The organism is Methylobacterium organophilum (assembly GCF_022179465.1).
Taxonomy (GTDB): Bacteria; Pseudomonadota; Alphaproteobacteria; order Rhizobiales; family Beijerinckiaceae; genus Methylobacterium; species Methylobacterium organophilum.
On record NZ_BPQV01000002.1, the window covers coordinates 504,130 to 557,252 of the forward strand.

General features: G+C 71.1%; 61 protein-coding genes (2 of these 61 only partly in view). 29 read left to right on the plus strand and 32 right to left on the minus strand.

Annotation, left to right across the window (positions count from 1 at the left end):
- The 11 genes from MFF21_RS05040 to pufC form a co-directional block, all read left to right on the plus strand.
- On the plus strand, positions 1-1,106 hold the 3' portion of the coding sequence (locus MFF21_RS05040) for a methyltransferase (protein WP_238310100.1). It extends 46 nt beyond the left edge of the window; only the last 1,106 of its 1,152 coding nucleotides appear in the window; its start codon lies beyond the left edge, outside the window; the stop codon is at positions 1,104-1,106.
- 171 nt (positions 1,107-1,277) lie between these two features.
- Entirely contained in the window at positions 1,278-2,216 is a 939-nt protein-coding gene (bchC, locus tag MFF21_RS05045; RefSeq protein ID WP_238310101.1) for a chlorophyll synthesis pathway protein BchC, read from the plus strand.
- Positions 2,213-3,217, plus strand: a complete 1,005-nt coding sequence (locus tag MFF21_RS05050; RefSeq protein WP_238310102.1) for a chlorophyllide a reductase iron protein subunit X — start codon at positions 2,213-2,215, stop codon at positions 3,215-3,217. Before bchC ends, MFF21_RS05050 begins: the two co-directional genes overlap by 4 nt.
- 3 nt (positions 3,218-3,220) lie before the next feature.
- The gene (gene bchY, locus MFF21_RS05055; protein WP_238310103.1) at positions 3,221-4,804 is read left to right on the plus strand and encodes a chlorophyllide a reductase subunit Y; all 1,584 of its coding nucleotides are present in this window, start codon (positions 3,221-3,223) and stop codon (positions 4,802-4,804) included.
- Positions 4,804-6,270: a chlorophyllide a reductase subunit Z gene (gene bchZ, locus MFF21_RS05060; protein ID WP_238310104.1), complete on the plus strand. Its 1,467-nt coding sequence runs from the start codon at positions 4,804-4,806 to the stop codon at positions 6,268-6,270. Before bchY ends, bchZ begins: the two co-directional genes overlap by 1 nt.
- An 83-nt stretch (positions 6,271-6,353) precedes the next feature.
- A complete protein-coding gene (locus MFF21_RS05065; RefSeq protein WP_238310200.1) occupies positions 6,354-6,557 on the plus strand; it encodes a hypothetical protein in 204 nt (67 codons plus the stop codon).
- Positions 6,558-6,728: 171 nt separating this feature from the next.
- Positions 6,729-6,962: a light-harvesting antenna LH1, beta subunit gene (pufB, locus tag MFF21_RS05070; protein ID WP_238310105.1), complete on the plus strand. Its 234-nt coding sequence runs from the start codon at positions 6,729-6,731 to the stop codon at positions 6,960-6,962.
- Positions 6,963-6,975: 13 nt separating this feature from the next.
- Positions 6,976-7,164, plus strand: a complete 189-nt coding sequence (pufA, locus tag MFF21_RS05075) for a light-harvesting antenna LH1, alpha subunit (protein ID WP_238310106.1) — start codon at positions 6,976-6,978, stop codon at positions 7,162-7,164.
- A gap of 110 nt (positions 7,165-7,274) precedes the next feature.
- Positions 7,275-8,102, plus strand: coding sequence for a photosynthetic reaction center subunit L (gene pufL, locus MFF21_RS05080; RefSeq protein ID WP_238310107.1), 828 nt, complete (start codon positions 7,275-7,277; stop codon positions 8,100-8,102).
- A gap of 23 nt (positions 8,103-8,125) precedes the next feature.
- A complete protein-coding gene (gene pufM, locus MFF21_RS05085; RefSeq protein ID WP_238310108.1) occupies positions 8,126-9,103 on the plus strand; it encodes a photosynthetic reaction center subunit M in 978 nt (325 codons plus the stop codon).
- Positions 9,100-10,197, plus strand: a complete 1,098-nt coding sequence (pufC, locus tag MFF21_RS05090) for a photosynthetic reaction center cytochrome PufC (protein ID WP_238310109.1) — start codon at positions 9,100-9,102, stop codon at positions 10,195-10,197. The genes pufM and pufC overlap by 4 nt, the downstream gene beginning before the upstream one ends.
- Positions 10,198-10,296: 99 nt before the next feature.
- Here the strand turns inward: pufC and MFF21_RS05095 are convergent, their stop codons facing one another.
- The 3 genes from MFF21_RS05095 to MFF21_RS05105 are packed head-to-tail and all read right to left on the minus strand — an operon-like array spanning position 10,297 to position 13,076.
- The gene (locus MFF21_RS05095) at positions 10,297-11,166 is read right to left on the minus strand and encodes an SDR family oxidoreductase (RefSeq protein ID WP_238310201.1); all 870 of its coding nucleotides are present in this window, start codon (positions 11,164-11,166) and stop codon (positions 10,297-10,299) included.
- A gap of 51 nt (positions 11,167-11,217) precedes the next feature.
- Entirely contained in the window at positions 11,218-12,354 is a 1,137-nt protein-coding gene (queG, locus tag MFF21_RS05100) for a tRNA epoxyqueuosine(34) reductase QueG (RefSeq protein WP_308445650.1), read from the minus strand.
- Positions 12,355-12,383: 29 nt separating this feature from the next.
- The gene (locus MFF21_RS05105) at positions 12,384-13,076 is read right to left on the minus strand and encodes a glutathione S-transferase family protein (RefSeq protein WP_238310111.1); all 693 of its coding nucleotides are present in this window, start codon (positions 13,074-13,076) and stop codon (positions 12,384-12,386) included.
- 262 nt (positions 13,077-13,338) lie between these two features.
- Here MFF21_RS05105 and MFF21_RS05110 point away from each other — a divergent pair, with 262 nt between their 5' ends.
- From MFF21_RS05110 to MFF21_RS05125, 4 genes are all read left to right on the plus strand, one after another.
- On the plus strand, positions 13,339-14,142 hold the full coding sequence (locus MFF21_RS05110) for an undecaprenyl-diphosphate phosphatase (protein WP_238310112.1): 804 nt from the start codon (positions 13,339-13,341) through the stop codon (positions 14,140-14,142).
- Positions 14,143-14,286: 144 nt separating this feature from the next.
- Entirely contained in the window at positions 14,287-16,107 is a 1,821-nt protein-coding gene (locus MFF21_RS05115) for a methylmalonyl-CoA mutase subunit beta (protein WP_238310113.1), read from the plus strand.
- A 152-nt stretch (positions 16,108-16,259) separates the two neighbouring features.
- Complete coding sequence (locus MFF21_RS05120; RefSeq protein ID WP_238310114.1) at positions 16,260-16,649, plus strand: hypothetical protein; 390 nt, start codon at positions 16,260-16,262, stop codon at positions 16,647-16,649.
- A gap of 143 nt (positions 16,650-16,792) precedes the next feature.
- Positions 16,793-17,254, plus strand: coding sequence for a hypothetical protein (locus tag MFF21_RS05125; protein WP_238310115.1), 462 nt, complete (start codon positions 16,793-16,795; stop codon positions 17,252-17,254).
- A 63-nt stretch (positions 17,255-17,317) separates the two neighbouring features.
- Here MFF21_RS05125 and MFF21_RS05130 read toward each other — a convergent pair whose 3' ends face one another.
- The 6 genes from MFF21_RS05130 to gap form a co-directional block, all read right to left on the minus strand.
- Positions 17,318-18,391 carry a tetratricopeptide repeat protein gene (locus MFF21_RS05130; RefSeq protein WP_238310116.1) on the minus strand — a complete coding sequence of 358 codons (1,074 nt, stop codon included), beginning with the start codon at positions 18,389-18,391 and terminating at the stop codon, positions 17,318-17,320.
- A 122-nt stretch (positions 18,392-18,513) separates the two neighbouring features.
- Positions 18,514-19,176: a thiamine phosphate synthase gene (locus tag MFF21_RS05135; protein WP_238310117.1), complete on the minus strand. Its 663-nt coding sequence runs from the start codon at positions 19,174-19,176 to the stop codon at positions 18,514-18,516.
- A 40-nt stretch (positions 19,177-19,216) separates the two neighbouring features.
- A complete protein-coding gene (gene fba / locus MFF21_RS05140) occupies positions 19,217-20,284 on the minus strand; it encodes a class II fructose-bisphosphate aldolase (protein ID WP_238310118.1) in 1,068 nt (355 codons plus the stop codon).
- 120 nt (positions 20,285-20,404) lie between these two features.
- A complete protein-coding gene (locus tag MFF21_RS05145) occupies positions 20,405-21,607 on the minus strand; it encodes a phosphoglycerate kinase (RefSeq protein ID WP_238310119.1) in 1,203 nt (400 codons plus the stop codon).
- Between the two features lie 43 nt (positions 21,608-21,650).
- The gene (locus tag MFF21_RS05150) at positions 21,651-22,157 is read right to left on the minus strand and encodes a hypothetical protein (RefSeq protein ID WP_238310120.1); all 507 of its coding nucleotides are present in this window, start codon (positions 22,155-22,157) and stop codon (positions 21,651-21,653) included.
- A 117-nt stretch (positions 22,158-22,274) separates the two neighbouring features.
- Positions 22,275-23,282, minus strand: coding sequence for a type I glyceraldehyde-3-phosphate dehydrogenase (gene gap / locus MFF21_RS05155; protein ID WP_238310121.1), 1,008 nt, complete (start codon positions 23,280-23,282; stop codon positions 22,275-22,277).
- A gap of 633 nt (positions 23,283-23,915) precedes the next feature.
- Here gap and MFF21_RS05160 point away from each other — a divergent pair.
- Positions 23,916-24,194, plus strand: a complete 279-nt coding sequence (locus tag MFF21_RS05160; protein WP_238310122.1) for a DUF4164 domain-containing protein — start codon at positions 23,916-23,918, stop codon at positions 24,192-24,194.
- A 24-nt stretch (positions 24,195-24,218) separates the two neighbouring features.
- Here the strand turns inward: MFF21_RS05160 and MFF21_RS05165 are convergent, their stop codons facing one another.
- The gene (locus tag MFF21_RS05165) at positions 24,219-25,346 is read right to left on the minus strand and encodes a 2'-deoxycytidine 5'-triphosphate deaminase (protein ID WP_238310123.1); all 1,128 of its coding nucleotides are present in this window, start codon (positions 25,344-25,346) and stop codon (positions 24,219-24,221) included.
- Positions 25,347-25,366: 20 nt separating this feature from the next.
- A complete protein-coding gene (locus tag MFF21_RS05170; protein ID WP_238310124.1) occupies positions 25,367-25,813 on the minus strand; it encodes a hypothetical protein in 447 nt (148 codons plus the stop codon).
- Between the two features lie 112 nt (positions 25,814-25,925).
- Between MFF21_RS05170 and apaG the strand changes: the two genes are divergently transcribed.
- The 4 genes from apaG to MFF21_RS05190 all read left to right on the plus strand — a co-directional run bounded on the left by apaG (position 25,926) and on the right by MFF21_RS05190 (position 28,886).
- A complete protein-coding gene (apaG, locus tag MFF21_RS05175) occupies positions 25,926-26,318 on the plus strand; it encodes a Co2+/Mg2+ efflux facilitator ApaG/CorD (RefSeq protein ID WP_238310125.1) in 393 nt (130 codons plus the stop codon).
- Positions 26,296-27,489, plus strand: coding sequence for an acetylornithine deacetylase (argE, locus tag MFF21_RS05180; RefSeq protein ID WP_238310126.1), 1,194 nt, complete (start codon positions 26,296-26,298; stop codon positions 27,487-27,489). Before apaG ends, argE begins: the two co-directional genes overlap by 23 nt.
- Positions 27,490-27,583: 94 nt before the next feature.
- A complete protein-coding gene (locus MFF21_RS05185) occupies positions 27,584-27,808 on the plus strand; it encodes a hypothetical protein (protein WP_238310127.1) in 225 nt (74 codons plus the stop codon).
- A 268-nt stretch (positions 27,809-28,076) separates the two neighbouring features.
- Positions 28,077-28,886 carry a helix-turn-helix transcriptional regulator gene (locus MFF21_RS05190; RefSeq protein ID WP_238310128.1) on the plus strand — a complete coding sequence of 270 codons (810 nt, stop codon included), beginning with the start codon at positions 28,077-28,079 and terminating at the stop codon, positions 28,884-28,886.
- Here MFF21_RS05190 and MFF21_RS05195 read toward each other — a convergent pair.
- On the minus strand, positions 28,820-29,194 hold the full coding sequence (locus tag MFF21_RS05195) for a helix-turn-helix domain-containing protein (RefSeq protein WP_238310129.1): 375 nt from the start codon (positions 29,192-29,194) through the stop codon (positions 28,820-28,822). The two genes, MFF21_RS05190 and MFF21_RS05195, sit on opposite strands and share 67 nt — an antisense overlap.
- 107 nt (positions 29,195-29,301) lie before the next feature.
- On the opposite strand from MFF21_RS05195, the gene MFF21_RS05200 reads away from it, so the two are divergent.
- On the plus strand, positions 29,302-30,048 hold the full coding sequence (locus MFF21_RS05200) for a glucose 1-dehydrogenase (RefSeq protein ID WP_238310130.1): 747 nt from the start codon (positions 29,302-29,304) through the stop codon (positions 30,046-30,048).
- Between the two features lie 52 nt (positions 30,049-30,100).
- Here the strand turns inward: MFF21_RS05200 and MFF21_RS05205 are convergent, their stop codons facing one another.
- Positions 30,101-31,006 carry a LysR family transcriptional regulator gene (locus tag MFF21_RS05205; protein WP_238310131.1) on the minus strand — a complete coding sequence of 302 codons (906 nt, stop codon included), beginning with the start codon at positions 31,004-31,006 and terminating at the stop codon, positions 30,101-30,103.
- 118 nt (positions 31,007-31,124) lie between these two features.
- Here MFF21_RS05205 and MFF21_RS05210 point away from each other — a divergent pair, with 118 nt between their 5' ends.
- Entirely contained in the window at positions 31,125-31,904 is a 780-nt protein-coding gene (locus MFF21_RS05210; RefSeq protein ID WP_238310132.1) for an SDR family NAD(P)-dependent oxidoreductase, read from the plus strand.
- 6 nt (positions 31,905-31,910) lie between these two features.
- Here MFF21_RS05210 and MFF21_RS05215 read toward each other — a convergent pair whose 3' ends face one another.
- Together MFF21_RS05215 and MFF21_RS05220 are read right to left on the minus strand one after the other, a co-directional pair.
- Complete coding sequence (locus tag MFF21_RS05215; RefSeq protein ID WP_238310133.1) at positions 31,911-32,645, minus strand: sigma-70 family RNA polymerase sigma factor; 735 nt, start codon at positions 32,643-32,645, stop codon at positions 31,911-31,913.
- A gap of 192 nt (positions 32,646-32,837) precedes the next feature.
- Complete coding sequence (locus tag MFF21_RS05220) at positions 32,838-33,434, minus strand: superoxide dismutase (RefSeq protein ID WP_238310134.1); 597 nt, start codon at positions 33,432-33,434, stop codon at positions 32,838-32,840.
- A gap of 275 nt (positions 33,435-33,709) precedes the next feature.
- Here MFF21_RS05220 and MFF21_RS05225 point away from each other — a divergent pair, with 275 nt between their 5' ends.
- The gene (locus tag MFF21_RS05225) at positions 33,710-34,609 is read left to right on the plus strand and encodes a hypothetical protein (protein WP_238310135.1); all 900 of its coding nucleotides are present in this window, start codon (positions 33,710-33,712) and stop codon (positions 34,607-34,609) included.
- Positions 34,610-34,725: 116 nt separating this feature from the next.
- Here MFF21_RS05225 and MFF21_RS05230 read toward each other — a convergent pair whose 3' ends face one another.
- Genes MFF21_RS05230 through MFF21_RS05245 form a run of 4 tightly spaced genes read right to left on the minus strand, consistent with a single transcriptional unit; the run spans position 34,726 to position 38,176 of the window.
- Positions 34,726-35,358 (minus strand): phosphoribosyltransferase family protein, encoded by a 633-nt coding sequence (locus MFF21_RS05230; RefSeq protein WP_238310136.1) that lies wholly within the window; start codon positions 35,356-35,358, stop codon positions 34,726-34,728.
- Positions 35,355-36,029 (minus strand): energy-coupling factor transporter transmembrane component T family protein, encoded by a 675-nt coding sequence (locus MFF21_RS05235; protein WP_238310137.1) that lies wholly within the window; start codon positions 36,027-36,029, stop codon positions 35,355-35,357. The genes MFF21_RS05230 and MFF21_RS05235 overlap by 4 nt, the downstream gene beginning before the upstream one ends.
- Positions 36,026-37,558 (minus strand): ABC transporter ATP-binding protein, encoded by a 1,533-nt coding sequence (locus MFF21_RS05240; RefSeq protein ID WP_238310138.1) that lies wholly within the window; start codon positions 37,556-37,558, stop codon positions 36,026-36,028. The genes MFF21_RS05235 and MFF21_RS05240 overlap by 4 nt, the downstream gene beginning before the upstream one ends.
- A gap of 45 nt (positions 37,559-37,603) precedes the next feature.
- Positions 37,604-38,176, minus strand: a complete 573-nt coding sequence (locus MFF21_RS05245; protein WP_238310139.1) for an aminotriazole resistance protein — start codon at positions 38,174-38,176, stop codon at positions 37,604-37,606.
- 146 nt (positions 38,177-38,322) lie between these two features.
- Between MFF21_RS05245 and MFF21_RS05250 the strand changes: the two genes are divergently transcribed.
- Positions 38,323-38,523 carry a DUF3311 domain-containing protein gene (locus MFF21_RS05250; protein ID WP_238310140.1) on the plus strand — a complete coding sequence of 67 codons (201 nt, stop codon included), beginning with the start codon at positions 38,323-38,325 and terminating at the stop codon, positions 38,521-38,523.
- Positions 38,520-39,974, plus strand: a complete 1,455-nt coding sequence (locus tag MFF21_RS05255; protein WP_238310141.1) for a sodium:solute symporter family protein — start codon at positions 38,520-38,522, stop codon at positions 39,972-39,974. Before MFF21_RS05250 ends, MFF21_RS05255 begins: the two co-directional genes overlap by 4 nt.
- 10 nt (positions 39,975-39,984) lie before the next feature.
- On the opposite strand, the gene MFF21_RS05260 is transcribed toward MFF21_RS05255, so the two are convergent.
- Both MFF21_RS05260 and MFF21_RS05265 read right to left on the minus strand, forming a co-directional pair.
- The gene (locus MFF21_RS05260) at positions 39,985-40,122 is read right to left on the minus strand and encodes a hypothetical protein (protein ID WP_238310142.1); all 138 of its coding nucleotides are present in this window, start codon (positions 40,120-40,122) and stop codon (positions 39,985-39,987) included.
- Positions 40,123-40,279: 157 nt separating this feature from the next.
- Positions 40,280-41,266, minus strand: coding sequence for a tyrosine recombinase XerC (locus MFF21_RS05265; RefSeq protein ID WP_238310143.1), 987 nt, complete (start codon positions 41,264-41,266; stop codon positions 40,280-40,282).
- A gap of 137 nt (positions 41,267-41,403) precedes the next feature.
- Between MFF21_RS05265 and MFF21_RS05270 the strand changes: the two genes are divergently transcribed.
- On the plus strand, positions 41,404-41,799 hold the full coding sequence (locus MFF21_RS05270) for a VOC family protein (protein WP_238310144.1): 396 nt from the start codon (positions 41,404-41,406) through the stop codon (positions 41,797-41,799).
- Between the two features lie 27 nt (positions 41,800-41,826).
- Here the strand turns inward: MFF21_RS05270 and MFF21_RS05275 are convergent, their stop codons facing one another.
- From MFF21_RS05275 to MFF21_RS05285, 3 genes are all read right to left on the minus strand, one after another.
- Positions 41,827-42,423 carry a cysteine hydrolase family protein gene (locus MFF21_RS05275; RefSeq protein WP_238310145.1) on the minus strand — a complete coding sequence of 199 codons (597 nt, stop codon included), beginning with the start codon at positions 42,421-42,423 and terminating at the stop codon, positions 41,827-41,829.
- Positions 42,424-42,532: 109 nt separating this feature from the next.
- Entirely contained in the window at positions 42,533-42,898 is a 366-nt protein-coding gene (locus MFF21_RS05280; protein WP_238310146.1) for a hypothetical protein, read from the minus strand.
- Positions 42,898-43,080, minus strand: a complete 183-nt coding sequence (locus MFF21_RS05285) for a hypothetical protein (RefSeq protein WP_238310147.1) — start codon at positions 43,078-43,080, stop codon at positions 42,898-42,900. Before MFF21_RS05285 ends, MFF21_RS05280 begins: the two co-directional genes overlap by 1 nt.
- 132 nt (positions 43,081-43,212) lie before the next feature.
- Between MFF21_RS05285 and MFF21_RS05290 the strand changes: the two genes are divergently transcribed.
- Entirely contained in the window at positions 43,213-43,434 is a 222-nt protein-coding gene (locus MFF21_RS05290; protein ID WP_238310148.1) for a hypothetical protein, read from the plus strand.
- A gap of 43 nt (positions 43,435-43,477) precedes the next feature.
- On the opposite strand, the gene MFF21_RS05295 is transcribed toward MFF21_RS05290, so the two are convergent.
- The 6 genes from MFF21_RS05295 to glnA form a co-directional block, all read right to left on the minus strand.
- Positions 43,478-44,230, minus strand: a complete 753-nt coding sequence (locus MFF21_RS05295; protein WP_373324924.1) for an NUDIX hydrolase — start codon at positions 44,228-44,230, stop codon at positions 43,478-43,480.
- Entirely contained in the window at positions 44,181-44,660 is a 480-nt protein-coding gene (locus tag MFF21_RS05300) for a DUF983 domain-containing protein (protein WP_373324925.1), read from the minus strand. Before MFF21_RS05300 ends, MFF21_RS05295 begins: the two co-directional genes overlap by 50 nt.
- Before the next feature lie 23 nt (positions 44,661-44,683).
- Positions 44,684-47,038: a ribonuclease R gene (rnr, locus tag MFF21_RS05305; RefSeq protein WP_238310149.1), complete on the minus strand. Its 2,355-nt coding sequence runs from the start codon at positions 47,036-47,038 to the stop codon at positions 44,684-44,686.
- Positions 47,039-47,192: 154 nt separating this feature from the next.
- The gene (locus MFF21_RS05310; protein ID WP_238310150.1) at positions 47,193-47,531 is read right to left on the minus strand and encodes a hypothetical protein; all 339 of its coding nucleotides are present in this window, start codon (positions 47,529-47,531) and stop codon (positions 47,193-47,195) included.
- 64 nt (positions 47,532-47,595) lie between these two features.
- Positions 47,596-48,174: an NADPH-dependent FMN reductase gene (locus tag MFF21_RS05315; protein WP_238310151.1), complete on the minus strand. Its 579-nt coding sequence runs from the start codon at positions 48,172-48,174 to the stop codon at positions 47,596-47,598.
- Between the two features lie 113 nt (positions 48,175-48,287).
- Positions 48,288-49,697 carry a type I glutamate--ammonia ligase gene (gene glnA / locus MFF21_RS05320; RefSeq protein ID WP_238310152.1) on the minus strand — a complete coding sequence of 470 codons (1,410 nt, stop codon included), beginning with the start codon at positions 49,695-49,697 and terminating at the stop codon, positions 48,288-48,290.
- A gap of 533 nt (positions 49,698-50,230) precedes the next feature.
- On the opposite strand from glnA, the gene MFF21_RS05325 reads away from it, so the two are divergent.
- On the plus strand, positions 50,231-51,283 hold the full coding sequence (locus tag MFF21_RS05325; RefSeq protein ID WP_238310153.1) for a glutamine synthetase beta-grasp domain-containing protein: 1,053 nt from the start codon (positions 50,231-50,233) through the stop codon (positions 51,281-51,283).
- Between the two features lie 101 nt (positions 51,284-51,384).
- Here the strand turns inward: MFF21_RS05325 and MFF21_RS05330 are convergent, their stop codons facing one another.
- Both MFF21_RS05330 and MFF21_RS05335 read right to left on the minus strand, forming a co-directional pair.
- Entirely contained in the window at positions 51,385-52,314 is a 930-nt protein-coding gene (locus MFF21_RS05330) for a glutaminase (RefSeq protein WP_238310154.1), read from the minus strand.
- Between the two features lie 119 nt (positions 52,315-52,433).
- The gene (locus MFF21_RS05335; RefSeq protein ID WP_147727910.1) at positions 52,434-52,772 is read right to left on the minus strand and encodes a P-II family nitrogen regulator; all 339 of its coding nucleotides are present in this window, start codon (positions 52,770-52,772) and stop codon (positions 52,434-52,436) included.
- Positions 52,773-52,937: 165 nt separating this feature from the next.
- Between MFF21_RS05335 and MFF21_RS05340 the strand changes: the two genes are divergently transcribed.
- Positions 52,938-53,123 carry the 5' end (the start) of an NAD(P)H-hydrate dehydratase gene (locus MFF21_RS05340; RefSeq protein WP_238310155.1) on the plus strand. Its footprint extends 1,374 nt past the window's final position, so the window shows 186 of its 1,560 coding nt (coding positions 1-186); the start codon lies at positions 52,938-52,940; its stop codon lies beyond the right edge, outside the window.

Here is a 53,123-nt window from a genome sequence, read left to right on the forward strand (position 1 = left end):
GGCGCGAGCGGGTGCTCGCCTGGCGCAACCGGCTGGTGGCGAGCCCCCGCTTCCAGCTCTGGGCGGCGGGCTTCCCCCTGACCCGGGGGCGGGCGCGGCGCAACACCCGCGCCCTGTTCGATCTCTGCGCCGGCTTCGTCTACGCGCAGGTGCTGTTCGCCTGCGTGCGGCTCGACCTGTTCCGCCTGCTCCAGGCCGGCCCGCTCGCGGCGGAGGCGGTGGCGCGGCGCCGGGACTTGCCGCCGGAACGGGCCGAGCGCCTGCTCAAGGCGGCCGTCTCCCTCGGCCTGCTGCACCGGCTGAAGGACGGCCGCTTCGCCCTGGCCGATCTCGGGGCGGCGATGATCGGCAATCCGGCGATCGCGGCGATGATCGAGCATCACGCCCTGCTCTATGCCGACCTCGCCGATCCGGTGGCCCTGCTGCGCGGGACGGGCGGCCTGACCCGCCTCGCACGCTATTGGCCCTATGCGGAAAACCGCGATGCCGAGGCGATCCAGGAGGCGGCGGTCGCCCCCTATGGCGGGCTGATGGCGGCCTCCCAGGCCATGATCGCGCAGGACGTGCTCGACGCGATCTCGCTCCAGGGCCGCAGCGGCCTGCTCGATGTCGGGGGCGGGGAGGGCGCCTTCGCCGCCTCGGTGGCGCGGCGCTACCCGGACCTGCCCCTCGCCCTGTTCGACCTGCCCGCGGTCGCCCGCCGGGCGCAGAGGCGGCTGGCGGAGGAGGGGCTCGGCGGCCGGGTCGCCTGCCATGGCGGCAGCTTCCATGCCGATCCGCTGCCGCGGGGCTACGACGCGGTCTCCCTGGTCCGCATCGTCCACGACCACGACGATGCGGAGGCGCTGCATCTCCTGCGTGCCGCGTACACCGCCCTGCCACCGGGGGGACGGCTGATCCTGGCGGAACCCATGGCCGGGACGAAGGGGGCCGAGCCGATCGGCGACGCGTATTTCGGATTCTACCTGCTCGCCATGGGCAGCGGACGGCCCCGCACCGCCTCGGAGCTGGCTTCGATGCTGGCTTCGGCCGGCTTCGAGGCCATCCGCGAAGCCGGCACCCGCCGGCCGCTGCTGGTGCGGGTGCTGATCGCGGATCGAGGTTGAAAGTCGTAAGTTATACTTGACGTCGTGAAGTGTCATTCTAAACTTACACTCAACGACAACGTCCCTTGACGGAGTCGCCCGGTCGCCAGGGAGCGTCCGGACAGGCCAGGCGCCGGCGGCCCGAGCAAATCGGGCCGAAGACGGCGACCGGGAAGAGCGGAGGCTCCAGCCATGGACGCACTCGCCGTCATCCTCGAACGTCCCGAGCGGCTGGCCCTGACCCGCCTGCCGCTGACGGAGGCCGGCGCGGCCGATGCGGTGGTGGCGATCGCCTGGAGTGGGATCAGCACCGGCACGGAGCGGCTGCTCTGGTCGGGCCGGATGCCCGCCTTCCCCGGCATGGGCTACCCCCTGGTGCCCGGCTACGAGTCGGTCGGCACCGTGGCCTGGGCCGGCCCCGAATCGGGGCTGCGCACCGGGGAGACGGTGTTCGTGCCCGGCGCCCGCTGCTTCGGCGAGGTGCGGGGCCTGTTCGGCGGCGCCGCCTCGCATCTGGTGGTGCCCGGCGCCCGCCTCGTCCCCGTTTCCCCGGCGCTCGGCGAGCGGGCCTGCCTGATCGCGCTCGCCGCCACCGCCTACCGCGCCCTGTCCGGCGTCACCCCCGGCGAGCCCGCCCTCATCGTCGGCCACGGCGTGCTCGGGCGGCTGCTCGCACGCCTCACCCGGGCCGCGGGCGGCCAGCCGGTGGTCTGGGAGACGAGCCCGGTCCGCCGCGACGGGGAATTCGGCTACCCGGTCCTCGCCCCGGGGGAGGACCCGCAGGGCGCCTACGCCACCATCACCGATGCCAGCGGCGATGCGAGCGGGCTCGACACCCTGATCGCCCGCCTGGCGCCCGGCGGCGAGATCGTGCTCGCCGGCTTCTACGAGGCGCCCCTCGCCTTCGCCTTCCCCCCCGCCTTCCTGCGGGAGGCCCGCATCCGCGTCTCGGCGGAGTTCAAGCCGGGCGACCTCGCCGCGGTGACCGCGCTCATCACCGGCGGCCGCCTCTCCCTCGACGGCCTGATCACCCACCGCCTGCCCGCGGCCAGGGCCGAGGAGGCCTACCGCACGGCCTTCGGCGATCCGGCCTGCCTGAAGATGATCCTCGACTGGAGAGCCTGTTCATGAACCTGCAGTTGAACAAGGCCGCCCTGGAAGCCGCCGCGCATCTGCGCGCCGAGGCCGCCATCGCCCCCGATCCCGTCGCCACCGCCCCGGCGAAGAAGGAGACGCAGATCATCGCGATCTACGGCAAGGGCGGCATCGGCAAGTCCTTCACCCTGGCCAATCTCAGCTACATGATGGCCCAGCAGGGCAAGCGGGTGCTGCTGATCGGCTGCGACCCGAAGAGCGACACCACCTCGCTGCTCTTCGGCGGCCGGGCCTGCCCGACCATCATCGAGACCTCGACCCGGAAGAAGCTCGCCGGCGAACCGGTCGCCATCGGCGACGTCTGCTTCAAGCGCGACGGCGTCTACGCGATGGAGCTCGGCGGGCCGGAGGTCGGCCGCGGCTGCGGCGGGCGCGGCATCATCCACGGCTTCGAGCTCTTGGAGAAGCTCGGCTTCCACGACTGGGGCTTCGACTACGTCCTGCTCGACTTCCTGGGCGACGTGGTCTGCGGCGGCTTCGGCCTGCCGATCGCCCGGGACATGTGCCAGAAGGTCATCGTCGTCGGCTCCAACGACCTGCAATCCCTCTACGTCGCCAACAACGTCTGCTCGGCGGTGGAGTATTTCCGCAAGCTCGGCGGCAATGTCGGCGTCGGCGGCCTCGTCATCAACAAGGACGACGGCACCGGGGAGGCGCAGGCCTTCGCCGAGGCCGCGGGCATCCCCGTCCTGGCCTCGATCCCCGCCGACGACGACATCCGCCGCAAGAGCGCGAATTACGAGATCATCGGCAAGCCGGACGGGCGCTGGGGGCCGCTCTTCGCGGAGCTGGCGCAGAACGTTGCGCAGGCCGCCCCGCACCAGCCGAAGCCCCTCACGCAGGACGGGCTGCTCGGCCTGTTCGCCGGCGAGACGGTGGGCCGCGACGTGGTGCTGGAGCCGGCCACCCTGGCCGACATGTGCGGCGCGGCCAGCCTCGAGAAGCCGTCCCTCGAAGTCGTCTACGACGAGGTCTGAGGCATGGCCGTCACCCTCGACATCGCCGATCTGCGCGCCCGCCGCGACAAGGCCCCCACGCCGCCCCGGCCGGAGGGCCAAGCGGGCACCGAAGCGGGCGCCGAGGTGATCAACCTCGACGCCACCCGCGGCGACGGCCTCGGCTGCCATGCCGGCAAGGACGCGATGCGCGCCGCGGCCGAATCCGCCGGGATGTCGGAGACGCTGGAGCGCTACGCCGCCGATTACCCGACCGGGCCGCACGACCAGCCCCAGAGCATGTGCCCGGCCTTCGGCTCCCTGCGGGTGGGCCTGCGCATGCGCCGCACCGCCACGATCCTGTCGGGCTCCGCCTGCTGCGTCTACGGCCTCACCTTCACCGCGCATTTCTACGGGGCGCGCCGCAGCGTCGGCTACGTGCCCTTCAATTCCGAGACCCTGGTCACGGGCAAGCTGTTCGAGGACATCCGCGAGGCGGTGTACGCCACCGCCAGGCCGGAGGCGTGCGACGCCGTCGTCGTCATCAATCTCTGCGTGCCGACCGCCTCCGGCGTGCCGCTCCGGCTCCTGCCCAAGGCCATCGACGGGGTGCGGGTGATCGGCATCGACGTGCCGGGCTTCGGCGTGCCGACCCATGCCGAGGCCAAGGACGTGCTGGCCGGCGCCATGCTCAAATTCGCCCGGACGGAGGCCGAGCAGGGTCCCGTCCCGGCGCCCCGGGGCGGGCGCGCCGACCGGCCCACGGTGACGCTGCTCGGCGAGATGTTCCCGGCCGATCCCGTGGTGATCGGCGGCCTGCTCGAACCCCTCGGCCTGGCGGCGGGGCCGGTGGTGCCGACGCGGGAATGGCGCGAGCTCTACGCCGCCCTCGACGGGGCGGCGGTGGCGGCGATCCACCCCTTCTACACGGCCTCGATCCGCGAATTCGCGGCGGCGGGCCGGCCCGTGATCGGCTCGGCCCCGGTCGGGCATGACGGCACCGCCGAATGGCTCGCGGCCATCGGCCGGGCCTGCGACGTGACGCCGGAGGTGATCGCCGCCGCCCAGAACCGGCTGCTGCCGGCGATCCGCGGGGCGCTCGCCGCCCGGCCGATCCGCGGCCGCATCACACTCTCGGGCTACGAGGGCTCGGAACTGCTGGTCGCCCGTCTGCTGGTCGAGAGCGGGGCCGAGGTGCCCTATGTCGGCACCGCCTGCCCGAAGACGCCCTGGTCCGAGCCCGACCGGGTCTGGCTCGAAGAGCGCGGCGTTTCGGTGCGCTACCGCGCCTCCTTGGAGGACGACCTCGCCGCCCTGACCACGTTCCGGCCCGATCTCGCCATCGGCACCACGCCGGTGGTGCAGAAGGCGAAGGAGCGGGCGATCCCCGCGCTTTACTTCACGAACCTGATCTCCGCCCGCCCGCTGATGGGGGCGGCCGGGGCCGGCTCGCTGGCCCAGGTCGTCAACGCGGCGCTGGCCAGCGGCCCGCGCTTCTCCGCCATGCGACAGTTCTTCGAGGGCGTCGGCACCGGCCACGCCGCCGGCATCTGGCAGGAGGTGCCCCGCGCCAAGGCAGCGCCCAAGGCGAAGACGGCCAGCACGGCGCCGATCGGGGAGATGGCCTGATGCTCGTCCTCGATCACGACCGGGCCGGGGGCTATTGGGGCGCCGTCTACGTCTTCACGGCGATCAAGGGCCTGCAGGTCGTCATCGACGGCCCCGTCGGCTGCGAGAACCTGCCCGTGACCTCGGTGCTGCACTACACCGACGCCCTGCCGCCCCACGAACTGCCCATCGTCGTCACCGGGCTCGCCGAGGAGGAGCTCGGCCGCCACGGCACGGAAGGGGCGATGAAGCGGGCGCACGCCACCCTCGACCCGGCCCAGCCGAGCGTGGTGGTGACGGGCTCCATCGCGGAGATGATCGGCGGCGGGGTGACGCCGGAGGGCACCAACCTCCAGCGCTTCCTGCCGCGCACCATCGACGAGGACCAGTGGCAGGCGGCCGACCGGGCCATCGCCTGGCTCTGGCAGGAATACGGCGCCAGGCGTTTCGCCAAGAAGGGTATCCCGGCCCGGCCCGAGCGCAAGCCCGGGGAGAAGCCGCGGGTCAACATCATCGGCCCGGCCTATGGCTGCTTCAACCTGGCGAGCGACCTCGCGGAGATCCGCCGGCTGGTGGAGGGCATCGGGGCGGAGGTGAACCTGACCTTCCCCCTGGGCAGCCACCTCGCCGACGTGCCGAAGCTGGTGAACGCGGACGCCAATGTCTGCCTCTACCGGGAATTCGGCCGGCTGCTCTGCGAGAGCCTGGAGCGGCCCTACCTGCAGGCGCCGATCGGGGTGCTCTCGACCACCAAGTTCCTGCGCGCGCTCGGCGCGCTCCTCGATCTCGATCCCGAGCCCTTCATCGAACGGGAGAAGCACACCACGATCAAGCCGGTCTGGGATCTCTGGCGCTCGGTGACGCAGGACTTCTTCGGCACCGCGAGCTTCGGCGTCGTCGCCACCGAGACCTATGCGAGAGGCCTGCGCCACTTCCTCGAGGAGGAGCTGGGCCTGCCCTGCCAGTTCAGCTTCGCCCGCAGCGCCGGCCAGAAGCCCGACAACGCGGCGGTGCGCGCGGCCATCGCCGAGACCCCGCCGCTGGTGCTGTTCGGCTCCTACAACGAGCGCATGTACCTCGCCGAGACCGGCGGCCGGGCGGCCTATGTCCCGGCCTCCTTCCCCGGCGCCCTGGTCCGGCGGCATACCGGCACGCCCTTCATGGGCTACGCAGGGGCGACCTACCTGGTCCAGGAGGTCTGCAACGCCCTGTTCGACATGCTCTTCCACATCCTGCCGCTCGCCCGCGACATGGATGCGGTCGAGGCCACGCCGGCGCGGATGCAGCGCCCGCTGCCCTGGGACGCGGCGGCCCGCGCCCGGCTCGACGCCCTGATCGAGACCCTCCCCGTGCTGGTGCGCATCTCCGCGACCAAGCGCCTGCGCGACGCGGCCGAGCGCCTGGCCCGCACCGAGGGCGCGGCGGAGATCGGCCTGCCCCATCTCGCCCGCGCCCGCGCCGAACTCGCCCCCGGAGCCGCCGCATGAGCGCCCCCCTCGCCCTGTCCCGCATCCATCGCCCGGCGCCCGCCGCCGCGCGCAACCCGGAGAGACCGGCCATGCAACGTTCGATGCCGTCGCCGTCGCGCCTGCACGCGGAGGCGTTCCAGTTCCGGCTCATCCTGGCCGCGACCTACCCGTTCTTCCTCGCCGCGGCCCTGTTGCAGCGCCTGCTGCCGCAGCGGGGCCCGCGCTACCCGGCGCCGCGCCGCTCCGTCTTCGCGGAGGCCCGCGCCATGGCCGTCTCCGCCATCCCCTTCGCCTTCATGGGCTGAGCCTGGGGTGATCTTCGGGCCGGTCCCCGGGCCGGCTCACGGGGTGAGTTCGACCCCGCGAAGCTTCCGTCCGCTCACACGGGAGGAAGATTGCCGCGGCGACCTCGGCGCCACGGCAGAACCCGCAGCGGTCCCTCGGGGCCGCAGCCAAGAGAAACGGAGGTTCCATCGATGGCAAGCGGAGTATCCACCGAGAGACCGAGCAGCCTGTCCGGGCTGACGGAAGCCGAAGCCAAGGAGTTCCACGCGATCTTCCTGACGAGCTTCATCATCTTCACGGCGATCGCCGTGGTCGCCCACATCCTGGTCTGGCTGTGGCGGCCCTGGCTCCCCGGCCCGCAGGGCTACGCCTCGCTCGACGGCGTGACCGATGCGGCCCGGGCGCTCGCGACGATGATCGGCTGAGGGAGGCCCGACCATGCACAAGATCTGGCTTCTCTTCGATCCGCGGCGGACCCTCGTCGCGCTGTTCACCTTCCTGTTCGTCCTGGCCCTGCTGATCCACTTCATCCTGCTCAGCACCGACCGGTTCAACTGGCTGGAAGGCCCCAAGGCCGCCAAGGCGGCGGCCGCGCACAGCCTCGTCCTCCCGACGATGCCCTCCTGACGGAGCGGCCGCGTCGCGCCTCGACGAGACGCGCCCGCGGACGGGCCGCCGGGTCTCCGGCCCCGCCCGCGGAAACCTGAACCCCCACCTCCAGCGCGAGGGCTGCCGCCATGGCGATGCTGAGCTTCGAGAGGAAATACCGCGTCCGCGGCGGCACCCTGATCGGCGGCGACCTGTTCGATTTCTGGCTGGGGCCGTTCTATGTCGGCTTCTTCGGGGTGACGACGATCTTCTTCTCCGTGCTCGGCACGGCGCTGATCGTCTACGGGGCCGCCCTCGGCCCGACCTGGAACATCTGGCAGATCAACATCGCGCCCCCCGACCTGAAATACGGGCTGGCCCTGGCACCGCTGAAGGAAGGCGGCCTCTGGCAGATCATCACCTTCTGCGCGGTCGGGGCCTTCGGCTCCTGGGCGCTGCGCGAGGTCGAGATCTGCCGCAAGCTGGGCATCGGCTACCACGTGCCCTTCGCCTTCTCGGTGGCGATCTTCGCCTACGTGACCCTGGTGGTGATCCGGCCGTTCCTGATGGGCGCCTGGGGCTACGGCTTCCCCTACGGCATCCTGAGCCACCTCGATTGGGTCTCGAACACCGGCTACCAGTATCTGCACTTCCACTACAATCCGGCGCACATGCTGGCGGTGTCGTTCTTCTTCACGACGACCTTCGCCCTGGCCCTGCACGGCTCGCTGATCCTGTCCTCGACCAACCCGCCGCGCGACAGCGACGTGGTGAAGACGCCCGAGCACGAGGACACCTATTTCCGCGACACGATCGGCTACTCGATCGGCACCCTCGGCATCCACCGCCTCGGCCTGTTCCTGGCCCTCTCGGCGGGCTTCTGGAGCGCGGTCTGCATCGTGATCAGCGGTCCGTTCTGGACGCGCGGCTGGCCCGAATGGTGGGGCTGGTGGCTCAATCTCCCGGTCTGGCGCTGACCGGCGGAAGGGAGGACGCGCCGATGACCTATTACCAGAACATCTTCACCCAGGTGCAGGTCCGGCCGGTGGAGCCGGAGCGCGGCATCCCCGTCGCCACGGACAACCGTGTCGGCAAGGCCTTCAACAGCTACCTGTTCGGTCTCTTCGGCAACAGCCAGGTCGGGCCGATCTACGGCGGCTATCTCGGCGCCCTGTCCCTGACCTGCGGCCTGATCGCCTTCGAGATCATCGGCCTCAACATGTGGGCGAGCGTGAATTGGGATCCGATCCAGTTCGTGCGGCAACTGCCCTGGCTCGCCCTGGAGCCGCCGCGCCCGCAATACGGCCTCAAGGTGCTGCCCCCCCTCGCCGAGGGCGGCTGGTGGCTGATCGCCGGCTTCTTCCTCACCACCTCGATCCTGCTCTGGTGGGTGCGGATGTACCGCCGGGCCCGGGCCCTGGGGCTCGGCACCCACGTGCCCTGGGCCTTCGCCTCCGCGATCTGGCTCTACCTCGTGCTCGGCTTCATCCGGCCGCTGCTGATGGGCTCGTGGTCGGAGGCGGTGCCCTTCGGCATCTTCCCCCATCTCGATTGGACCGCGGCCTTCTCGCTGCGCTACGGCAACCTGTTCTACAACCCGTTCCACATGCTCTCGATCGTCTTCCTCTACGGATCGACGCTGCTCTTCGCGATGCATGGCGGCACCATCCTGGCCTGCTCCCGCTACGGGGCGGAGCGGGAGATCGACCAGATCGTCAACCGCGGCACGGCCACGGAGCGGGCCGCCCTGTTCTGGCGCTGGACCATGGGCTTCAACGCCACCATGGAATCCATCCACCGCTGGGCCTGGTGGTTCGCGGTGCTCACCACGCTCACCGGCGGCATCGGCATCCTGCTCACCGGCACGGTCGTCGACAACTGGTACCTCTGGGCGGTCAAGCACGGCGTCGCCCCCGCCTATCCGCACGTCTTCGGGCCGGTGACCGACCCGCTCAACCCGGCCGGAGGCACGCCATGAGGACGCTGCTCGTTGTCGCCGCCGGCGTGGTCGCGCTGTTCCTGACCATCGCCCAGTTCGGCACCGCCGGCTGGACGAAGCCGCCCATCCTCGCCCAGCAGCACGGCTTCCGCGGCACCGGCATGGACCAGATCCAGACCCGCCGGGAGGCCGAAGAGATCAAGGCCGCCAACCTGCCGCCGACCCCGGCCGACCCGGTCGAGGCCGGCACCGACAAGGCCGGCGCCGTCTACCAGAACGTGAAGGTGCTCCAGGACGTCAGCGTGGAGGAGTTCAACCGGCTGATGACCTCGATGACGGAATGGGTCAGCCCCGAGCAGGGCTGCACCTATTGCCACAACACCGAGAACATGGCCGACGACAGCCTCTACCAGAAGAAGGTCGCCCGGCGGATGCTGCAGATGGTGCAGCACATCAACACCGCCTGGAAGGAGAAGCATGTCGGCGAGGCCGGCGTGACCTGCTACACCTGCCACCGCGGCCAGCCGGTGCCGCAGCATGTCTGGTTCGACAATCCGGGGCCGACCTACAAGACCGGCTTCAAGCCCCGCAACAACGGCCAGAACCTGGCCTCGCCCTCCGTCGGCCTGTCCTCGCTGCCCTACAACACCCTCGAGACCTTCCTGGCGAAGAAGGACACCGACCAGAACCTGATCCGCGTCAACGCCACCACGGCCCTGCCCGAGAGCAAGGGCAAGCCGATCCAGGACGCGGAGAAGACCTACGGCCTGATGATCCACATGTCGGAATCGCTGGGGGTGAACTGCACCTACTGCCACAACACCCGGGCGATCTCGAACTGGTCGCAATCGACCCCGCAGCGGACGCTGGCCTGGCACGGCATCCGGATGGTGCGGGACCTGAACGGCGACTACATCACGCCGCTGACCGCGACCTTCCCGGCCAACCGCCTCGGCCCGACCGGGGACGCCCCGAAGATCAACTGCGCCACCTGCCATAACGGCCAGAGCAAGCCGATGGCCGGGGCCCATGTGGTCGAGCCCTATCCGGAACTCGCCAAGGTGACGGAGACGGGCGAGGCACCGAAGGCGCCCGACACCCAACCGGCCGAACCGGCCCCCGCGCCGCAATAGCCGGCCCGGGGCGGATCGGTGAACCGACAGCGGCAAGCCGGGCGCGGGGAGGCGCGCTCGGCCGCAGCGATGATCCTGAAACGGTGTGAGGGCCTGCTCCTACCGCTTCGCGTCCCCGACCAGGGCGGCGATGCCCTCGCGATAGGTCGGGTAGGCCAGCTCGACCGCGAGCTCGGAGCGGATCAGGCGGTTCTCCACCCGCTTGTTCTCGCCGTAGAAGCTGCGCGCCATCGGGCTCAGCTCCGCGGTCTCGAAATCGACGGCCGGGGGCAACGGCAGGCCGGTCAGCGCGGCCGCGTAGGCGATCACGTCCTGCGGCGGGGCCGGCTCGTCGTCGGTGACGTTGTAGATCGCCCCGTTGCGGGGCCGCTCGATCGAGGCGGCCAGCGTACGGGCGATGTCCTCGACATGGATGCGGTTGAAGACCTGGCCCGGCTTGATGATGCGCTGGGTCTTGCCCTCGCGCAGCTTCACGATCGGGTTGCGGCCCGGCCCGTAGATGCCGGAGAGGCGGAAGATCTGCACCGCCTGGCCGGTCTCCTTGCCGAGCGCCTGCCAAGCCTTCTCCACCGCCAGGCGCTCCCGGGAGCGATCGCTGGTCGGTACCGCCGGGACGCGCTCGTCGATCCAGGCGCCGCCCTGGTCGCCATAGACGCCGATGGTCGAGAGATAGCCGATCCAGCGGATGCGGCTCTGCGCGATCGCCCGGCGGTAGCGCCGCAGCACGCTGTCCCCGTCCCGGGTCGGCGGGGCCGAGACGAGCAGGATGTCGGTGTCGGCGAGGGCCTCGGCGATGCGGGGATCGTCCGCCTCCGGCCCGAAGGTGTAGACCGGGAAGCCCGCCTCCGCCGCGAGCTGCCCGGCCCGCCCGGCCTCGGTGACGGTGGCGCGGACCGCGCCGAACCGGGCGCGGTCGCGCTCGACGAAATGGCGCGCGGAGAAGCCGAGCCCGAAGACGAAGAGGTTCATGCCGTTCCAGTCCGATGCGCTGTCCATCACCGGCCGCTGCGGACGATGTCCTCAGGCGGCATCCGGGTTCCCTATAGCAGGGCCGCGCCCGGGCGGCAGAAGCGCGCGCCATTCCGCCCGCACGCTCGCCTCGGCCTCGTCCCTGCCGTGCCGCGCATAGGCCGCCTCCAGGCTCTCCGCGTCGAGCAGGCGCCCGCAGGCCCAGACGGCGGCGCCGCGCACCAGGGCCGAGGGATCGGACAGGCCGCGCAGGGCCTCCTCCGCCAGGGCCGGCGCGCCGGAATTGCCGATGGCGATCAGCACGTTGCGCAGGAAGCGGTCCCGGCCGGTCCGCTTCACCGGCGTGTTGGCGAAGCGGGCGCGGAAGGCGGCGTCGTCGAGCCGGGCGAGTTCGGCGAGCGGCGGGGCGAGGAGGTCGTCGCGGGCCGCCATCCGTGCCTCCTGCGCCGCGCCGGCGAACTTGTTCCAGGGGCAGACGGCCAGGCAATCGTCGCAGCCGAAGACGCGGTTGCCCATCGCCTCCCGGAATTCGACCGGGATCGGGCCGGCATGCTCGATGGTGAGGTAGGACAGGCAGCGCCGCGCATCGAGCCGGAAGGGCGCCGGGAAGGCGTCGGTCGGGCAGATGTCGAGGCAGCGCCGGCAGGAGCCGCAGCGCTCCTGGGCCGGGGCGTCGTGGGGCAGCGCCACGCTCGTGTAGATCGCCCCGAGCAGCAGCCAGTTGCCGTGCTCCCGGGAGATCAGCACGGTGTGCTTGCCCTGCCAGCCGAGGCCGGCGGCCTCCGCCAGGGGCTTTTCCATCACCGGGGCGGTGTCGACGAAGACCTTCACCGGGCCGCCGCTCCGGGCGGAGATGAAACCGCCGAGCTCCTTCAGCTTGCCCTTGACCACCTCGTGGTAGTCCCGCCGCTGCGCGTAGGTGGCGATGGCGGCGTGCTCCCGCCGGGCGAGGAGCGCGAGCGGGTCGGCCTCCGGCCCGGCATTCATGCCGAGCATGATCACGCTACGGACCTCGCTCCAGAGCGCCTTCGGGTCGCTGCGCTGCGCGGCCCGCTCCGCCATCCAGTCCATGGAGCCGTGATGCTGCGCGGCGAGCCATTGCGGCAGGCGTTCGCGCAGGGCCGGCACCGCCTCGGGGGTCGTGACGGCGAAGGCGTCGAAGCCGAGCCTGCGCGCCCGCTCCTCGATGATTCGGCGCAGGGGCGCCCCGGTGGCCTTCAGAAATCCAGATCCGGATAATGCGCCGCCGGCGCCATGCCCGGCACCCGGTCGGCCAGCACCCCGCGGAAGGACGGGCGCGACTTGATCCGCGCGTACCAGTCCCTCGCCATCTCGTCCTCGTCCCATGGCACGTCGCCGAGATAATCCACGCAGGACAGATGGGCCGCGGCCGCGAGATCGGCGTAGGTCAGATGGTCGCCGGCGATCCAGCGGCGCCGCCCGATCAGATAGCCGAGATATTTCAGATGGTAGCGCACATTGGTGCGCGCCGCGCGGATGGCGCCCATGTCCGGCGGGCCGCCCCCCTCGGCGCTGGTCATGAAGCGCTTATGGATCTTCTCGGTGACGAGATACTCCGTGACCTCGGCGTGGAACTTCACCAGGAACCAGTCGAGCAGCCGGCGCACCTCGACCCGCGCCGCGGTCGTGTCCGGCAGGAGGCGGCGGTCGGCGAGGCCGAGGCCCCGCGTCTCGTCGAGATATTCGGCGATCACCCCCGCCCCGGGGATGGCGAGCCCGGTCTGCTCCACCAGCACCGGCGTGGTGCCGGCGGGGTTCAGCATCAGGAAGTCCTCCCGGCGCTCCCAGGGCCGCTCTTCGACCAGCGCCGGCTCCATGCCCATCTCGGCCAGGGCGAGCCGTATGAAGCGCGAGTTGGGGCAGAAGGGAGAGTGGTGGAGCGTCGCCATCGAGGCCGTGCTGGGCGGTGGGGGTCGGCGCGATGGCACCGGAGGGGCGGACCCGCAAGAGGCGGGCGCATCGCCCCAGCGTTATGACCCGTTCCTTGCCGCCTCCTTAACACGCTCGCAGGCAATCGGTAACTGCCCGTCAACCGCCGCGACTCAAAGCTTGGCAAATCCGGGACGGCACGGCATGGGAAGACGTGCGGCCGGGCCTCCCCGGCACGATCCCGTTCCGATCAACGGATCTCTGCTAGACACGGGCGGCCCCATGGACTTCGTGAACATCGTGAAGGCCCTCGTGCTGGCCCTGGTGGAGGGCGCGACCGAGTTCATTCCGGTCTCGTCCACGGGGCACCAGCTCCTCATCGGCCATTTCATCGGCTTCCACTCGCCCAACAACACCTTCGAGGTGCTGATCCAGCTCGGCGCGATCCTGGCGATCCTGTTCGCCTATTTCGGCCGGCTCCTCGGCATCGCCAAGGCGGTCCCGAACGATCCGCGGGCGCGCCGCTTCGTGCTCGCGATCCTGGTCGCCTTCCTGCCCGCCGCCATCATCGGCGGCATCTTCTCGAAGGCGATCAAGGCCTACCTGTTCAATCCCTGGATCGTCTGCGCCACGCTGGTGGCGGGCGGCCTGGTGCTGCTCGTGGTCGACGAGACCGACCTCGACCAGCGCAAGGACGACGTCTTCGACTTCAGCCTGCCGATGGCGCTCAAGATCGGCATCTTCCAGTGCTTCGCCATGATCCCCGGCGTGTCCCGCTCGGGGGCGACCATCGTCGGGGCGATGCTGATGGGCGCCAACAAGCGCGCGGCCACGGAGTTCTCGTTCTACCTCGCCATGCCGACCATGGCCGGCGCCTTCGCCAAGGACCTGCTCGACAACTACAAGAACCTGTCGAGCAACGACGCGCTGCTGATCGTGATCGGCTTCGTCGCGGCCTTCGTCTCGGCCCTGATCGTCGTGCGCACGGTGCTCGATTACGTCTCCCGCCACGGCTTCCAGCTGTTTGCCTGGTGGCGCATCATCGTCGGCTCGCTCGGCTTCGCCGGACTGATTCTTTTTGGTTGAGCCTTCAGGTTTTTTCGTCGGTTCGAGAGGGGTGTACTGGACTAAAGTCGGTTGCGGCCGGTGCGATGGCCGTGCGAGGGCTTGCGGCAAAGCACGAGGCCTCGCATGAGGCCGGGAAACGACCACCGACAAGGTTCCGACGCCATGGAAGACCGCCCCCTCGCCGAGCTGTTCGCGCCCGCGACCGAAGCGCGCTGGCGCAGCGCCGTCGAGGCGGCTCTCAAGGGTGGCGATTTCGAGAAGCGCCTCGTCACCAGGACGGTGGACGGCCTGCGGATCGAGCCGCTCTACCCGGCCGCGGATCCGGTGGTGCAGCCGGTCCGCGCCCCCGGCCCCTGGCGCCTGGCGCAGCGGGTGGACCACCCCGACTCCGACAAGGCCGCCGCCCAGGCCCTGACCGACCTGGAGGGCGGCGCCGACGCCCTGGTGCTCGTGGGCGAGGGAGCGCCCGCCGCCCGGGGCTTCGGCCTCGCCCTCGATTCGGCGCAGGCCCTCGACGCGGCGCTCAAGGGCACGATGCTGCCGCTGATCGCCCTGCGCCTCGATGCCGGGCCGCAGGGCTTCGCCGCCGCGGCCGCCCTGAAGGACCTCGTCGGCCGCCGCGGCGACGACCCGGCCGCCCTCGACCTCGATCTCGGCCTCGACCCGATCGGCAGCTTCGCCGCGACCGGTGCGCTCGAGGCGGATTGGGAGGCCCGGCTCTCCGCCACGCTCGCCGCCTTCGCCGGCCATCGCGGCCGCGTCGCCCTGGCCGATGGCCGGCCCTATCACGAGGCCGGTTGCAGCGAGGTCCAGGAGCTCGCCGCGGTGCTCGCCGCCGCGGTCGCCTATCTCCGGGCCTTCGAGGCGGGCGGCCATTCTCTGGAGGCGGCCCGCGACGCCCTCGCCGTCCTGCTCGTGGCGGATGCGGGCGAGTTCCTGACCATCGCCAAGTTCCGCGCGATCCGCCGCCTCTGGGCGCGGGTCGAGGAGGCCTGCGGCCTGGAGCCGAAGCCCCTGCGGGTCCATGCCGAGACCGCCTGGCGGATGATGACCCGCCGCGATCCCTTCGTGAACATCCTGCGCACGACCATGGCCTCGGCCTCGGCGGGCCTCGGCGGGGCGGATTCCGTGACCGCGCTGCCCTACACCCTGGCCCTTGGCCTGCCGGACGCCTTCGCCCGCCGGGTGGTGCGCAACAGCCAGATCATCCTGCTCGAGGAATCGAACCTCGCCCGCGTCTCCGATCCCGCGGCCGGCGCCGGCGGCTTCGAGGCGCTGACCCAGCAGCTGACCGAGCAGGCCTGGGCCGCCTTCCAGGAGATCGAAAAGGAGGGCGGCCTGCTCGCCAGCCTGAAGGCCGGCGCGCTGCCCGGCCGCATCGCCCAGCTCCGCGAGACCCGTGCCCGGCGCATCGCCACCCGGCAGGAGCCGCTGACCGGATCGAGCGAGTTCCCCTTCCTCGCCGAGAAGCCGGTGACGGTGCTCGATATCGCGCCCCGCCCGGCGGCGGCCGGGGGCGTGCTGCCGTCCCTGCGCCTCGCCGAACCCTTCGAGGCCCTGCGCGACGCCTCCGACGCGGCCCTGGCCGCGAACGGGCGCCGGCCCTCGGTGTTCCTGGCCAATCTCGGCCCGGTGGCAGTTCACAACGCCCGCTCCACCTTCGCCGCCAACGCCTTCGCGGCGGGCGGCATCGAGGCGCAGACCAACGACGGCTTCGAAGCCTCCGCGGAGCTCGCGGAAGCCTTCAAAGCTTCCGACACCCCCATCGCCTGCCTCTGCTCCTCCGACGCGCTCTACGCCACCGAGGCCGTCCCCGCGGCCGAGGCCCTGAAGGCGGCGGGTGCCCGCTTCGTCTACCTCGCCGGCCGTCCGGCGGAGGCGGAGGCGCTGAAGGCGGCGGGCGTCGATGCCTTCCTCTATGCCGGCTGCGACCTGCTGGCCCTGCTCGCCGAGGCGCAGCGGCAGAGCCGGGCCTCCGCCTGAGGCGCGATGTGCGGGGGCGCTCTCCGCGGCCCGGCAGGCCGCCCCCGAGCAAGCTTGGCGCGGAAACCGACCGGCCTCTCGGGCGTTCCCCGCTGCGGCCGAGGTGGCCGCGCCGGACTCCGAAGCCAGTGTCCGAAGCGTCGGGAAGAGACATGAGACTTGCGATCCTCGCTGCCGCCCTCGCCGTCACGGCCACCGGGATCGGCGATGCCTACGCCGCCAAGCGCAAGGTGGCGGTGCCGCATCGGTTCGACGGGCGCTGGAGCATCGAGGTTCTGACCCAGGACGGCCCCTGCGACCGCGCCTATCGCTACGGCGTGCAGATCGACCGGGGCGAGGCGAGCTATGCCGGCGGCGAGTTCGCCATCAACGGCCGCGTCTCGTCGTCGGGGGCGGTGCGGGCGGTCATCTCCCGGGGCCAGGACGCGGCCCAGGTCTCCGGCCAGCTCCGCAAGAACGGCGTCGGCGACGGCATCTGGCAGACCGCGGGCAACGGCCCGTTCAGCTGCAGCGGCACCTGGAGCGCCGTGAAGCGGGGCTGAGCCCGCCGCGTCGCGGCCCTGTGCCCGGGCGGTGACAGGCGCCGGCCGAAAGCGGGCCGGCCGCAATTTCCGCCGAGGATCGCCCTGTTCCAGGCCCAATTCTCGCTGAATATTCGGGAGTGGCGTGGTTCGAGGCCCTCTCGATGAAAGCTCTGCTGTTTTCCGTCGTCGCGACCATGGTTCTCGGGGGCGTGGCGCAGGCCCGGCCTGCCGCGCGCGTCAACACGAATGCCGAGGCCGTCCTCGCGCCCCTGCGCGAGGCGGCGACCACCTGCTTCGCCGAGACCGTGATGTCTAATCCCAAGGCCACGCGATTGGCGCAGGAGGGCCGCTGGGTCGAGGCGGCCGGCGTGATCGGCTTCGTCTGCCGTCCGGAAGTGGCGAACATGATGCGCACCCACGACCGGCTCTACGGCCGGGGCACCGGGGAGCGCTATTTCGAGGGCCCCTATGCGCGCCATCTCGACAAGGCCCTGGCCGAGCGCCTGGAGCCGATGCTGACCCGCAAGTCCGTCGCCAGCGCCGAACCCCCGGCGGACAAGACCCTGGTCTCCGACCATCCCACCGAGGCCGAGGCCACCGCGGGCGGCGACGCCGTTCACTGAGTTTCCGTCTTTTCTCCCCGTCGGGGGAGGTGGCCGCGAAGCGGACGTGAGGGGGCGGCCGCCTTATTCCTGCAGCTTCGCCCGGTCCGCGGCCAGCCTCTCCGCGCGGCTGCGCTCGTCGGCGGAGAGGCCCGACAGGGTCTGGTCGAGCCAGGCGTCGGACAGGCCCTGGGCCGCGGCGGCGAGGTTCCAGGCGGCGGCCTCGACGAGGTTCTTCGGCACGCCCCGGCCGACCGCGTAAAGGCGGGCGACGCGGTTCTGGGCGATGGCGTTGCCGCGGGCGGCGGCATGCAGGAACAGGCGGGCGGCCCGGGTCTCGTCCTTGTTCGTGCCCGTCCCGTTGAAGAGCAGGATCGCGAACTCGACCTCGCCGGCGAGGTCGCCGTTATTGGCCGCGCGCTGGAACCAGGCCGCCGCCTGGGCCGGGTCCTTGGGCAGGCCCCGCCCTTGAAGGTAGAGCACGCCGAGATCGTGCTGGGCCGGGCCGAGCTCGGCCTCCGCGGCCTTGCGCAGATTGGCCGCCGCCGCCGTCAGATCCTCGGGCTTGCCGGTGCCGATCTGGATCAGGGCGAGATTGTAGGCCGCCGTCGCCTCGCCCTTGGCGGCCGCCTTCTCCAGCCAGACGCGCCCCGCCTTCGGGTCCTTCGGCTGGCCACGCCCGTCCATGGCCATCAGGCCGAGGGAGGCCATGGCGTGGGCATCCCCCTCGTTGGCGGCGAGGCGGTACCATTCCAGGGCGCGCTTCGGATCCTGCTTCACCCCGAGACCCTGGTTGTAGAGCTCGCCGAGCAGGGTCAGGGCGGCGGCGTCCTTCGGGTTTCGCTCGATCCGCGTCGTCGCCTCGCGGAAGGCGGTGTTGTAGCGCCCGCGCTGATAGGCGCCGTAGGCGAGGTCGACCTGATCGCTGAGGCGCGGATGCAGACCCTCGGCATTGGGCGTGTAGGGCGTCGGCAGCTCACGCTTGAGCCCGTCCGCCGAGAGCCGCGCCGGCCCCGCGGGCACGGGCTTGGCGGCCGATCCGGGCACCAACGAACCGGGGGGCCCTGCATCCTTCGCGGCGGGCGCGGGCTCCTTGGGCGCCGCCAGCGCCTGCGCCGCCGAAACGGCGAGCACGCCCGCGAGGGCCAATCGTATCATGCCGGTTCCGTTCGATCGGAGCGGGTGAAGCCAGCGCCCCCCTCTCCGCGCAGGCGGGGAGAGGGGAGACTCGGGCCGGCCGAAGCCACCAAGCGGAAACGGTCTCAGACGTGCCGGCCCCGTCATGCCGGGCCGGCCGCCTTCCGCAGGAGCGCCTGGGCGTCGCCGACCGCCGCCGCGTCGTCGAGCCAGATCCCGCTTTCCAGCCCGACGAACTCGGCGCCGGTGGCGGCGAGGTCGTCGATCTCGGAGGCCTGCGTGGCCACCGCGATGCAGGGCGTCTCGAAGATCTCGGCCCACCAGGCGGCCCGCTCGCGGACCAGCTCCGGGTCCGGCGCCGTGCCGTCCGGGTAGAGGCCGCCGAACATCAGGTAGTCGGCGCCGGTCTCGCCGGCCGCCATGGCCTCGTGCTTCGAGTTGAGGAAGCCGCCCGCCCCGAGGATGCGGCCATCGCGCAGGCGGCCGCGTAGGTCGCGCAGGCCGCTCTCCGCCGCCTTCTCCACATGCACGCCGTCCGCGCCCCCGCGGGCGGCGACGCTGACGAGATCCCCGGTGAAGCCCTGTGCCGCGACGAGCACCGCCGCCCCGTGCTCCTGCGCGGGCGGGGCGAGGCGCTTGACGAGGCTCGTCAGGCCGCGCTCGTCCCCCGGCGCGAGCCGGAGCAGCACCGCTGCGATATCGGCCGCGGCGCAGGCCCGTTCCAGGGCCTGGGCCAGTCGGTCCGTCTGCCCGGCCTCGACGCCATGGGGCGACAGCAGGGCGAGACGGGTGAAGGCTTCCGCCATCGACAGAGGATCTCCGCTGTTTTTCGTGTCGGGGACGGTCTCAGCCGTCGATGCGCGGGTCGAGGGAGCCGTTCGCGTAGCGCGCGGCCATCTGCGCGACCGAGATCGGGCGGATCTTCGCGCCGTTGCCGGCGGTGCCGAACTCCTCGAAGCGCTGCTTGCAGAGCTTGGTCATCGCCTCCATGGCGGGCTTCAGGTACTTGCGCGGGTCGAACTCGGCCGGGCTCTCGGTGAGGATCTTCCGGATCTGGCCGGTCATCGCCATGCGGTTGTCGGTGTCGATGTTGATCTTGCGCACGCCGTGCTTGATGCCGCGCTGGATCTCCTCGACCGGCACGCCCCAGGTCGGCTTCATGGCGCCGCCATACTGGTTGATGATGTCCTGCAGCTCCTGCGGCACGGAGGAGGAGCCGTGCATGACGAGGTGCGTGTTCGGCAGGCGGCGGTGGATCTCCTCGATCACGTTCATCGCGAGCACGGCGCCGTCGGGCTTCTTCGTGAACTTGTAGGCACCGTGGCTGGTGCCCATGGCGACGGCCAGCGCGTCGACCTTGGTCTCGCGCACGAACTTCACCGCCTCGTCCGGGTCGGTCAGGAGCTGGTCGTGGGAGAGCTCGCCCTCGGCGCCGTGGCCGTCCTCGGCCTCGCCGGTGCCGCTCTCCAGGGAGCCGAGCACGCCGAGCTCGCCCTCCACCGAGACGCCGGCCCAATGGGCCATCTTGGTGACGTTGCGGGTGATCTCGACATTGTAGGCGTAGTCGGCCGGGGTCTTGCCGTCGGCCTTGAGCGAGCCGTCCATCATCACGGAGGTGAAGCCGTACTGGATGGCGGTGGCGCAGGTGGCCTCGTTGTTCCCGTGGTCGAGGTGCATGCAGACCGGGATGTGCGGATAGATCTCGACGAGGCCGTCGATCAGCTTGGCCAGCACCACGTCGTTGGCATAGGCGCGGGCGCCGCGGCTCGCCTGGAGGATCACCGGCGAATCGGTGGCGTCGGCCGCGGCCATGATGGCCAGGCCCTGCTCCATGTTGTTCAGGTTGAAGGCGGGCACGCCGTAGCCGTGCTCGGCGGCGTGGTCGAGGAGCTGCCGAAGGGTGATGCGTGCCATGTCTCGATGCCTCGTGCGGTCGGGCCTGCGCAAAGGCCCATGATAGATCACCTGGAGGTCCCGCTCTTCCCCCTCCGAAGGAGGAGGGCGGCGGGGAATTCGGTCGTCGTCGGAAGGGCGTCAGCCCTTGGCCCGTAGGGCCTCCACGCCCGGCAGCGCCTTGCCCTCCAGCCATTCGAGGAAGGCGCCGCCCGCGGTCGAGACGTAGGAGAAATCCTCGCCGACGCCGGCATGGTTGAGGGCGGCCACGGTGTCGCCGCCGCCGGCCACGGTCACGAGCTGGCCGGCCTTGGTGCGCCGGGCGGCGTGCTGGGCCACGGCCACGGTGCCGGTGTCGAAGGGCGTCAGCTCGAAGGCGCCGAGGGGGCCGTTCCAGACCAGCGTCGCGGCGCGGTCGATGGCGCCGTCGACGGTGGCGATGGAGGCGGCGCCGACATCGAGGATCATCGCGTCCTCCGGCACCGCGTCGACGCGCACCGTCTCGTTCTCGGCATTCGCCTTGAACTCGCGGGCGACGAGGGCGTCCGCCGGCAGGATGATCTCGCAGCCCTCGGCCTCGGCCTTTGCCAGGATGCGGCGGGCGGTGTCGGCGAGGTCCTTCTCGCAGAGGGACTTGCCCACCGCCTTGCCCTGCGCGTGCAGGAAGGTGTTGGCCATGCCGCCGCCGATCACCAGCATGTCGACCTTGGCGACGAGGTTCTCGAGGAGGTCGATCTTGGTCGAGACCTTGGCGCCGCCGACGATGGCGATGAGCGGGCGCTTGGGATCCTCGAGGCCCTGGGTGAGGGCGTCGAGCTCCGCCTGCATCAGCCGGCCGGCATAGGCCGGCAGCCGGTGGGCGAGGCCCTCGGTGGAGGCGTGGGCCCGGTGGGCGGCGGAGAAGGCCTCGTTGACGTAGAGGTCGCCGTTGGCGGCGAGCGCCCTGGTGAAGTCCGCGTCGTTCTTCTCCTCGCCCGCATGGTAGCGGGTGTTCTCGAGGAGGAGCACGTCGCCGTCCTGCAGGGCCGCGACCGCCTGGGCCGCGGCCTCGCCGACGCAATCCTCGGCGAAGGCCACCGGGCGGCCGAGCTGCTCGGAGAGCGTCGGCAGGATCGGCTTCAGGCTCTCCTTGGGATCGGGCTTGCCCTTCGGACGGCCGAAATGCGCGAGCAGGACGACCTTGCCGCCCTTGTCCGCGATCTCCTTGATGGTCGGCACCACCCGCGCGATGCGGGTGGCGTCGGTGACCCGGCCCCCCTCCATCGGCACGTTGAGGTCGACGCGCAGGAGGACGCGCTTGCCCTTGAGGGCGCCGGCATCGTCGAGGGTGCGGAAGGCGCTCATCCTGTCGTTCTGGTCCGGTTGTTCGAGGGCGTGGGGAAGGGAGTTATTGGGGGTTGGCCGGGGCGGTGGTCTGCCCCGCGGGGGCGCCCGCGCGCGGCGGCAGCAGATGGTCGAGGTTGAGCCGCTGCACGGCCACCATCAGCACCACGGTGAGCACGGAGGTGATGATCGCGGTGAGCACCAGGGCGCCGGTGCCGGGCATGCGCCGCACCCGGTCGCTCATGCCGCGGAGCTCGCCGCGCAGGGAGGCGAGGTCCGACTGGCGCGCCGCCTCGTTCATGCGGGCGGCCGCCGCCTCGACCTTCTCCTCAACCCGGGAGAGCAGCGCCTCGGAGCGGGCGTATTTGTCCTCGATCCGGGCGGTCTTGTCCTCGATCCGGGCGAGCTGGTCGCCGTGGACGGAGGGCGGCGGGGGAAGCTCGGCCTTGCCCACGGCCGGGGTCCGGGGAGCCGGGGGCTGTGCCGGATTCGTGCTGGCGGGCGGGTGGGTCGGGGACGCGTCCGGGATGAAGGGGCCCCCGGCGGGCGCGTTCGGCGAGGTCTCGGTCATGTCGGCACACCACGCTTCCTGTCGGGAGGGGCGGCCCGTCCTGCGCGCCGCCCGTCCATGTCCAGAGGGCGCCGCGCGAGGCAGCGCGCGGGAGCCCGGCGGGCTCCCGCTTCCGGCTCAGATGAGCTTCGCCATGGCAACGGCGGTGTCGGCCATCCGGTTCGAGAAGCCCCACTCGTTGTCGTACCAAGACAGGATGCGCACGAAGGTGCCGTCCATGACCTTGGTCTGGTCGAGGTGGAAGGTGGAGGAGTGCGGGTCGTGGTTGAAGTCGATCGACACGTTCGGCTGGTCGGTCACGCCGAGCACGCCCTTGAGCGGCCCTGCGGCGGCGGCCTTGATCGCGTCGTTGACCTCTTGGACCGAGGTGGCGCGCTTGGCGGTGAAGACGAGGTCCACGGCCGAGACGTTCGGGGTCGGCACGCGGATCGAGGTGCCGTCGAGCTTGCCCTTCAGCTCCGGCAGCACCAGGCCGACGGCCTTGGCGGCGCCGGTGGAGGTCGGGATCATCGACAGGGCCGCGGCGCGGGCCCGGTAGAGGTCCTTGTGCATCTGGTCCAGCGAGGGCTGGTCGTTGGTGTAGGAGTGGATCGTGGTCATGAAGCCGCGCTCGATCCCGATCGCCTCGTTCAGCACCTTGGCGACGGGGGCGAGGCAGTTCGTGGTGCAGGAGGCGTTCGAGACGACGAGGTGCTCGGCCGAGAGCAGCTGGTGGTTCACGCCGTAGACCACGGTGAGGTCGGCGCCGTCGGCCGGGGCCGAGACGAGGACGCGCTTGGCGCCGGCGTCGAGATGGGCCTTGGCCTTCTCCTTGGCGGTGAAGATGCCGGTGCATTCCAGGGCGATGTCGACGCCGAGGTCGCGGTGGGGCAGCTCGGCCGGGTTGCGGATCGCGGTGACCTTGATGCGCTTGCCGTCGATGAGGATGCAGTCGCCGTCCACGGCGACCTGGCCCGGGTAGCGGCCGTGCACGGAATCGTAGCGCAGCAGGTGGGCGTTGGTCTCGACCGGGCCGAGATCGTTGATCGCCACGACCTCGATGTCGGTGCGGCCGGCCTCGTGGATGGCGCGCAGCACGTTGCGGCCGATGCGACCGAATCCGTTGATGGCAACCTTGACCGTCACGGCGTGACTCCTTCGTAGTGTGAGCGGGCGCGTCGCGCCGTTCGTCCTGATGTAGGGTTGCGGCCCGGGCGCCGCATCGGTGTCCGTCGGCTGCGGCGAAGCCGCATCGCCCCCGCTCCATGACCGGCGGGCTTGAACCGGAGATGAACCGCGGTCCCGTGCCCCGCGTCGGACGCCGCGCCACGCGCGGACCGGCGACCGGATCCTGCGTGCGAGGGGCTTCCTGGGGTCACGATCGTCATGCTCCGGCAGGCGTCCCGCCCGGCAAGCGGGGGCAGGCCGCGGCGGCATCGGGCGGGCGCCGGCTGTCTAGCATGGGGAGGGGGGCTGTCAAAGGCGAAGCGGGGCAGCGATCGCCGGTTGTAACTGTTGTGGAGAACGCAGGCGCCGGCACGCGATGCCCGGGCGACACACGGACTTCGCCGTTCCGCGAGGATGAACTCCGCCCCTCCACCCGTTCACATCGTATCTCCGAGCCCCCCTCGGAGTGTTCGAGACGTGCACCTTCCCCCACCCGGCCTCCGCCGCGGTGGGGGTTTTTCTTGCGGGCAGCGGCGCCCGCGCGGCGGCGATTTGCCGGACGGCGCTGGAATTTTCCCCGCCGCTGTCGGAAAACCCTTCCCCTACGGAGGGATGATGCCGGCACTCGAGGAAGCTCTGTCGAAGCTCGACGCGGCGCTGACGCGGCTCGAAGCCGCCGTGGCGCGGCGCGTGGAGGCCGAGGAGAACCGGGCCGACCACGAGACCGAGCTCGCCCTGATGGAGGAGGACCGCGCCCGCCTCGCCGCCGAGCTCGACGCCGCGAGCGCGCGCCTCGCCCGGGTCACGGCGACCACCGGCGACGTCGCCCGCCGCCTGGACCGGGCGATCGGCACGGTCGAAGGCGTGCTGGGCGGCGAGGAGCCGCGCTAGCGTGTCTCGCCCCGGGCGGCTTTCTCAGGAAAAGTGCTTCGAGAGCTTGAGGCCCTGGGCCTGGTAGTTCGAGCCGGCGCCGGCGCCGTAGAGGGTCTCCGGCAGGGCCGCCATCCGCTCGTAGACGAGGCGGCCGACGATCTGGCCGTCCTCGAGCAGGAAGGGCACGTCGCGGGAGCGCACCTCCAGCACCGCCCGGGCGCCGGTGCCCCCCGCCGCCTCGTGGCCGAAGCCGGGATCGAAGAAGCCCGCGTAATGCACGCGGAACTCGCCCACCAGCGGATCGAAGGGCACCATCTCGGCGGCGTGGTCCGGGGGCACCTGCACGGCTTCCTTGGAGGCCAGGATGTAGAACTGGCCGGGATCGAGGATCAGCGTGCCGCGCCCGTCGGCGGGCAGCGGCTCCCAGAAATCGGCGGTGGCGTGGTCGCGGGGGCGGTCCACGTCGATGAGGCCCGTGTGGCGCTTGCCGCGATAGCCGATCAGCCCGTCGAAGCCGGCGAGGTCCACCGAGACGGCGACGCCGCCCTGGAAGGAGGGCGCGGGCGCGCTCACCAGGGGCACGCGGGCATGGAGCGCGGAGAGCTCGGCATCGCTGAGCCGCGGGTCGCCCCGGCGGAAGCGGATCTGGGAGAGCCGGGAGCCGGTGCGCACCAGCACGGGGAAGGTGCGCGGCGAGATCTCGGCATAGAGCGGGCCGGCATAGCCCGGCTCGACCTGGTCGAAGGCCGCGGCCCGGTCGGCGATCACCCGGGTGAAGACGTCGATGCGGCCGGTGGAGCTCTTCGGGTTGGCGCTGGCGCTGAGGGCGGCGGGCAGCGCCAGGCTCTCCTGCAATTCGGCGATGTAGACGCAGCCCGTCTCCAGCACCGCGCCCTGGGTCAGGTCGATCGGATGGAGGGCCAGCGTCTCGACGCAGGCCGCGACGGTGCGGCTCCGGCCCGGCAGGAAGCTCGTGCGCACCCGGTAGGCCCGGGCGCCGAGGCGCAGGTCGAGACTCGCCGGCTGGATCTGGTCCGAGGCATAGGGGCTCGCCGGGCGGATCGCGCCCGCTTCGGTCAGGGCCGCGATGGCCTGGCCCGGCTGGATCCCGTCCCTGATCTCGGCTGCGCCCAAAGCCGGCCCCCGCATTTCCTCAAGCGATTCGGGCATCGGCGCCGCGGGGGCCGCCGTCAAGGGTCGGCTGCCTGTTCCCTGAGGGAAAGCACGATGCGGGCGAGGGACAAGTGCGCGAAGGCGCTCATGGCGAGCAGCCCCGCGGCGAGCCCGAGGAGCAGGGCCAGCCGCTCGGGCCAGGCGGCGAGGCAGACGAGCAGGGCGAGGGCGCAGACCCCCGGCAGCCGGCCGGCGGCGAGCACCAGGGAGGGCAGCCCGCGCAGGGCCACGCGGAGCCCGACCCGCCGGGTGGCGGCGGCCATGGCGAGGCGGCCGGCCACCTCCAGCGCCAGGGCCGCGGCGAGCGTCGCGGCGGGGGCGGCGACCTGCGGATGGACCAGGGCGCTCAGGCCCGCGACGAGCAGCAGCGCCCCGGCTCCGAGGCCGAAGCGCAGGCGCCTCGTGCCGGCCGTCTCCCCCGCCTTCCCGGCAGCGGGATCAGCCGAGATCGACCCTACGCTCACGCAAACCCTGTCGTATTTCGCCGCGATTGACGCCATCGGGGGCGGCACGTACCACGTCGCGTTGCGGATGTCGCTCGCGGCCCGCCACCGATCACGGAGACGCTTTCCCGCGATGTACAAGGCCGAGACGCGCGGCATCACGGTGACCGTGGAGCCTCGTTTCGTGGAGGAGGAATCCTCCCCGGGCGAGAGCCGCTACTTCTTCGCCTACACGGTCGAGATCGTGAACAACGGGCCGGAGCAGGTGCAGTTGCGCTCCCGGCACTGGCGGATCATCGACGGCCGCGGCGCCTGTCAGGAGGTGCGCGGCGCCGGCGTCGTCGGCAAGCAGCCGGTGCTCGAGCCGGGCGAGTCCTTCAGCTACACCAGCGGCTGCCCTCTCACCACGCCCGACGGCCTGATGGCGGGCAGCTACACCATGGCGACGCCGGCCGGCGAGAGCTTCGAGGCGGAGATCCCGGCCTTCTCGCTCGACTCGCCGCATGTCCGCCGCAGCGTCCATTAGCGGGATGCGCGCGGGCGACCGCTACGCGCCGCTCGACCTGCTCGCCCGGCTCGTCGCCTTCGACACCGAGAGTTCGAAGTCGAACATCGCCCTGATCGACTTCGTCGCCGCCTATCTCGACGGCTGGGGCGTCTCCTATCTCCGCGTGCCGAACGCGGCCGGCGACAAGCAGGCCCTGTTCGCCACCATCGGCCCGAACAGCGACGGCGGCGTCGTGCTCTCCGGCCATACCGATGTGGTGCCCGTCACCGGCCAGGCCTGGACGGGCGACCCCTTCACCCTCCGGGTCGAGGGCGGCAAGGCCTATGGCCGCGGCGCCGTCGACATGAAGGGCTTCGACGCCCTCGTCCTGGCTGCGGTGCCGGACATGCTCGCCGCCGATCTGGCGCGGCCGATCCACATCCTGCTCTCCTACGACGAGGAGACGACCTGCCTCGGCGTCGCCGACACCATCGCCCGCTTCGGGGCCGACCTGCCGCGCCCCGGCGCGGTGATCGTCGGGGAGCCGACCGACATGGCGGTGGCGGATGCGCACAAGAGCATCGTCACCTATCTCACCACCGTGCACGGGCACGAGGCGCATTCGGCCAAGCCCATGCTCGGGGCCAATGCGGTGATGGCCGCGGCCGAGCTCGTCTCTGAGCTCAACGCCATCGCCGACGACATGATCGCCCGGGGCGACGCCTCCGGCCGCTTCGATCCGCCCGCCACCACGGTGCATGTCGGCACGATCCAGGGCGGCACCGCCCGCAACATCCTGCCCAAGCTCTGCGCCTTCCATTGGGAGTTCCGCGGCCTGCCCGACCTCGACATGGCCGAGATCCCCGCGCGCTTCGCGAAAGCCTGCGCCCGCGTCACCGCCGAGCGGCTCAACCGCTACGGCGATTACGGGCGCATCGAGACGGTGGAGGAGGTGGCGGTGCCGGGCCTCGCGCCCGATCCCGGCTCGGAGGCCGAGCGTCTGGCCCTGCGGCTGGCGGAGAAGAACGCGACGATCAGCGTGCCCTACGCCACAGAAGCCGGCCGCTTCCAGCGGGCCGGCCTGCCGACCGTGGTCTGCGGCCCCGGCTCCATCGACCAGGCCCACCAGCCCGACGAGTTCATCACCCTGGAGGCCTTCGCCAAGGGCGAGGCCTTCCTGCGCCGGCTGATCCGGGACTGCGCGGGCTGAGCCCCGCGCGCCGTTCTCTACCTTAAATGAGGTATTCGCCGCCGCGTGCGGCGCCGCATCCTCCATGGACCCGACCCGCAACGGAGGCGTTCCCATGACCAGGTTGCGCTGCTTCGACATCGTCGTCTGTGTTGCCGCTTTGGCATCCACGAGCACGTCCGTGATGGCGACGCCGTCACGGCATCACAGCCGCCCGGCTTACGTGTCGCTCGAGGCGAACCGGGCGGCCCCCACCGCCGTCCCGGCCCCCGGGAGCGGCAATCCGAACGCGGATTCGGCCATGCGATGGCAGGATTCCCTCCATGGCGAGATGAACTGATCGGACCCGCCTCGGCCGCCGCAGATCCAGGCCGGCGGCCGAACCGGATCCGAAAAGATCTTTTGATACGATCCGAGTGTCAAAATCTGTGTTTCGATCGAGAATTTTGCTCGGAAGCGATTTGTGTAAGACACAATATTTCAGCAAATGTTAATTGTGTTCAAAATCAACATCACGAATAAATGATCGATTGTGATTTGCGGCCCCTGTTCATTGCTGGATTATAGCCGGCGAAGGATCCTCCGGGATCTTCGGGGCGAAGCCTGCGATGGCCGCTGCCGAAGGTTCGCCCCTCATCGGGGCCAGTCACGCGGCGACGCTCGGTCCCGCCGCCTGGACGGGGGTGCTGGCGACGCTCGGCACCGGTTTCGACGCCCGCGGCCCTTTCCTGAGGCCGCGGGAGCCGGTCCGGGTGCCGGCGGCTTTGTGCTCCTCCTCCCTCGACGCGATCGCCTTCGGGGCGATCTTCCTCGACGGTTCGGCCCGGGTCGTGCACGTCACGCGGGCGGCTGCCGATCTGATCAAGGGATGCCTGCGGATCGACCGGAGCGGCTGCCTGCACAGCCTCGGGCGGACGGAGCGGCCGCGCTTCGACCGTCTCCTGGGCGCCGCCACGGGGGGCATCGGCCCGCCCGGCGAGGCGGCCATGCTGCTCAAGGGCGACGGGACGCGCCGGCCGATTCATGTCGAGCTGATCCCGCAGAGAGGGCCGGACGCGGCCCCGGCGAGCCCCCTCCCTGCGGAGGGCGGCGCCATCCTGCTGCTCAGGGATATCTTCGCCCCCGCGATCCGGCCGATCGCGGGCCTGCTGCAGCAACTCGGCCTGCCCCCCTGCGAGGCCGGCACGGCGACGCTGATCGGGCGCGGCGCCTCCCCGCGGGAGGCCGCCCGCGCCCTCCTCGTGTCGGAGGCCACGATCCGGGTGCATCTGCGCGCCTGCTTCGCCAAGCTCGGCCTCGACCGGCAGAGCGAGCTCGCGGTCCTCGTGACGCGGCTGGATTGCGCCGGGGCTCAGGCCGAGGCCGCCGGCCCCTCCGACGGCACCGCGTCGGCGCCCTCGTCCCCCTGGGATGCGTAGGCGTTCATGATCGCCGACAGCAGGCCCGGAAAGCGGGCCTCCACCTCGGCGCAGCGCGAATGGTTGCGCATCTCCACGCCGTGGCGCTCGCAGCGGATCAGGCCGGCCTCGCGCAAAACCTTGACGTGGCTGGACAGGGAGGATTTCGGGATGACCCGGTCCCCCACCGCCGAGAGGGTCGAGCAGGCCTCCACGCAGCCCGCCCGCGCGATCCGGGCGAAGATCGCCGCGCGGCAGGGATCGGACAGCGCGTGGAGGATCGCGCCCGGCCGGACATCCTCGATCGCGGGGTGGAACAGGGGCCTCATGATTGATCCATATGGGGGCTTGAACCGCGTCCCGTTAGTTCCGAAATTCCGAACTATGGGACTAGCGGCACCATTCCGGAGCCTTCCCATGTCGAAGGTTAGCACAGATGTCGAAGCTTGACGGCAAGGTCGCCGTGGTGACCGGCGCATCCAAGGGGATCGGCGCGGCGATCGCCAAGGCATTGGCGAAGGACGGCGCGGCGGTCGTGGTCAATTACGCGTCGAGCCGGGCGGGCGCGGACGCGGTCGTCGAGGCCATCACGGCGGAGGGCGGCAAGGCGGTCGCGGTGCAGGGCGACGTCTCCAAGGCTGCGGAGGCGGAGGCGCTGATCGAGGCGGCGGTGACGCGGTTCGGCCGGCTCGACGTGCTGGTCAACAATTCCGGCGTCTACGAATTCGCGCCGATCGAGGCGATCACCGAGGAGCATTACCGGCGCCACTTCGACATCAACGTGCTGGGCGTGCTGCTGACCACGAAGGCCGCCACCAAGCATCTCGGCGAGGGAAGCAGCATCATCAACATCTCGTCGGTCGTCACCAGCATCCAGCCGGCGACGATGGCGGTCTATACCGGGACCAAGGGCGCGGTGGACGCCATCTCGGGCGTCCTCGCCAACGAGTTGGCCCCGCGCCGGATCCGGGTCAACGTGGTCAGCCCGGGCTTCGTGGTGACCGAGGGCACCCACACGGCCGGCATCGCGGGCTCGGAGATGGAGGCCGCCCTGGTCGCGCAGATCCCCCTCGGCCGCGCGGGCCGACCGGACGACATCGCCGGCGTGGTGGCCTTCCTTGCCTCCGACGACGCCCGCTGGGTGACCGGCGAGGTGATCAACGTCGGCGGCGGCACGCGCTGACGGCGACGGGCGCGGGGGGCGGCTTCGGCACGAGCCGGCGCCCCGCGCGCCTTCACCGCGGCGCGGGCAGGTTGGCGGCCAGGAAATCCACGAAGGCCCGCACCCGGCGGGGGACGCGGGCGCCGCCGACATGGAGCGCCTGGATCGGCTCGGTCTCGCCGCTGTCATGGGCGTCGAGCAGAGTGACGAGGCGGCCCGCTTCGAGATCGTCGCGCACCAGGAAGGCGCCGAGCCGGGCGATGCCGAGCCCGGCCACGCAGAGGGCGCGCAGGGTCTCGCCATTGTTCGCCTCCACATTGCCGGAGACCGCGACCACCCGGCGGGCCCCCTCCACCCGGAACGGCCAGCCGCGGGCGGCGCGGGCGAAGTTGAGTTCCAGGCAATTGTGCCCGGCCAGATCCTCGGGTGCCTGCGGCGTGCCGTGCCGGGCGAGATAGGCGGGGGCGGCGACCACGAGGCGGCGATTGTCGAGGAGCTTGCGGGCCATCAGCCCGCTATCGGGCAGATGCCCGACCCGGATCGCCACGTCGGTGCGCGCGTCGACGAGGTCGCTCACCCGGTCGGAGAGGGTGAGGTCGATCCGGATGCCGGGATGGGCCGCCAGGAAGGCCGGCAGCAGCGGCACGATGCAACGCTGCCCGAACGGCAGGGTGGCATCGACCCGCACGCGGCCCCGCAGGGCGCCGCCCTCCGTCGCCTCGCGCTCCGCCTCGTCGAGATCGGCCAGGATGCGCGTGGCGGCCCAGTGATAGGCCTCGCCCTCCGGCGTTAGGGAGAGCCGCCTTGTCGTGCGCACCACCAGCCGCACCCCGAGCCGCGCCTCCAGCCGGTCGAGGATGCGGCTGACCCCGGAGGGCGAGAGCTTGAGGACCCGCGCCGCCCCCGAGAGGGAGCCGCAAGTCACGATGCGGGCCAGCACCTCCATCTCCCAGGCACGGTCCGCCTGCTCCCGGCTCATCTGTGCGCTCCGCTCAAAGATGCTTGGACGGCCCGAGCGCTACCCGGCCGCGGGCCCCGCGTCCATCTCCGGTCCATCGCGGCGCGCCCAGGCCGCTGCCCCTAAGCGGAGTGCAGAGATGGACCTTCAGCTCACAGGCAAGATTGCCCTCGTCACCGGCTCCACCGCCGGCATCGGCCTCGCGATCGCCCGGAGGCTCGCGGAGGAAGGGGTGGCGGTCGCGATCACCGGGCGCACACCGGACAAGCTCGCGGCGGCGGCCGACAAGATCGGCGGGAAAGTCCGGACCATCGCGGCCGATCCCGCCACGGCGGAGGGCGCGGAGACCCTGGTCGCGGCCTTGCCGGCGGTCGACATCCTCGTGAACAATCTCGGAATCTACGAGAGCAAGGCCTTCGAAGAGATCAGCGACGCCGATTGGCGGCGCTTCTTCGAGGTCAACGTGCTCTCCGGCGCGCGGCTCGCCCGGGCCTATTTCCCCGGCATGCTCGCCCGCGGCTGGGGCCGGATCGTCTTCGTGGCGAGCGAATCCGCCCTGCTCGTCCCCCCGGACATGATCCATTACGGCATGACCAAGACGGCCCAGCTCGCCATCGCCCGCGGCCTCGCGGCCCGGACCCGGGGCAGCCGGGTCACCGTGAATTCCGTGCTGCCCGGGACCACCCGCTCCGAGGGAATCGAGGACTTCCTGCGCAGCGTCGCCTCGGATCCGGAGGCGCCCCCGGCGGCGATCGAGCAGGAATTCTTCGCCAAGGAGCGCCCGACCTCCCTGATCCAGCGCATGATCGAGCCGGAGGAGGTGGCGAGCCTCGTCGCCTACCTCGCCAGCCCCCTGGCCGCGGCCACCAACGGCGCGGCCCTGCGCGTCGATGGCGGCATCACCCCGACGATCGTGTGAGCGCCCTCAGACCGAGGCCCGGCTCAGGCGCCCATCGGCGAAGCCGAGGGCGTCGGCCAGGGTGTTGCGGGCGCGGCTGACCCGGCTCTTCACCGTGCCGACCTGGCAGCCGATCAGGTCGGCGGCATCCTCGTAGGTCATGCCGTGGGCGCCCACCAGCAGCAGCGCCTCCCGCTGGGAGGCGGGCAGCTTGGCGAGGTTGGTCCAGACGTTCTGCAATTCGACCCGGTCGACCTGATCGGGCAGCGCGATCAGCCCCGAGGCGGCGATGCCGTCCGCATCCTCCACCTCGCGGCGGTGCTTGCGGATCTCGCTGTAGAAGTGGTTGCGCAGGATCGTGAACAGCCAGGCCAGGAAGTTCGTGCCCGGCTGGAATTTCTCCCGGTTCGCCCAGGCCTTCAGCATGGTCTCCTGCACGAGGTCGTCGGCCTTGGCGGCGCTCACGGCCAGGGACAGGGCGAAGCCGCGCAGGGCGGGAAGCGCGGCGATCAGCTCCTTGCCGAAGCCGGAGCGGGCATCGGCGTCGAGGGCGTCGAGCGCCGCGCTGAGGCGGGCGACGAGCTCGGTGAGGCGCTGGCTCTCGGTGTCGGAGACGGCGGTGTAGAGGTCGCGCAGCTGAGCCCCGAGGTGATCGCGGGCCGCCTGGGGCAGCCGTCCGCGACGCGGGGCGCCCGGCCCGCTTGCGGGCGATGCGGTCTCTGCTATCTCACCCCGAGGTTGTGTCCGTTTGCGGCCGTCCATCGCTCGTGCTGTCCTCCCGCGAATCAGGTATTCCGCGTGCCGGGATTATCCGGAAACTTGGTGCGGGATTATCTGGCAGTCAGCAGGTGAACGGAGTCTGACTGGAATTATTTCAGTTCAACAAAAAGGCCGCCCTCCGGGAGGAGAGCGGCCCTGGCCCGGGCGGTCACGCCCGGCGGTTGCAGGCGAGGATCAGGCGGCCTCGCCGTAGAGCTTCTCGACGTATTCCCAGTTCACCAGGTTCTCGAGGAAGGCCTTGAGGTAGTCGGGCCGGCGGTTGCGGTAGTCGATGTAGTAGGAGTGCTCCCAGACGTCGACGCCGAGGATCGGCTTGGCGCCGTGCACCAGCGGGTTCTCGCCGTTCGGGGTCTTCTGGATGAGGAGCTTGCCGTCCTTGACCGCGAGCCAGGCCCAGCCCGAGCCGAACTGGCCGATGCCGGCCTGGATGAAGTCCGCCTTGAACTTCTCGAAGCCGCCGAGATCCTCGTCGATCTTCTTGGCGAGGGCGGCCGGCGGGGTGCCGCCGCCATTGGGCTTCATCCAGTTCCAGAAATGGAGGTGGTTGAAGTGCTGGCCGGCATTGTTGAACAGGGCCTGGTTGGTCCCGTAGGAGGCCTTCACGATCTCCTCGACGCTCTTGCCTTGGAGATCGGTGCCCTCGAGCAGCTTGTTGCCCGTGTCGACATAGGCCTTGTGGTGCTTGTCGTGGTGAAACTCGAGGGTTTCCTTGGACATGTACGGCCCCAGCGCATCGTAGGCGTAGGGCAGCTCGGGGAGGGTGAAGGTCATGCGTCTCTCCGGGTCGTTCGGGCCCCGCGGCAGGGTCGTCCTGCACCGCTTCCCTCCGGCGGTCCCGCCGGATTCGCGTGCATGCCGCCGGGGCGGCCCGCGGTTACGTAAGTCGCTGGGTGCGCCGCGGCAACGCCGCACCTTCGCCCGAAATGGCCGTCAGGGCGCGCCGTCCACCGCTGATGAGGCGGAAAACATCGTCGTGCGGTTTTGAAAAACCGCACCAACGCCTTATCGTGCCGCTCCGAAGTGACGGCCGTTTGCCCGAGAGTACCATGATCATCGCGCTGTTCGCGCTCAGCCTCGTCATGATCATCGGCGGTGCCGCCGCCGTGATCCAGGGTTTCCCCTATGTGAGGCTGGAGAGCGGGCTCGCCATGGTGGTGGGGGGGTCCACCGCGGCCTCCGCCGGGGTGATCCTGCTCGGCCTCGCGGTGCTGGCCCTGCGCCTGGGGCGGATCGAGCGCCTGCTCGCCGGCGGCGCGGCGCCCCGCGCGTCCGCCCCCGCCCTGCCTCCGCTGCCGCATCCCTCCGAGAGCGTGACGCTGACGCCGCCGAGCCTTCCGGCCGAGCGCCCGGCCCTGGCCGGCGCGGCAGGGCTCGCCGGCCTCACCGTGGGTGCGGCCGGCCTGGGCGTGGGTCTTGGCGCGGGCCTGCGCGGGCCGGAGCCGGTCTTCGACGATCCGCCCCTGCCCGGCAACGACCCGGCCCCCGAGAACGCTGCCGCGCGGGCGGAGGAGCCGCTGCTGCCCGACCTGCTGCCGCCCGAGGCGGAGGCCGCGGCCCCGGAGCCCCTGCACGCGGCCTCGGACGAGGCGGCGGAGCCCGAATTCCTGCCGGAGGGCGAAGAGCGGCCGGAGGACGAGGACCTGTTCGCCGCCGAGCTGCGCCCGGCCCTCGACGCGCCCCCGCCGGCCTCCGAGCCCGAGCCGGCCATGGCCGAGGACGCTCCGGCGGCGCCCGAGACGCCGGAAGCGCCCGAAGCCGCCGCGCCGCGGGTGGAGGAGCGCCAGGTCGTCGGCACCTATTCCTCCGGCGGCAACACCTACGTGATGTTCTCCGACGGCAAGATCGAGGCCGAGACCCCGCGCGGCCGCTTCACCTTCGATTCCCTCGAAGAGCTGAAGACCTTCGTCGATTCCGGCGGCGAGGCGAACGCCCGCGGCGCCGCGTGAGGCGGGGACCGCGTCCCTTTCCTTAAGCGCCTGACCGATCTCCGCGACGGTCTTTCCTGCCCTCTCTCCGACAGTCCGCGGAGGGGCGGGACGCGGCCGAAGGAGTCCCCTTCCCCTCAGAGCGTCGCCGGGATCGGCGCCCAGCCGCCCGCGCCGTCCGGGGCGAATTGCGGGATATGGGCGAGGCTGTGCACCAGGGCGGCGTCGGGGCCGAGCACCGGCTCCCAGTCATGGGCCTCGGTCAGCACCACGCCGATGCCGACGACCTCCGCCCCCGCCTGGCGGGCGAGCGCCACGGAGCCCTTGAGGCTGCCGCCGCTGGCGATCACGTCGTCCACCACCACCGTGCGCTTGCCCGCGAGCAGGGGCACCGCCCGCGGGTCGAGGAGCAGGCGCTGCTCGCCATGGGAGGTGATCGAGCGGATCGGCTGGGTCAGGGCGTTGGCGAGATGGAGCTTGGGCGATTTCTGCAGCACGACGTAGTCGTTCAGGCCGAGCGCCCGGCTCACCTCGATGGCGACGGGGATGCCGAGGGTCGCCGCCCCCACCACCACCTCCGGTTCGAGGGGCGCCAGCTTCTCGGCGAGCTTCTGCCCGATATGGGCGCCGAAGCGCACGCCGAGATCGATGATCATCATCAGCGAGATCGCGAAATCCGGCTTGATCGCCACGATCGGCAGGTCGAGCGGATAGCCGGCGACGTCGACGGGCCAGGCATGGCCGGTGAAGGGGGGCTCGGCGGAGGTCATGGCTGGGCGGGTTTCCGGGGCAGGCGGTCTTCGACGAGGAGCCCGACGCCGCGCCAGCTCGTGCGCTTCGCCCGGGTATCGTAGCCGGAGACGGTGAGGGAGACGGAGATGGCGTGCGCCATGCGCACCGCCTGCACCAGCAGCGGCACGCCGCGGGCCAGGGCGAAGCGCAGGCGCAGGTGGAAGGGCGCGGCGTCGATGTCGAGGCCGCGGGCGCGCTGCGCATCGGCGATCTGCTCGAATTCCCGGCGCAGCATCGGCACGATGCCGAACATCAGCGAGAGCACCAGCGTCGCCGTCGGCGGCAGCCGGGCGGCGCTCGCCGCGGCCATGATCGCGCCGGGGGTGCTGGTCTCGACCACGAAGAAGAAGGCGCCCGTCGTGGCCACCAGCCGCGCCGCCATGCGCAGCGCCGTGAGCGCCGCCTCGGGCAACGGCATCCCCTGCAGCGACAGGTTCAGGAGCCAGGAGGCCACTACCAGCACGACGAGGATCGCCGCGCCCTTCAGGTAGCCGCGCAGCCCCGGCAGCCGCAGCAGGCTCAGGACGAGGACGACGAGGGCGGCGATGGCCGCGGTCATCCAGGCCTGCGGCGCGAGCCAGGCCGCGAGCATCACCGCGAAGGCCCCGGCGAGCTTCACGAAGAAGTTCAGGCGCAAAAGCGTGCTCATGCGGCGCGCTCCAGATCCGCATAGGGCCGCGGCCAGCCGAGGCGGGCGAAGGCCGGCGCCGCCCAGGCCTCTCCGGTCGGGCCGTCGAAGCCGATCCGGCCCTCCTCCAGGATCATGACCCGGTCGGCCACGTCGTCGACGAGTTCGAGGTCGTGCGAGATCAGGATCGCCGCCCGCCCCTGCGCCCGGCCCGCGGCCAGGAAGCGCTCCAGCATGGCCCGGCCGAGGGCGTCGCGGGCGAGCAGGGGCTCGTCGAGGATGGCGACGGGGCTCTCCGCCGCCTCCAGGCAGGCGAGGCCGAGCAGCGCCTGCTCCCTGGCCGAGAGCGCGAAGGGATTGGCCTCCGTCTTCCCGGCGAGGCCGTAGGTGTCGAGGGCGGCGCGCGCCCGCGCCGCCACCGCGGGCTCCTTGAGGCGGCGCGTCTCCGCGCAGACCGCGAAGGCCGCCTCGTCGATCACGCTGAGGTTGAACAGCACCCGGCGCATGTTCTGCGGCATGTAGCCGATGCGCCGGGCCCGCCTGGCCGGCGTCCAGTCGCGGGCCTCCTCCCCGGCGATCAGGATCCGCCCCGCCGCGGCCCGGGCGAGGCCGAGCACGGTCTGGAACAGGGTGGTCTTGCCGGCACCGTTGCGGCCGACGAGGCCCAGCACCTCGCCGCGGCGAAGGCCGAAGCTGACCGCGTCGAGCACCGGCGCCCCGGTGCCGCGGCGCAGGACCGAGCGCAGGTCGAAGACGTCGAGCAGGCTCTCCCCCGGCGCGCCCTGCGCCCGGCAGGGCCGCCGGCGGGAAGGGGGCAGGATGCCGGCCTCGTCCCAGGACCCCGGGCGGGCCATCGCCTCCGCCCGGGGCAGGGCGGCGCCGAGGCGGCCCTCCGTCAGGAAGGCGATGCGGTCCATGGCCGGGGCCAGGGCGGCGGCGTCCTGGTCGGCGGCGAGGAGCGCCGGGGCCTCGGGCGCGGCCCGCAGGGCGGTCAGGATGCCGAGAAGCCGGGCGCGGGCGGCCGGGTCGAGGCCGGTGGTCGGCTCGTCGAGGGCGAGGAGCCGCGGCCGCCCAGCCAGCGCCGCCGCCAGCGCCACCATGCGCCGCTCGCCCCCGGACAGGTCGAGCACCATCCGGCCCGAGAGCGGCCAGAGGGCGAAGAGATCCATCAGTTCGGCGACGCGGCGGCGCAGGGCCGCCCGCTCCATCCGCCGGTTCTCGAGGGGAAAGGCGATCAGGTCCTCGACGCTCAGGTTCCAGAGCTGGTCGTCGAGATTCTGGAAGACCGGGCTCACGGCGCGGAACAGGTCGGCGGCCCCCAGGCCGGAGAGCGGCGCGCCGTGCAGGCGCACCTCCCCCTGCCACAACCGGGGCTTCACCAGCCGCGGGATCACCCCGGCCGCGGCGGCGAGCAGCACGGATTTTCCCGAGGCGCCCGCCCCGCAGACGAGGGCGGCCTCCCCCTCCCCGAGGGCGAGGCCGATCCGATCGAGCGCCGGCCGGCTCGCCCCGAAGCCGACCGTCAGGTCCTGGATGTCGAGCAACGCCACGTACCTTGAATATCCGAACCCTGGCCGTCCTCCGGTCCGCCGCGGTCAGAACCGGGTGAAGCCGCCGGGATGGGCGCTCTCCAGCACCTTCGTGGCGGGCAGAACCAGGAGCGGCGTGCCCACCAGCATCGGCACCACGTCGGACAGGCCGAGATAGGTGACCGCCCACCAGAACGGGAAGATGCCGAGATAGGCGAGGCTCGCCGAGACGGCGACGACCATGACGAGGCCCACGGCGAGGCAGGTGGCGGCGAGCTTGGCGAGCCAGACCTTGTCCGTCGTCTGCTTGCCGGGATCGAACAGGAAGCCGGGCACGAAGCCCGTCAGGCCCACCATGATGCCGTCGACGATCAGCGAATGGGCGGGGATGAAGGTGCCGGCCAGCAGCGACCAGACGATGGTGCCGAGATAGCCGGCGATGAAGCCGCTGCGCGCGCCCAGCAGCACGCCGATCAGCGGCGGCAGGAAGGCGAAGATGCGCCACTGGATGACGCCCGGCACCAGCTGGATCGGGTTGGCATAGGCCCAGAGCACGCCGGTGGCGGCGGCGCCGGCCAGCGACAGGATGAGGGGAAACAGGACATTGCCCTCGGGAGGGCTGGCGGCCGACGATTGCATGGCGATCACTCCGGATGATGGTCATCCATCCGCAGGAAAGATCCGCAAGCCATGTGCCAGCTTGACCGTCGCGGCGGATCATGGACCTTGGCCCGTCCTCTGCCTCTTCTCCCGGCATCTCCGCTCAAGACGGAACCGAATCGCGCATGAAGCACCTGCAATGGCTCGGCCTGCTGCCGTTTCTCGGCATGCTCGGCGGCCCCTTCGTGTTCAACCGGGTCGAGCCTTTGGTGCTCGGCATGCCGTTCCTGCTCGCCTGGCTCGTCGGCTGCACGGTGGCGACCGCGGCGATCATGGGGGTGATCTACCTCACCGATCCGGCCAACCGCCCGGGCTCCGACCGATGAACGCGGCGCTTCCGATCATCGGGCTGGCCGTCCTCGTGGCCCTCGGCCTCGGCCTGCTGGCCCGGGCCGGCCGCGACATGGACATGGAGCAGTGGAGCGTGGGCGGCCGCGGCTTCGGCACGGCTCTGGTCTTCCTGCTGATGGCGGGGGAGATCTACACCACCTTCGCCTTCCTCGGCGGCTCGGGCTGGGCCTACGGCAAGGGCGGCCCGACCTACTACATCCTCTGCTATCTCAGCCTGATCTACGTGATCTCCTACTGGCTGCTGCCGCCGATCTGGCGCTACGCCAAGGCGCGCAACCTGTTCTCGCAGCCGGATTTCTTCGCCGCGAAATACGACAGCCCGGCCCTCGGCGTGCTGGTGGCCCTGGTCGGGATCGTCTCCCTCGTCCCCTACATGGTGCTGCAGCTGAAGGGCCTCGGCATCATCGTGTCCACCGCCTCCTACGGCGCGATCCCGCCGACCGTGGCGATCTGGATCGGGGCGGCGGTCGTCACCGTCTACGTGACGGTCTCCGGCGTGCGCGGCTCCGCCTGGACGGCGGTGCTCAAGGACATGATGATCCTCGGCGTGGTCGTCTTCCTGGGGATCTACCTGCCGTATCACTACTATGGCGGCATCGGGGAGATGTTCCGGGCGATCGACCAGGCCAAGCCCGGCTTCCTCGCCCTTCCGGAGCGGGGCCAGAGCGCCTCCTGGTTCGCCTCGACGACGCTGCTCACGGCCCTCGGGGGCTGGATGTTCCCGCACACCTTCGCCTCGCTCTACACGGCGCGGGAGCCGGGGGTGTTCCGCCGCAACGCGGTGCTGCTGCCGCTCTACCAGCTGATGCTGCTGTTCGTGTTCTTCGCAGGCTTCTCCGCGGTGCTGCAGGTGCCGGGGCTGAAGGGGCCGGATGTCGACCTGTCGCTGTTCAAGATCGCCCTGGAGACCTTCCCGCCGTGGTTCGTCGGGGTGATCGGGGCGACCGGCGTGTTCACGGCCCTGGTGCCGGGCTCGATGATCCTGATCGCGGGGGCGACGCTCACGGCCAACACCCTGCTCCGCCCGCTCCTGCGCGGGCGGGCGGATGCCTCCACGGGCACCCTGGCGCGGCTCACCGCGCCGGTTCTGGCGCTGGTCTGCGTCGCCTTCACCCTGCACGGGGGCGAGACGATCGTGCAGCTGCTGCTGATGGGCTACAGCTTCGTCACCCAGCTCTTCCCGGCCCTGTTCGCGAGCCTGCTTCCCCGCAACCCCCTGACCAAGGCGGGGGCCATGGCGGGCATCCTCGCGGGTGTCGGCACCGTGGCGGTGACGACCTCGGGCGGCTGGACCATGGCGAGCCTGTTCCCGGGGCTGCCGGGGGCGATCCAGGACGTCAATATCGGCGCCGTGGCGCTGATCCTGAACGTCGCCGTCGCCCTGCTCGTCAGCCTCGCGACGCGGCGCGCCGCGACGGCCGCCTGAGCCGAACCGGCTAGGCGCGGCTGGCGGCGCGGGACCGGGCCAGCACGCGCACCGCCGAGACCGGCAGGAGCAGCGTCTTCACCACGGCGGTGACGGCAAGGACGGCGATGACAGGAAGGACTGCGACGCAGAGGCCAACGACGGGCATGGGCTGCTCCTGATCGGCGAGGCGGACCGAGAAGCCGGGCCGCCTTGTTGGTAACCATAGCGCCACGCAATCGCGGCGAGACAAAGGACGCGGGATGGCTCCACTGGAATTTCGAGCCGGCTTGTCACGGTTTTCCGTCCCGGGCGCGGCATCGCGCTCACGGGACCACGCGCCCGGCGCGGGGATGGGCGGCCTCGAAGGCGCTCATCAGGCGGGCGGCGTCGACCTTGGTGTAGAGCTGCGTGGTTGAGAGCGAGGCGTGGCCCATCAGCTCCTGGATCGCCCGCAGCTCCCCCTGGCGGGCGAGCAGATGCGTGGCGAAGGAGTGGCGCAGGGCGTGCGGCGTCGCGCTGTCGGGCAGGCCGAGCGCCCCGCGCAGGGTGGCGACGGCGTATTGCACCACCCGCGGCGAGAGCGGGCCACCCTTGGCGCCCACGAAGAGCGCGTCCTCCTCGTCGAGAGGGTAGGGGCAGGCGGCGAGGTAATCGGCGACCGCCTGCGCCACCGCGGGCAGCACCGGCACGGCGCGCACCTTGCCGCCCTTGCCGGTCACCCGCACCTCGTCGATCCCCGGCAGGGGCGCGTCCTTGCGGGTGAGGCCGAGGGCCTCGGAGATGCGCAGGCCGGAGCCGTAGAGCAGCGCGATCACCGCGGCGTCCCGGGCGAGCACCCAGGGCTCCTTGGCCTCGCCGGCCCTCGTCTCGGCCCGGGTCATGGCCAGGGCCGCCGGCACCGGCAGGGGGCGCGGCAGGCGCCGCTCGACCTTGGGCGAGCGCACCGCGCCGAGGGCCGCCACGCCGCCATGCCCCTCCCGCTCCAGGTAGCGGGCGAAGGAGCGCAGGCCCGCGAGCATCCGCATCAGCGAGCGCCCGCCGATGCCCTCCGCCCGCCGCGCCGCCATGAAGGCGCGCAGGTCCCGCGGCGTCAGGGCGGTGATGAGGGCGAGGGTCGGGGTGCCGCGGCGCTGGTCGAGATGGACCAGGAACTGGCGCAGGTCGCGGGCATAGGCCTCGACCGTATTCTCTGCCATGCGCCGCTCGCGGACGAGGGCGTCCCGCCAGCCGAGGAAGGCGGCCTGCAGGCCGGCATCGCCCGGGGGCAAGAGGCCGGCGGCGTCGGGTCCGTGGGGATTCGGGGCGAGCATCGCGCCCCCAGAGACGCCCCGTAAGGTTGACGTCCCGTTAAGGATGACGGGGCCTTTCCGTCGCGCCCCATTCGCGCCAGATGGGCGGGGCGCCCCGGCCCGGCCGGCGCGCCGCGAACCGACTTCGAGGAACCTCCATGTCCAAGCCCGTCCACTCGATGATCCGCGTCCTCGACGAGCAGCGCTCGCGCGACTTCTACGCCCGCGCCTTCGGCCTCGCGGTGGCGGACCGGATCGACTTCCCGGATTTCACGCTGATCTACCTGCGCGACCCGTCCTCGCCCTTCGAGCTGGAGCTGACGGTGAACAAGGGCCGCAGCGAGCCCTACAATCTCGGCGACGGCTACGGGCATTTCGCCGTCACCGTGGAGGATGTCGAGGCCGAGCATGCCCGCTTCGAACGCGAGGGCCTGCCCGCCACCCCCGTGAAGGCGCTGAAGCACGGCGACACGCCGCTCGCGAAGTTCTTCTTCACCACCGATCCGGACGGCTACAAGATCGAGGTCATCCAGCGCGGCGGCCGGTTCGTCTGAGCGCGGCCCACTCCCCAAAAAGCCGCCTCAGCGGATCTCCGCCCCCGTGGGCGCGATCACCGCGAACAAATCGCCCAGGGCCGCGAGGCTCGCGGCCTGGAGGGCGGCGGCGGGGACGATGCTGCCGTCCGGCCCCGGCAGGGCGCGGGTGGCGGTGGCGGCGGCGACCACGGTGGGGCGGAAGCCCAGGTTGAAGGCGCTGCGGGCGGTGGAGTTGACGCACATATGCGTCATGAAGCCCGCCAGGATCACGTCCTTCACTCCGGCCGCCTCCAGCTTCTGCTGCAGGTCGGTGCCGACGAAGGAGCTCGGATAGTTCTTGGTGACGACCGGCTCGCCAGGAATCGGGGCGACCTCGTCGCTGATCTGGCCGATGGCCGCGCTCACGTCGTAGGGCGAGCCGGGGCCGGCATCGTGGCGCACGTGGAAGACCGGGATGCCCGCCTGCCGCGCCCGGCCGAGCAGGGTCTGGGCCTCCCGCACCGCCGCCTCGACGCCTTCGAGCGTCATCAGCCCCTGGCGATAGGTGTTCTGCAGGTCGATCAGCACCAGGGCGGAGCCCTTCAGCCCAGCCGGCTCCGACCCGAGCCCGGACACGTCGCGCAGCGTCTTCAGATCGGCCATGGGCGTTTTTCTCCGTGGTGATGGCGCGGCCAGCACAGCCCCCGGCCCGGCCGCCGTCAATCGAACTTTCGGCCGGGTCGGGGTGCCATCATGCGCTGGCGCAGGCGCCCTACTCGCCCGTCTCCAGGGCGGAGAAGCCGGCGAGCGCCGTCTCGCAGAAGGCCGGGGCCTCCGGCTTCGGCAGGCTCGTTTCGAAGGCGATGGCGTCGTTGAGGGCGAGCACGTAGCGCTCCTGGGTCAGGGCCACGCCGACCGCCCGCTGCATCGCTTCGCGCCGGCTCCGCAGCAGGGCGTCGACCCGCTCCGGAGCGACGCCGCAGAGGATCGCCCGGCCGACGACGCGGCCCTGCCGCGCCCCGGCCTCCTGCGGGATCACCAGGGGCTTTCTCGCCGCCTGCTGGGCTGCCTCCTGGGCCGATACCGGGTGAGCGAGGGCGAGGAGCGCGAGGCCGGCGCCCGCGAGCACGGCCCGCATCAGGCGAAATCCGCGATGTCGTCGGCGATCTCGTCCGGCGCGGTGACGGCGGCGAAGCCCGCCTGCCAGGCCTCGTGCTCCGGGCTGCCCGGCGGATGCGGGTTGCGCGAGCGCGGCTCCCGCGCCTCCGCGGCGGCCTTGCCCGCGCGATAGGCCTCGCTCTGCTGCGGATCCTCGGCCATGCGTCCCTCCCGTCCTGGTCGGGTTCCTAAAACGACGGGAACCCGATGCCTGTCACGCGAAATCCGGTCCGTCTCCGGCTCAACGGCGTTCGGTTTCGGAGGGCTCCCCCGCGCCGATGCGACAGCGTTCACGTGTCGCACGCCTTTGCTCAGGGCAGCACGGCGCGCCTGCGCAGCCCCCACCCGCCGGGCTCCCTGGCCTGGCTGTCCTGGATCGTGGCCCGGCACGGCGGCTGGAACGTCGCCGGCAAGCCACCGGGGGCCAAGACCATGGCCCGCGGCTGGAAGCGCTTCGCCGCCCTCCTCGCCGGCGCCCTCCTCGCCACCCAGGACTCACTTCCGCAAAGGCCGTAGCCCCAGGGAGAGGAAAGGCCGACGCGATCGGCCCGACTCGGCCTCAGAGCAGCTCCCGCTGCCCCTTGCCGTAGCGCTCGAAATAGAACGGGATCGGTAGATGCGGGGCGAAATCCGCGCCGGCCGCGGCCTCGAGGTCGTCGAGCACGGCGCGGGTGATGCGCGGCAGGTCGAGCTGGCGCGCCTCGTCGAGGCCGACCCAGGCGAGCTCCGTCAGCTCCGAATCCGGTCCCACGATGCCGGCGCGCTCGACCGCGATCGACCGGCGGTCGGCGACGAAGAAGCGGGTGTCGAAGCGGCGGGGCCGGCCGGGGGGCGTGATCGCCCGGGCCACGAGGCTGAGGGCTTCGAGATCCGGCAGCACGCCCTCGTCGCGGAAGGCCGTCCAGGGTCCCTCGGGCACGGAATCCGGCGAGCCGTAATCGCGGGTGCCGAGCATCAGGCCCGTTTCCTCGAAGGTCTCGCGGATCGCGGCCAGGGCGAGGATGCGCCCGAGATCGCCGCTCGCGCGGGCGACGCGGGCGGCCAGGGCCGCCTCGCTGCGGCCGGGCAGGGCGCCCATCACCGGCATCTTGCGGTCGGTGGGCTCGATGCGGCCGCCGGGGAAGACGAACTTGCCGCCCATGAAGGCGAGGCGGGCATTGCGCCGGCCCATGAGCACGCGCAGCCGCTTGCGCGAGCGGTCCAGCAGGATCAGCGTCGCGGCGTGGCGGGGCTTGAGCGCGGGGGCCTTGCGGGCGGGGGGCTCAGAGGCGCCCGAAGCCGGCGGCAGGGTTTGCGTGATCGCCGGGTCCAAAGCCTGCCTCCTGGGAGCCGTGCCGCTCCGCGTCGGGAGGTAGCTTGCCGAAGCCGTGCATGCCAAGGGCGTATTGCAGGCCGACGACGGCCCCCTTCACCGGCTGCAGCAGCGCGAGCGCCATCACCAGGGCGAGCAGGGGCCACAGCAGCATCGAGGCCCAGAGGGGTACGTCGTAGTTCATCTCGACCTTCAGGGCGAGGTAGCCGACGATGTGGCCGACGATGAAGATCACGAGATAGGGCGGCAGGTCGTCCGCCCGGTGGCCCTGCATCTCGAGCCCGCAGCATTCGCAGGACGGCCGGACCTTCAGGAAGCGGCCGAACATGTGGCCCTTCCCGCATTCCGGGCAGCGGTTCAGGAAGCCGCGCAGCATCGACCGCGGAACCGGCGGCCGGGCGGGGACGATCTCGGTGGGCGGGGTGTCCATGCCGCCTTCTACACCCGCGACGCTCATCCGCGCGAGCCGCGGTGACGCGTGGGCGTGCTGCGTCCGGCGGTGGCCTTCGCGGCGGCCCGGGCGGGCGCCTTGCCGAATTTGGGCTTGCCGGGACCGGGCTTGCCGGCCTTCGGCCTGGGGCCCTTGCCGAATTTCCGCCCCGCCGATCCGCGGCCGCCGGCCGGGCGGCCCTCGGAGAGCAGCTCGAAGCGCAGCGCCCCGGCCACCGCCGCCGCCTCGACGAGGCGCACCTCGACCCGGTCGCCCAGGCGGAAGCTCTCGCCGGTACGGTCCCCGACGAGGGCGTGCCGACCCTCCTCGTGGCGGAAATAGTCGGCCCCCAGGGTCGAGACCGGGACGAAGCCGTCCGCCCCCGTCTCGTCGAGCTTCACGAACAGGCCGGAGCGGGTGACGCCGGAGATCTGGCCGGAAAAGGTCGCCCCGACCTTATCGGCGAGATGGGCCGCGATCAGCCGGTCGATGGTCTCGCGCTCGGCCGCCATGGCCCGGCGCTCGGCCGCCGAGATCTGCTCGCCGATCTGCTCCAGCAGGCCGGCGGTGACGTCGGCGGGCAGGCCGTCCTTGCCGAAGCCCTCCGCGGCGATCAGCGCCCGGTGCACGATCAGGTCGGCATAGCGCCGGATCGGCGAGGTGAAATGCGCGTAGCGGCGCAGGTTCAGACCGAAATGGCCGAGATTCTGGCTCGAATAGACGGCCTGGGCCTGGGAGCGCAGCACCACCTCGTTGATGAAGGTGGAATGCTCGGTCTCGGCCACCGAGAGCAGGATCCGGTTGAACAGGGCGGGCCGCAGCGCCCCCTCCTTCGGCAGCTTGATGCCGATCGAGGCCAGCACCTCGCCGAGCATCCGCATCTTCTCCAGGGCCGGCTCGTCGTGGACGCGGTAGATGAGGGGCGACTTCGCCTTCTCCAGGGTCTCGGCCGCGGCCACGTTGGCCTGGATCATGAACTCCTCGATCAGCCGATGCGCCTCCAGGCGCTCCGGCACGATCACCCGGTCGACGCCCCCCTCCGGGGTGAGGAGCACCTTGCGCTCGGGCAGGTCCAGGGCGAGGGGGCCGCGGCTGTCGCGGCCCTTCTTCAAGACCTCGTAGGCGTCGTAGAGCGGACGCAGCACGCTCGCGAGCAGGGGGCCGGTCTTCTCGTCCGGCCGCCCGTCGATCGCCGCCTGGGCCTGGGCATAGGCGAGCTTGGCGCGGGAGCGCATGATGACGCGGTGGAAGCTGTGGCGCCGCTTGGCCCCGTCCGCGGAGAAGACCATGCGCACGGCGAGCGCCGGCCGGTCCTCGGCCTCGCGCAGGGAGCAGAGATCGTTGGAGATGCGCTCCGGCAGCATCGGCACGACCCGGTCGGGGAAATAGACCGAGTTGCCGCGCAGCAGCGCCTCGCGGTCGAGAGCGGAGCCGGGGCGGACATAAGCCGCGACATCGGCGATGGCGACGGTGACGATGACGCCGCCGGGATTGTTCGGATCCGGGTCGGGCTCGCCCATCACCGCATCGTCGTGGTCCTTGGCGTCCGGCGGGTCGATGGTCAGGAGCGGCCGGTCGCGCCAATCCTCGCGGCCGCGCAGGGTCGCCTTCTTCACCGCATCCGCCTCGTCGATCACGGCCTGCGGGAAGACATGGGGGATGTTGTGCAGGTGGAGCGCGATCAGGCTGACCGCCTTCTCCGAGCCGAGGGTGCCGAGGCGCTCGCGCACCCTTCCCCGGGGCAGGCCGAAGCGGGTCTCCCGCTCGACGCTGACGCTGACGAGATCGCCGTCCCGGGCCTCGCCCTCCTCGCCGGGGGGAATCGCGATCTCGCGGCCCTGGGAACGCTTCTCCACCGGCTCGATGCGCCCGCCCTCGCGGCTGGCGCGGTAGATGCCGATGATCTCGGCGCGGTTCTTTCCGATCACCTTGATCACCCGGCCGGTATAGCGGCCGGGGCTCTCGGGATCGGCGGCGACGCGGATCAGGGCGCGGTCGCCGAGGCCCGGAGCCGGGCCGGCCCCGCGGCGCCCGCGCGGGACCGCGACCAGGATGCGCGGGGCCTCGCCCTCGCCCTCCCATTGCGCGGGCTTGGCGATCAGCTCGCCGTCGCGGTCGCGGGAGAGGATGTCGGCGAGCACCACGGGGGGCAGGGCCCCGGCCCGGCTGAGGCCGCCCCGGCCGCGCTCGATCGCGCCCGCGTCCTCGATCTCCTTCAGAAGGCGCTTCAGGCCGATCTTGTCGCCGCCCTTGATGCCGAAGGCCTGGGCGATCTCGCGCTTGCCGACCTTGCCGGGCGACTCGGCGATGAAGGCGAGGATCTGCTCGCGGGAGGGGAGGGCGGGCGCGCTGCCCGAAGGATGGATGCGTCTGGCCAAGGATGGGCTTTCGGCGCCGAAGCCGATGCCGCCGGCGCGCAGGGATGTCGAGGGTCGAAGCGGCCGTCGCGACCGCGCTGACGACGAAGATGGGCCTTGAACGGCCCGACAACAACGCCGCCGGGATTGGCGTGAACAGGTTCCGGCTCGCGGATCAACCCGTCGCGGCGGCTTTGCGGATCTGCTCGACCGCCGCATCCACGTCGAAACCGGGTCCGGTGAGGGCGGCGAGCGGGATCGGGCAGGCCTCGGGCAGGGTCAGGCTCACCTGCCCCTCCTCGGGGCGCAACACAGGCGACTCGGCGGCCTTCACCGCCAGCATCCAGGCCCCGTCGATCCGCATGCTGTCCACCGCAGGCGGATCGGCCGCGAGCGCCACGATCCGTTCCGCGGCCGCCTGCCGGAAGGCGAGGCTGCGACCGTCGTCGGAGACCAGGGCCGCCCGGACCAGATCGGCCAGGGCGTCCCTGACCCTCTCCACGCTCGCGTTCATCGGCTTTCCGCTCTCCGCGCAGGCCCCGGACGATCCGGCCGGCGCCAGGCGGGGGCGGGCACGCTCAATAGGGCGTGCCCTGCGCCCGCCGCGCCTTCAGGGCTTCCGCGTACCAAACCAGCTCGTCGAGGAAGCGGTTCGCCGATTTCGTCAGCCATTCCTCGGCGGGCTCGCCCGCCTCGTTCACGGCCTTGTGCAGGCGCGGGATCGGCAGGAGGGAAGAGATGCTCGGGCAGCCGAGCTCGGCCAGCATCGCCCGGAGCTGCATCGCCGCCCGGACGCCGCCGAACTGGCCGGCGGAATAGCAGCAGATTCCCGAAGGACGCCAGAAATACTCCTCCAGGAAATGGTCGAGGAGGTTCGAGAGCGCCGGCGGGATGGAGTGGTTGTATTCCGCCGAGACAATCAGGAAGGCGTCGGCGCGGGTATAGAGCGCGGCGAGATCCTGCAGCGCCTGCGGCGCCTCGCCCTTGGGGTATTCCTTGTACATCCGGTCGAGGAGCGGGAGCTTCCGTTCGGCCGGATCGACCAGCGGCGCCTCGATGCCGCGGGCTTCGAGGCGGGCGACGAGGAAGCGGGCGGCACGGATGCCGATCCGGTCCGTACGCACGCTGCCGAGGAGGACGGGAATCACGAGCGACATCGGTCGGATCTCCTTGCGGGCCTGCGACGATCAAGTCGGGCGGCGGCCGCACAAGAAAAGGGGCCGGATCGCTCCGGCCCCTCCAAAGACGTCGCGTGAGAGCCGGCGAGGGCTCAGAGCGAGTAGTAGTGCACGAACTCGATCGGGTGCGGGGTCATCTCGTAGCGCAGCACCTCGGTCATCTTCAGCTCGATGAACGAGTCGATCTGGTCGTCCGAGAACACGCCGCCGGCCTTGAGGAAGGCGCGGTCCTTGTCGAGGTTCTGCAGGGCCTCGCGCAGCGAGCCGCAGACGGTCGGGATCTTCTTCAGCTCCCGCGGGGGCAGGTCGTAGAGATCCTTGTCCATGGCCGGGCCCGGATCGATCTTGTTGATGATGCCGTCGAGGCCGGCCATCAGCAGGGCCGAGAAGGCGAGGTAGGGGTTGGCCATCGGATCGGGAAAGCGGACCTCGACACGCTTGGCCTTCGGGTTCGTCGTCCACGGAATCCGGCAGGAGGCCGAGCGGTTGCGGGCCGAGTAGGCCAGGAGAACCGGGGCCTCGTAGCCCGGGACCAGGCGCTTGTAGGAGTTGGTCGACGGGTTGGTGAAGGCGTTGAGCGCCTTGGCGTGCTTGATGATGCCGCCGATGTACCACAGGCATTCCTGGCTGAGGTCGGCATACTTGTCGCCCGCGAAGAGCGGCTTGCCGTTCTTCCAGATCGACTGGTGCACGTGCATGCCGGAGCCGTTGTCGCCGTAGACGGGCTTGGGCATGAAGGTCGCGGTCTTGCCGTAGCTCTGCGCGACGTTGTGGATGCAGTACTTGTAGATCTGCATGTGGTCGGCGAGCGTGGTCAGCTTGTCGAACTTCATGCCGAGCTCGTGCTGGGCCGAGGCCACCTCGTGGTGGTGCTTCTCGACCTTCACGCCCATCGACTGCATGGCGGCCAGCATCTCGCCGCGCATGTCCTGCGCCGAATCCTGCGGGGGCACCGGGAAGTAGCCGCCCTTGGTCTGGACGCGGTGGCCGAGGTTGCCGCCCTCGTACTCGGTCATGCCGTTGATCGGCAGCTCGGTCGAATCGAGCTTGAAGCCGGTGTTGTAGGGATCGGCGGCGAACTTCACGTCGTCGAACACGAAGAACTCGGCCTCGGGGCCGACGAAGATGTCGTCGCCGATGCCGGTGGAGCGCAGATAGGCCTCGGCCAGCTTGGCGGTCGAGCGCGGATCGCGGGAATAGGGCTCGCCGGTCGAGGGCTCCAGCACGTCGCAGACGATCGACATGGTGGAGGCCGAGAAGAACGGATCCATGCAGGCCGTGCTCGGATCGGGCATCAGCAGCATGTCCGACTCGTTGATCGCCTTCCAGCCGGCGATCGACGAACCGTCGAACATCGTGCCTTCGGCGAAGATCTCGTCGTCGACGAGCGAGACGTCGAAGGTGACGTGCTGCCACTTGCCACGGGGATCGGTGAACCGGAAGTCGACGTACTTGACGTCGTTGTCCTTGATCTCTCTCAGCACATCAGCTGCGGATTTCATCGGGCGTGGTCTCCAAAGCGATGTCCGAGGGAGAAGCACCGGCGAGCGCTCGGCGACGGACCGCGGCTCCGGCTCCGCACGGGGCGGGCCTTCGGCGGCAGGCGGGCGGTAGTCGGCCGCGCGCCGTCACGGCGTCGGAAGATCGACCGGTAAAGCCTCCCTCGGCGCGTTTCCGCGCCCGCCACGCCGATCGTGACGAGCGTGCCGCCCGAGGCTCTTGAAGACACCGGCTCCGGCTGGAAACGGCGGCCCCGCTCGACGGCGGCATCCTGCTATCCGCTAAAGCCCTGCCTGTCACCCGTTCTCGAACGGGGAGAGGCGCTTGCCTCCCGCTCCGGGGCCGAATCGGGCGACAAACCGCCCCGAATGTCGACTCGTGAAGAAGTTCCTTTCAACGCGGATTTTCCCGATCACGACCGCGTGAGAAGGCGACGCTTGGCATGCGAAATGCTAAACCGTGGGTGGCCGTCGATGGCTCCGACCTGTCTGAACGTGTGTCAGATTTCGAATGGTCCACGGACGAGAGACCTAGGATGACAAAATACAAGCTCGAGTATATATGGCTCGACGGTTATACTCCGGTCCCGAACCTGCGTGGCAAGACGCAGATCAAGGAGTATGAGAGCTTTCCCACGCTGGAGCAGCTTCCGCTCTGGGGCTTCGACGGCAGCTCCACGCAGCAGGCCGAGGGTTCCAACTCCGACTGCGTGCTCAAGCCGATCCGCCACTTCCCCGATCCCGCCCGCACCAACGGCGTGCTCGTGCTCTGCGAAGTGATGATGCCGGACGGCAAGACCCCGCATCCGTCCAACAAGCGCGCCACCATCCTGGACGATTCCGGCGCCTGGTTCGGCTTCGAGCAGGAATACTTCTTCTACAAGAACGGCCGCCCGCTCGGCTTCCCCGAGAGCGGCTACCCGGCGCCGCAGGGCCCGTACTACACCGGCGTCGGCTACTCGAACGTCGGCTCGGTCGCGCGCCAGATCGTCGAGGAGCATCTCGACCTCTGCCTCGCCGCCGGCATCAACCACGAGGGCATCAACGCCGAGGTGGCGAAGGGCCAGTGGGAATTCCAGATCTTCGGCAAGGGCTCCAAGAAGGCCGCCGACGAGATGTGGATGGCCCGCTACCTGATGCAGCGCCTCTGCGAGAAGTACGAGATCGACATCGAGTACCACTGCAAGCCGCTCGGCGACACCGACTGGAACGGCTCGGGCATGCACTGCAACTTCTCGACGACGTTCATGCGCGAGACGGGCGGCAAGGAGTACTTCGAGGCGCTGATGGCGGCCTTCGACAGGAACCTCGAGGACCACATCGCCGTCTACGGCCCGGACAATCACATGCGCCTGACCGGCAAGCATGAGACGGCGCCGTGGAACAAGTTCAGCTACGGCGTGGCCGACCGCGGCGCGTCGATCCGCGTGCCCCACAGCTTCGTCAACAACGGCTACAAGGGCTACCTCGAGGATCGCCGCCCGAACTCGCAGGGCGACCCCTACCAGATCGCCTCGCAGGTCCTGAAGACGATCGCCTCCGTGCCGCTCCCCGGCGCCAAGGCCGAGGCCGAGAAGGCCGTCGCCTAAGGATCTTCGAGGCCGAATACGGCATCGGACCAGAGCCGCTCCCGCCGGAAGGCGGGGGCGGATTTTGTTTGGGCCCGCGCCGCAAGCCCGGCGGAGGGGCCCTAAGCCCCGAAGATCGACCAGCCCATCCGTTTCGTCAGCGACTCCAGGGCGATGCGGCCGAGATGGGAATTGCCGGCGGCGTCGAGCCCCGGGGACCAGACCGCGATCGAGGCCTTGCCCGGGACGATCGCCAGGATGCCGCCGCCGACCCCGCTCTTGCCCGGCAGGCCGACCCGGTAGGCGAACTCGCCCGACCCGTCGTAATGGCCGCAGGTCAGCATCACCGCGTTGATGCGGCGCGCCCGCTCGGCCGAGATCACCGAGTGCCCCGCCAGGGGATGCCGCCCGCCATAGGCGAGGAACAAGCCGGCGGTGGCGAGCTGCCGGCAGGACATGGCGATGGCGCAGTGGTGGAAATAGACGCCCAGGGTGTAGTCGACCGGGTTCTCGATCACCCCGAAGGAGCGCATGTAGTTGGCGAGCGCGGCGTTGCGGAAGCCGGTGCGCTTCTCCGAGGCGGCCACGGTCTCGTCGATGACGATGCCGGAATGGAGCGCCAGGAACTGCATGAAGCGCAGGATCTCGCCGAGCGCCTCCCGCGGCTGGTGGCCCGACAGGATCACGTCCGTGACCGCGATCGCCCCCGCATTGATGAAGGGATTGCGCGGGATGCCCTGCTCGCGCTCCAGCTGGACGATGGAGTTGAAGGGGCTGCCCGAGGGCTCGCGGCCGACGCGCCGCCAGAGCCGGTCGCCGACCATGCCGAGCGCCAGGGTGAGGGTGAAGACCTTGGAAATGCTCTGGATCGAGAAGGGGATATCGGCGTCGCCCCCGGCGGCGGCGTGGCCCTCCGCATCGATCACGACGAGGCCGAAGGCGTTCGGATCGGCCCGGGCCAGTTCGGGGATGTAGCTGGCGACCTCGCCCCGGTCGGGCCGCGCCCGCATCTCATCGGCGATCTCCTGGACGACTCGGTCGAGGTCGGGCACGGCGGGCTCGCTGGTTGCGGCCGCGGCAACGCGCCCCGCGACGCGAGCGATGCGGCGTCAGGAGGACGGGGAGGCTGTTGGGGACGCGCCGCGCTCGGCCCGGCGCCTCCCGGATCGGGTCAGATCGCGTCCGGACCGGTCTCGCCGGTGCGGATGCGGATCGCCTCCTCGATCGTCGAGACGAAGATCTTGCCGTCGCCGATGCGGCCGGTCTGGGCCGACTTGCGGATGGCCTCCACGGCGCCCTCCACGAGGGCGTCGGAGAGCACGATCTCGAGCTTCACCTTCGGCAGGAAGTCCACGACGTATTCGGCGCCACGATAGAGCTCCGTATGGCCCTTCTGGCGGCCGAAGCCCTTGGCCTCGATCACGGTGATGCCCTGGAGGCCGACCTCCTGGAGAGCCTCCTTCACCTCGTCGAGCTTGAACGGCTTGATGATCGCCTCGATCTTCTTCATCCGAAAAGGCCCGACCTGAACGCTGTGATTGTTGGAATTTCTACCATCCCCCATAGCGAACCGCCACGGCGATTTGAACGGGACGGCGCACGATCTGCCCACCTCCTATGCAGATTGCGCGGAAAATTACAGCATTTTGCCGACAAATGATGGATTCTTATGCAGATGGTGGATGGTGCACGGGCAGATTGGGTGCAGGGCGAGGGGGATGCGTGCCGCCTGCTCACCGTGGAGGCGATGCGGCAGGTGGATGCGACGGCGATCGCGGGCGGCACGCCGGGCCTCGTGCTGATGCGCAATGCCGGGGCGGCCGTCGCCGAGCGGGCCCGGGCCCATCTCGGCTCCGGCGGA

What these genes read in the sequence shown, in the direction of transcription:
- pufL (WP_238310107.1), top strand. Translation starts at nt 7,275, where the DNA reads ATGGCGATGCTGAGCTTCGAGAGGAAATACCGCGTCCGCGGCGGCACC.
- glnA (WP_238310152.1), bottom strand. Translation starts at nt 49,697, where the DNA reads ATGAAATCCGCAGCTGATGTGCTGAGAGAGATCAAGGACAACGACGTC.
- bchY (WP_238310103.1), top strand. Translation starts at nt 3,221, where the DNA reads ATGGCCGTCACCCTCGACATCGCCGATCTGCGCGCCCGCCGCGACAAG.
- MFF21_RS05280 (WP_238310146.1), bottom strand. Translation starts at nt 42,898, where the DNA reads ATGCGGGCCGTGCTCGCGGGCGCCGGCCTCGCGCTCCTCGCCCTCGCT.
- argE (WP_238310126.1), top strand. Translation starts at nt 26,296, where the DNA reads ATGTCCGCCGCAGCGTCCATTAGCGGGATGCGCGCGGGCGACCGCTAC.
- bchC (WP_238310101.1), top strand. Translation starts at nt 1,278, where the DNA reads ATGGACGCACTCGCCGTCATCCTCGAACGTCCCGAGCGGCTGGCCCTG.
- MFF21_RS05125 (WP_238310115.1), top strand. Translation starts at nt 16,793, where the DNA reads ATGAAAGCTCTGCTGTTTTCCGTCGTCGCGACCATGGTTCTCGGGGGC.
- MFF21_RS05300 (WP_373324925.1), bottom strand. Translation starts at nt 44,660, where the DNA reads ATGGACACCCCGCCCACCGAGATCGTCCCCGCCCGGCCGCCGGTTCCG.
- MFF21_RS05130 (WP_238310116.1), bottom strand. Translation starts at nt 18,391, where the DNA reads ATGATACGATTGGCCCTCGCGGGCGTGCTCGCCGTTTCGGCGGCGCAG.
- MFF21_RS05120 (WP_238310114.1), top strand. Translation starts at nt 16,260, where the DNA reads ATGAGACTTGCGATCCTCGCTGCCGCCCTCGCCGTCACGGCCACCGGG.
- MFF21_RS05265 (WP_238310143.1), bottom strand. Translation starts at nt 41,266, where the DNA reads ATGCTCGCCCCGAATCCCCACGGACCCGACGCCGCCGGCCTCTTGCCC.
- MFF21_RS05065 (WP_238310200.1), top strand. Translation starts at nt 6,354, where the DNA reads ATGCCGTCGCCGTCGCGCCTGCACGCGGAGGCGTTCCAGTTCCGGCTC.
- MFF21_RS05135 (WP_238310117.1), bottom strand. Translation starts at nt 19,176, where the DNA reads ATGGCGGAAGCCTTCACCCGTCTCGCCCTGCTGTCGCCCCATGGCGTC.
- MFF21_RS05255 (WP_238310141.1), top strand. Translation starts at nt 38,520, where the DNA reads ATGAACGCGGCGCTTCCGATCATCGGGCTGGCCGTCCTCGTGGCCCTC.
- MFF21_RS05150 (WP_238310120.1), bottom strand. Translation starts at nt 22,157, where the DNA reads ATGACCGAGACCTCGCCGAACGCGCCCGCCGGGGGCCCCTTCATCCCG.
- pufM (WP_238310108.1), top strand. Translation starts at nt 8,126, where the DNA reads ATGACCTATTACCAGAACATCTTCACCCAGGTGCAGGTCCGGCCGGTG.
- MFF21_RS05260 (WP_238310142.1), bottom strand. Translation starts at nt 40,122, where the DNA reads ATGCCCGTCGTTGGCCTCTGCGTCGCAGTCCTTCCTGTCATCGCCGTC.
- pufC (WP_238310109.1), top strand. Translation starts at nt 9,100, where the DNA reads ATGAGGACGCTGCTCGTTGTCGCCGCCGGCGTGGTCGCGCTGTTCCTG.
- MFF21_RS05250 (WP_238310140.1), top strand. Translation starts at nt 38,323, where the DNA reads ATGAAGCACCTGCAATGGCTCGGCCTGCTGCCGTTTCTCGGCATGCTC.
- MFF21_RS05245 (WP_238310139.1), bottom strand. Translation starts at nt 38,176, where the DNA reads ATGCAATCGTCGGCCGCCAGCCCTCCCGAGGGCAATGTCCTGTTTCCC.
- MFF21_RS05200 (WP_238310130.1), top strand. Translation starts at nt 29,302, where the DNA reads ATGTCGAAGCTTGACGGCAAGGTCGCCGTGGTGACCGGCGCATCCAAG.
- MFF21_RS05315 (WP_238310151.1), bottom strand. Translation starts at nt 48,174, where the DNA reads ATGTCGCTCGTGATTCCCGTCCTCCTCGGCAGCGTGCGTACGGACCGG.
- MFF21_RS05110 (WP_238310112.1), top strand. Translation starts at nt 13,339, where the DNA reads ATGGACTTCGTGAACATCGTGAAGGCCCTCGTGCTGGCCCTGGTGGAG.
- MFF21_RS05105 (WP_238310111.1), bottom strand. Translation starts at nt 13,076, where the DNA reads ATGGCGACGCTCCACCACTCTCCCTTCTGCCCCAACTCGCGCTTCATA.
- MFF21_RS05235 (WP_238310137.1), bottom strand. Translation starts at nt 36,029, where the DNA reads ATGAGCACGCTTTTGCGCCTGAACTTCTTCGTGAAGCTCGCCGGGGCC.
- MFF21_RS05195 (WP_238310129.1), bottom strand. Translation starts at nt 29,194, where the DNA reads ATGAGGCCCCTGTTCCACCCCGCGATCGAGGATGTCCGGCCGGGCGCG.
- MFF21_RS05270 (WP_238310144.1), top strand. Translation starts at nt 41,404, where the DNA reads ATGTCCAAGCCCGTCCACTCGATGATCCGCGTCCTCGACGAGCAGCGC.
- MFF21_RS05275 (WP_238310145.1), bottom strand. Translation starts at nt 42,423, where the DNA reads ATGGCCGATCTGAAGACGCTGCGCGACGTGTCCGGGCTCGGGTCGGAG.
- MFF21_RS05230 (WP_238310136.1), bottom strand. Translation starts at nt 35,358, where the DNA reads ATGACCTCCGCCGAGCCCCCCTTCACCGGCCATGCCTGGCCCGTCGAC.
- MFF21_RS05165 (WP_238310123.1), bottom strand. Translation starts at nt 25,346, where the DNA reads ATGCCCGAATCGCTTGAGGAAATGCGGGGGCCGGCTTTGGGCGCAGCC.
- MFF21_RS05220 (WP_238310134.1), bottom strand. Translation starts at nt 33,434, where the DNA reads ATGACCTTCACCCTCCCCGAGCTGCCCTACGCCTACGATGCGCTGGGG.
- MFF21_RS05310 (WP_238310150.1), bottom strand. Translation starts at nt 47,531, where the DNA reads ATGAACGCGAGCGTGGAGAGGGTCAGGGACGCCCTGGCCGATCTGGTC.
- MFF21_RS05225 (WP_238310135.1), top strand. Translation starts at nt 33,710, where the DNA reads ATGATCATCGCGCTGTTCGCGCTCAGCCTCGTCATGATCATCGGCGGT.
- fba (WP_238310118.1), bottom strand. Translation starts at nt 20,284, where the DNA reads ATGGCACGCATCACCCTTCGGCAGCTCCTCGACCACGCCGCCGAGCAC.
- MFF21_RS05160 (WP_238310122.1), top strand. Translation starts at nt 23,916, where the DNA reads ATGATGCCGGCACTCGAGGAAGCTCTGTCGAAGCTCGACGCGGCGCTG.
- pufA (WP_238310106.1), top strand. Translation starts at nt 6,976, where the DNA reads ATGCACAAGATCTGGCTTCTCTTCGATCCGCGGCGGACCCTCGTCGCG.
- MFF21_RS05095 (WP_238310201.1), bottom strand. Translation starts at nt 11,166, where the DNA reads ATGAACCTCTTCGTCTTCGGGCTCGGCTTCTCCGCGCGCCATTTCGTC.
- MFF21_RS05145 (WP_238310119.1), bottom strand. Translation starts at nt 21,607, where the DNA reads ATGAGCGCCTTCCGCACCCTCGACGATGCCGGCGCCCTCAAGGGCAAG.
- pufB (WP_238310105.1), top strand. Translation starts at nt 6,729, where the DNA reads ATGGCAAGCGGAGTATCCACCGAGAGACCGAGCAGCCTGTCCGGGCTG.
- MFF21_RS05205 (WP_238310131.1), bottom strand. Translation starts at nt 31,006, where the DNA reads ATGAGCCGGGAGCAGGCGGACCGTGCCTGGGAGATGGAGGTGCTGGCC.
- MFF21_RS05210 (WP_238310132.1), top strand. Translation starts at nt 31,125, where the DNA reads ATGGACCTTCAGCTCACAGGCAAGATTGCCCTCGTCACCGGCTCCACC.
- MFF21_RS05285 (WP_238310147.1), bottom strand. Translation starts at nt 43,080, where the DNA reads ATGGCCGAGGATCCGCAGCAGAGCGAGGCCTATCGCGCGGGCAAGGCC.
- MFF21_RS05215 (WP_238310133.1), bottom strand. Translation starts at nt 32,645, where the DNA reads ATGGACGGCCGCAAACGGACACAACCTCGGGGTGAGATAGCAGAGACC.
- bchZ (WP_238310104.1), top strand. Translation starts at nt 4,804, where the DNA reads ATGCTCGTCCTCGATCACGACCGGGCCGGGGGCTATTGGGGCGCCGTC.
- MFF21_RS05190 (WP_238310128.1), top strand. Translation starts at nt 28,077, where the DNA reads ATGGCCGCTGCCGAAGGTTCGCCCCTCATCGGGGCCAGTCACGCGGCG.
- apaG (WP_238310125.1), top strand. Translation starts at nt 25,926, where the DNA reads ATGTACAAGGCCGAGACGCGCGGCATCACGGTGACCGTGGAGCCTCGT.
- MFF21_RS05185 (WP_238310127.1), top strand. Translation starts at nt 27,584, where the DNA reads ATGACCAGGTTGCGCTGCTTCGACATCGTCGTCTGTGTTGCCGCTTTG.
- MFF21_RS05325 (WP_238310153.1), top strand. Translation starts at nt 50,231, where the DNA reads ATGACAAAATACAAGCTCGAGTATATATGGCTCGACGGTTATACTCCG.
- MFF21_RS05335 (WP_147727910.1), bottom strand. Translation starts at nt 52,772, where the DNA reads ATGAAGAAGATCGAGGCGATCATCAAGCCGTTCAAGCTCGACGAGGTG.
- MFF21_RS05115 (WP_238310113.1), top strand. Translation starts at nt 14,287, where the DNA reads ATGGAAGACCGCCCCCTCGCCGAGCTGTTCGCGCCCGCGACCGAAGCG.
- MFF21_RS05050 (WP_238310102.1), top strand. Translation starts at nt 2,213, where the DNA reads ATGAACCTGCAGTTGAACAAGGCCGCCCTGGAAGCCGCCGCGCATCTG.